Annotated in this window: 45 protein-coding genes and 6 pseudogenes; 26 read left to right on the plus strand and 25 right to left on the minus strand. The window is 69.2% G+C overall.

Translation table 11 applies throughout. The features are described 5' to 3' along the window. Positions 1-119: 119 nt before the first annotated feature. A complete protein-coding gene (locus tag ACZ7LT_RS33715; protein WP_471239909.1) occupies positions 120-962 on the minus strand; it encodes a DUF6414 family protein in 843 nt (280 codons plus the stop codon). Positions 963-1,421: 459 nt separating this feature from the next. On the opposite strand from ACZ7LT_RS33715, the gene ACZ7LT_RS33720 reads away from it, so the two are divergent. Next, positions 1,422-2,162: a hypothetical protein gene (locus ACZ7LT_RS33720; protein WP_471239910.1), complete on the plus strand. Its 741-nt coding sequence runs from the start codon at positions 1,422-1,424 to the stop codon at positions 2,160-2,162. Positions 2,163-2,335: 173 nt separating this feature from the next. Continuing rightward, positions 2,336-2,782: a telomere-protecting terminal protein Tpg gene (gene tpg, locus ACZ7LT_RS33725; RefSeq protein ID WP_471239911.1), complete on the plus strand. Its 447-nt coding sequence runs from the start codon at positions 2,336-2,338 to the stop codon at positions 2,780-2,782. 632 nt (positions 2,783-3,414) lie between these two features. Here tpg and ACZ7LT_RS33730 read toward each other — a convergent pair. Further along, entirely contained in the window at positions 3,415-4,704 is a 1,290-nt protein-coding gene (locus tag ACZ7LT_RS33730; protein WP_471239912.1) for a hypothetical protein, read from the minus strand. Between the two features lie 803 nt (positions 4,705-5,507). Continuing rightward, positions 5,508-5,744: a hypothetical protein gene (locus ACZ7LT_RS33735; RefSeq protein ID WP_471239913.1), complete on the minus strand. Its 237-nt coding sequence runs from the start codon at positions 5,742-5,744 to the stop codon at positions 5,508-5,510. A 225-nt stretch (positions 5,745-5,969) separates the two neighbouring features. On the opposite strand from ACZ7LT_RS33735, the gene ACZ7LT_RS33740 reads away from it, so the two are divergent. The 3 genes from ACZ7LT_RS33740 (at position 5,970) to ACZ7LT_RS33750 (ending at position 7,534) form a co-directional block, all read left to right on the plus strand. Then, on the plus strand, positions 5,970-6,473 hold the full coding sequence (locus tag ACZ7LT_RS33740; RefSeq protein WP_471239914.1) for a GNAT family N-acetyltransferase: 504 nt from the start codon (positions 5,970-5,972) through the stop codon (positions 6,471-6,473). Between the two features lie 270 nt (positions 6,474-6,743). Continuing rightward, positions 6,744-7,169 carry a transposase gene (locus ACZ7LT_RS33745; protein ID WP_471239915.1) on the plus strand — a complete coding sequence of 142 codons (426 nt, stop codon included), beginning with the start codon at positions 6,744-6,746 and terminating at the stop codon, positions 7,167-7,169. Next, on the plus strand, positions 7,136-7,534 hold the full coding sequence (locus ACZ7LT_RS33750) for a transposase (protein WP_471239916.1): 399 nt from the start codon (positions 7,136-7,138) through the stop codon (positions 7,532-7,534). The genes ACZ7LT_RS33745 and ACZ7LT_RS33750 overlap by 34 nt, the downstream gene beginning before the upstream one ends. Here the strand turns inward: ACZ7LT_RS33750 and ACZ7LT_RS33755 are convergent. Continuing rightward, positions 7,491-7,670: pseudogene (locus tag ACZ7LT_RS33755) on the minus strand (hypothetical protein); the annotation flags it as partial. The gene ACZ7LT_RS33750 and the pseudogene ACZ7LT_RS33755 sit on opposite strands and share 44 nt — an antisense overlap. A 1,210-nt stretch (positions 7,671-8,880) precedes the next feature. Here ACZ7LT_RS33755 and ACZ7LT_RS33760 point away from each other — a divergent pair. The 5 genes and pseudogenes from ACZ7LT_RS33760 (at position 8,881) to ACZ7LT_RS33780 (ending at position 12,273) form a co-directional block, all read left to right on the plus strand. Then, positions 8,881-9,264, plus strand: coding sequence for a TIR domain-containing protein (locus ACZ7LT_RS33760; RefSeq protein ID WP_471239917.1), 384 nt, complete (start codon positions 8,881-8,883; stop codon positions 9,262-9,264). Then, positions 9,261-9,746 (plus strand): RipA family octameric membrane protein, encoded by a 486-nt coding sequence (locus tag ACZ7LT_RS33765; protein ID WP_471239918.1) that lies wholly within the window; start codon positions 9,261-9,263, stop codon positions 9,744-9,746. The genes ACZ7LT_RS33760 and ACZ7LT_RS33765 overlap by 4 nt, the downstream gene beginning before the upstream one ends. Next, entirely contained in the window at positions 9,743-10,045 is a 303-nt protein-coding gene (locus tag ACZ7LT_RS33770) for a DUF7701 domain-containing protein (protein WP_471239919.1), read from the plus strand. Before ACZ7LT_RS33765 ends, ACZ7LT_RS33770 begins: the two co-directional genes overlap by 4 nt. 442 nt (positions 10,046-10,487) lie before the next feature. Next, positions 10,488-10,616: pseudogene (locus tag ACZ7LT_RS33775) on the plus strand (IS5/IS1182 family transposase); the annotation flags it as partial. 292 nt (positions 10,617-10,908) lie between these two features. Beyond that, complete coding sequence (locus ACZ7LT_RS33780; RefSeq protein ID WP_471239920.1) at positions 10,909-12,273, plus strand: outer membrane protein assembly factor BamB family protein; 1,365 nt, start codon at positions 10,909-10,911, stop codon at positions 12,271-12,273. 662 nt (positions 12,274-12,935) lie between these two features. On the opposite strand, the gene ACZ7LT_RS33785 is transcribed toward ACZ7LT_RS33780, so the two are convergent. From ACZ7LT_RS33785 to ACZ7LT_RS33795, 3 genes and pseudogenes are all read right to left on the minus strand, one after another. Further along, positions 12,936-13,193, minus strand: a complete 258-nt coding sequence (locus ACZ7LT_RS33785; RefSeq protein WP_471239921.1) for an ATP-dependent DNA ligase — start codon at positions 13,191-13,193, stop codon at positions 12,936-12,938. Positions 13,194-13,607: 414 nt separating this feature from the next. Further along, positions 13,608-14,018 (minus strand): RidA family protein, encoded by a 411-nt coding sequence (locus tag ACZ7LT_RS33790; protein WP_214354659.1) that lies wholly within the window; start codon positions 14,016-14,018, stop codon positions 13,608-13,610. Positions 14,019-14,538: 520 nt separating this feature from the next. Further along, positions 14,539-14,751 (minus strand): annotated as a pseudogene (locus ACZ7LT_RS33795) (IS5/IS1182 family transposase); the annotation flags it as partial. Positions 14,752-14,908: 157 nt separating this feature from the next. On the opposite strand from ACZ7LT_RS33795, the gene ACZ7LT_RS33800 reads away from it, so the two are divergent. Both ACZ7LT_RS33800 and ACZ7LT_RS33805 read left to right on the plus strand, forming a co-directional pair. Beyond that, entirely contained in the window at positions 14,909-15,787 is an 879-nt protein-coding gene (locus ACZ7LT_RS33800; protein ID WP_471239922.1) for a thermonuclease family protein, read from the plus strand. 595 nt (positions 15,788-16,382) lie between these two features. Further along, on the plus strand, positions 16,383-18,221 hold the full coding sequence (locus tag ACZ7LT_RS33805) for an FG-GAP-like repeat-containing protein (protein WP_471239923.1): 1,839 nt from the start codon (positions 16,383-16,385) through the stop codon (positions 18,219-18,221). A gap of 418 nt (positions 18,222-18,639) precedes the next feature. On the opposite strand, the gene ACZ7LT_RS33810 is transcribed toward ACZ7LT_RS33805, so the two are convergent. Continuing rightward, the gene (locus ACZ7LT_RS33810; protein ID WP_471239924.1) at positions 18,640-19,680 is read right to left on the minus strand and encodes a hypothetical protein; all 1,041 of its coding nucleotides are present in this window, start codon (positions 19,678-19,680) and stop codon (positions 18,640-18,642) included. A gap of 372 nt (positions 19,681-20,052) precedes the next feature. Here ACZ7LT_RS33810 and ACZ7LT_RS33815 point away from each other — a divergent pair. The 4 genes and pseudogenes from ACZ7LT_RS33815 to ACZ7LT_RS33830 form a co-directional block, all read left to right on the plus strand. Then, positions 20,053-20,550 (plus strand): annotated as a pseudogene (locus ACZ7LT_RS33815) (GNAT family N-acetyltransferase); the annotation flags it as partial. A gap of 349 nt (positions 20,551-20,899) precedes the next feature. Next, positions 20,900-22,366: a pentapeptide repeat-containing protein gene (locus tag ACZ7LT_RS33820; RefSeq protein WP_471239925.1), complete on the plus strand. Its 1,467-nt coding sequence runs from the start codon at positions 20,900-20,902 to the stop codon at positions 22,364-22,366. A gap of 719 nt (positions 22,367-23,085) precedes the next feature. Beyond that, entirely contained in the window at positions 23,086-23,568 is a 483-nt protein-coding gene (locus ACZ7LT_RS33825) for a DedA family protein (RefSeq protein WP_471239926.1), read from the plus strand. Between the two features lie 1,158 nt (positions 23,569-24,726). Continuing rightward, positions 24,727-26,244, plus strand: coding sequence for a S1 RNA-binding domain-containing protein (locus ACZ7LT_RS33830; protein WP_471239927.1), 1,518 nt, complete (start codon positions 24,727-24,729; stop codon positions 26,242-26,244). Here the strand turns inward: ACZ7LT_RS33830 and ACZ7LT_RS33835 are convergent. Further along, a complete protein-coding gene (locus ACZ7LT_RS33835) occupies positions 26,234-26,629 on the minus strand; it encodes a cupin domain-containing protein (RefSeq protein ID WP_471239928.1) in 396 nt (131 codons plus the stop codon). The two genes, ACZ7LT_RS33830 and ACZ7LT_RS33835, sit on opposite strands and share 11 nt — an antisense overlap. Positions 26,630-26,681: 52 nt before the next feature. Between ACZ7LT_RS33835 and ACZ7LT_RS33840 the strand changes: the two genes are divergently transcribed. After that, positions 26,682-27,674, plus strand: coding sequence for a GlxA family transcriptional regulator (locus ACZ7LT_RS33840; RefSeq protein ID WP_471239929.1), 993 nt, complete (start codon positions 26,682-26,684; stop codon positions 27,672-27,674). Positions 27,675-27,909: 235 nt separating this feature from the next. Here the strand turns inward: ACZ7LT_RS33840 and ACZ7LT_RS33845 are convergent, their stop codons facing one another. From ACZ7LT_RS33845 to ACZ7LT_RS33860, 4 genes and pseudogenes are all read right to left on the minus strand, one after another. Beyond that, the gene (locus ACZ7LT_RS33845) at positions 27,910-28,593 is read right to left on the minus strand and encodes a zinc-binding dehydrogenase (protein ID WP_471239948.1); all 684 of its coding nucleotides are present in this window, start codon (positions 28,591-28,593) and stop codon (positions 27,910-27,912) included. A 594-nt stretch (positions 28,594-29,187) separates the two neighbouring features. Next, a pseudogene (locus ACZ7LT_RS33850) lies at positions 29,188-29,328 on the minus strand (MerR family DNA-binding transcriptional regulator); the annotation flags it as partial. 208 nt (positions 29,329-29,536) lie between these two features. Then, complete coding sequence (locus tag ACZ7LT_RS33855) at positions 29,537-30,022, minus strand: DUF2975 domain-containing protein (protein ID WP_471239949.1); 486 nt, start codon at positions 30,020-30,022, stop codon at positions 29,537-29,539. A 232-nt stretch (positions 30,023-30,254) separates the two neighbouring features. Next, positions 30,255-32,303 carry a fibronectin type III domain-containing protein gene (locus ACZ7LT_RS33860; protein WP_471239950.1) on the minus strand — a complete coding sequence of 683 codons (2,049 nt, stop codon included), beginning with the start codon at positions 32,301-32,303 and terminating at the stop codon, positions 30,255-30,257. A gap of 617 nt (positions 32,304-32,920) precedes the next feature. On the opposite strand from ACZ7LT_RS33860, the gene ACZ7LT_RS33865 reads away from it, so the two are divergent. Beyond that, positions 32,921-33,067, plus strand: a complete 147-nt coding sequence (locus ACZ7LT_RS33865; protein WP_471239930.1) for a hypothetical protein — start codon at positions 32,921-32,923, stop codon at positions 33,065-33,067. Between the two features lie 393 nt (positions 33,068-33,460). Here the strand turns inward: ACZ7LT_RS33865 and ACZ7LT_RS33870 are convergent, their stop codons facing one another. The 3 genes from ACZ7LT_RS33870 to ACZ7LT_RS33880 all read right to left on the minus strand — a co-directional run bounded on the left by ACZ7LT_RS33870 (position 33,461) and on the right by ACZ7LT_RS33880 (position 36,059). Then, the gene (locus ACZ7LT_RS33870) at positions 33,461-33,622 is read right to left on the minus strand and encodes a hypothetical protein (protein ID WP_471239931.1); all 162 of its coding nucleotides are present in this window, start codon (positions 33,620-33,622) and stop codon (positions 33,461-33,463) included. A 547-nt stretch (positions 33,623-34,169) separates the two neighbouring features. Then, positions 34,170-34,991, minus strand: coding sequence for a hypothetical protein (locus ACZ7LT_RS33875; protein ID WP_471239932.1), 822 nt, complete (start codon positions 34,989-34,991; stop codon positions 34,170-34,172). A gap of 378 nt (positions 34,992-35,369) precedes the next feature. After that, positions 35,370-36,059: a hypothetical protein gene (locus ACZ7LT_RS33880; RefSeq protein WP_471239933.1), complete on the minus strand. Its 690-nt coding sequence runs from the start codon at positions 36,057-36,059 to the stop codon at positions 35,370-35,372. A gap of 304 nt (positions 36,060-36,363) precedes the next feature. On the opposite strand from ACZ7LT_RS33880, the gene thpR reads away from it, so the two are divergent. Beyond that, entirely contained in the window at positions 36,364-36,948 is a 585-nt protein-coding gene (thpR, locus tag ACZ7LT_RS33885; RefSeq protein WP_471239934.1) for an RNA 2',3'-cyclic phosphodiesterase, read from the plus strand. A 512-nt stretch (positions 36,949-37,460) separates the two neighbouring features. On the opposite strand, the gene ACZ7LT_RS33890 is transcribed toward thpR, so the two are convergent. Continuing rightward, positions 37,461-37,790 (minus strand): winged helix-turn-helix transcriptional regulator, encoded by a 330-nt coding sequence (locus tag ACZ7LT_RS33890; protein WP_471239951.1) that lies wholly within the window; start codon positions 37,788-37,790, stop codon positions 37,461-37,463. 182 nt (positions 37,791-37,972) lie between these two features. Between ACZ7LT_RS33890 and ACZ7LT_RS33895 the strand changes: the two genes are divergently transcribed. The 3 genes from ACZ7LT_RS33895 to ACZ7LT_RS33905 all read left to right on the plus strand — a co-directional run bounded on the left by ACZ7LT_RS33895 (position 37,973) and on the right by ACZ7LT_RS33905 (position 40,980). Then, positions 37,973-38,863, plus strand: coding sequence for an NAD(P)-dependent oxidoreductase (locus tag ACZ7LT_RS33895; RefSeq protein ID WP_471239935.1), 891 nt, complete (start codon positions 37,973-37,975; stop codon positions 38,861-38,863). Between the two features lie 96 nt (positions 38,864-38,959). Then, on the plus strand, positions 38,960-39,988 hold the full coding sequence (locus tag ACZ7LT_RS33900) for an aminoglycoside phosphotransferase family protein (protein WP_471239936.1): 1,029 nt from the start codon (positions 38,960-38,962) through the stop codon (positions 39,986-39,988). 230 nt (positions 39,989-40,218) lie between these two features. Continuing rightward, positions 40,219-40,980, plus strand: a complete 762-nt coding sequence (locus ACZ7LT_RS33905; protein ID WP_471239937.1) for a metallophosphoesterase family protein — start codon at positions 40,219-40,221, stop codon at positions 40,978-40,980. A 75-nt stretch (positions 40,981-41,055) separates the two neighbouring features. Here ACZ7LT_RS33905 and ACZ7LT_RS33910 read toward each other — a convergent pair whose 3' ends face one another. Then, positions 41,056-41,709, minus strand: a complete 654-nt coding sequence (locus ACZ7LT_RS33910) for a TetR/AcrR family transcriptional regulator (protein WP_471239938.1) — start codon at positions 41,707-41,709, stop codon at positions 41,056-41,058. Between ACZ7LT_RS33910 and ACZ7LT_RS33915 the strand changes: the two are divergent. Both ACZ7LT_RS33915 and ACZ7LT_RS33920 read left to right on the plus strand, forming a co-directional pair. Further along, positions 41,708-42,348 (plus strand): annotated as a pseudogene (locus tag ACZ7LT_RS33915) (SRPBCC family protein). The gene ACZ7LT_RS33910 and the pseudogene ACZ7LT_RS33915 overlap by 2 nt on opposite strands. Before the next feature lie 127 nt (positions 42,349-42,475). Further along, positions 42,476-43,516, plus strand: a complete 1,041-nt coding sequence (locus ACZ7LT_RS33920) for a vWA domain-containing protein (RefSeq protein ID WP_471239939.1) — start codon at positions 42,476-42,478, stop codon at positions 43,514-43,516. Positions 43,517-43,661: 145 nt separating this feature from the next. Here the strand turns inward: ACZ7LT_RS33920 and ACZ7LT_RS33925 are convergent, their stop codons facing one another. The 6 genes from ACZ7LT_RS33925 to ACZ7LT_RS33950 all read right to left on the minus strand — a co-directional run bounded on the left by ACZ7LT_RS33925 (position 43,662) and on the right by ACZ7LT_RS33950 (position 49,267). Then, positions 43,662-44,585, minus strand: a complete 924-nt coding sequence (locus ACZ7LT_RS33925; protein ID WP_471239940.1) for a VOC family protein — start codon at positions 44,583-44,585, stop codon at positions 43,662-43,664. 85 nt (positions 44,586-44,670) lie between these two features. Further along, the gene (locus tag ACZ7LT_RS33930; protein WP_471239952.1) at positions 44,671-45,018 is read right to left on the minus strand and encodes a hypothetical protein; all 348 of its coding nucleotides are present in this window, start codon (positions 45,016-45,018) and stop codon (positions 44,671-44,673) included. 59 nt (positions 45,019-45,077) lie between these two features. Beyond that, positions 45,078-45,677, minus strand: a complete 600-nt coding sequence (locus ACZ7LT_RS33935) for an RNA polymerase sigma factor (protein ID WP_471239941.1) — start codon at positions 45,675-45,677, stop codon at positions 45,078-45,080. Positions 45,678-45,930: 253 nt separating this feature from the next. Beyond that, entirely contained in the window at positions 45,931-46,851 is a 921-nt protein-coding gene (locus ACZ7LT_RS33940; RefSeq protein WP_471239942.1) for an RNA polymerase sigma-70 factor, read from the minus strand. Continuing rightward, positions 46,848-48,065 (minus strand): NAD(P)/FAD-dependent oxidoreductase, encoded by a 1,218-nt coding sequence (locus ACZ7LT_RS33945; RefSeq protein ID WP_471239943.1) that lies wholly within the window; start codon positions 48,063-48,065, stop codon positions 46,848-46,850. The genes ACZ7LT_RS33940 and ACZ7LT_RS33945 overlap by 4 nt, the downstream gene beginning before the upstream one ends. A 152-nt stretch (positions 48,066-48,217) precedes the next feature. After that, positions 48,218-49,267 (minus strand): YihY/virulence factor BrkB family protein, encoded by a 1,050-nt coding sequence (locus ACZ7LT_RS33950; RefSeq protein ID WP_471239944.1) that lies wholly within the window; start codon positions 49,265-49,267, stop codon positions 48,218-48,220. 232 nt (positions 49,268-49,499) lie between these two features. On the opposite strand from ACZ7LT_RS33950, the gene ACZ7LT_RS33955 reads away from it, so the two are divergent. Then, on the plus strand, positions 49,500-49,805 hold the full coding sequence (locus tag ACZ7LT_RS33955; RefSeq protein WP_471239945.1) for a hypothetical protein: 306 nt from the start codon (positions 49,500-49,502) through the stop codon (positions 49,803-49,805). Between the two features lie 321 nt (positions 49,806-50,126). Then, positions 50,127-51,173, plus strand: a complete 1,047-nt coding sequence (locus tag ACZ7LT_RS33960; RefSeq protein WP_471239946.1) for a S66 family peptidase — start codon at positions 50,127-50,129, stop codon at positions 51,171-51,173. Between the two features lie 16 nt (positions 51,174-51,189). On the opposite strand, the gene ACZ7LT_RS33965 is transcribed toward ACZ7LT_RS33960, so the two are convergent. Beyond that, on the minus strand, positions 51,190-51,945 hold the full coding sequence (locus tag ACZ7LT_RS33965; RefSeq protein ID WP_471239947.1) for a GbsR/MarR family transcriptional regulator: 756 nt from the start codon (positions 51,943-51,945) through the stop codon (positions 51,190-51,192). Positions 51,946-52,183 lie beyond the last annotated feature (238 nt).

Consider the following 52,183-nt stretch of genomic DNA (forward strand, 5'->3'; position numbering starts at 1 on the left):
GCTACGAACGCAAGGCCAACCACTTCCTCGCCTTCACGAGCATCGCCTGCACCCTCATCTGCTACCGCAGACTCACCAAATGAGATGACTTCTTAACAGTCGGCCCAGGGTGTCGGGCGTCAGTACAGCGCGATGGCGTCCACAACGATGGCCGGGCCCATGATGTAGGCATCGACGTCTTCGTCCGGCAGGACGATGCCCTGATTGGACATCACCTGGCGCAGTTCGACGAGGGCGTCGTCCATACGCGTCATAATTGTGCGCCTCAACATCCACTCCCATCCCGAGAGGAGCCGGTCTTCCGCGCTCAGGAACCCATCTGGGGAGTCATCGATCAGTCTTGACACGGTGCCGAGCACACGGATCTCACCTTCGACCCGGTTGATCGATGCCATGTCGATGAAGTGGTCCGGGGTGACGTTGATGTACGCCTTCTGCGGGAGCCCCGAGTCTTCGAGTTCCAGCAGGATGGGGATGGGCGGGAGCTCGTTGCGGAGGTAGACCTCTTCACTCTGTTCCAGCAGGCGGGGATCGGTGGCGCTGAGCGTGTCGGGTAGGTTCTCCAAGCTTCCGCCCTCGAGGAACCGGCGCAGGATAAAGAGCATCTTGCCGAACAGACTCGCGGCCGTGATCCTGGTTCTTCCCTCGATCTCTACCAGGGCGTCCCGGGTCAACACAGTGGTGGCATCCGGGCGGCTGATGACCGCATCCTTGCCGATCAGTCCGTCAATCACCTTGCTGACGGTGGCCTTCTCGCGGGGTTCCAGGCTGTAGGTCGCCTGGCGTTGCACATCGCTCCCGCCCGACGCGTCGACTCCAGCAGCTCCCAGACTGAACTTGCCGCCGCCCGAGCGCCGCTTGATCGTTGTCTCCACGATCTCCTCGCGCTGCGGCACATCGATCTCGTGGTATTCCGCCTGCGCCAGCAGCGTGTCCACGTCGAGGCAAAGAGGTGATCGCAAAGCCGTTCCATGAGTCTCTCACCGCCCACTGACACCGAGGGGTGACAGACCCGCAACCGTCCTCTTCCTTCCCCATCCGTCCCTCCGGCGCCCGGGCGTCCTCATGCCCGGGGGCGCGTGCTGTCAGCGGGGGCCGTTACTTTGGTCCAGCCGCCGGGCACCTCAGCCTCTGACCCGGACTGTGTACCGCGATGCGAGGTGGGCGTGCTGTTGGCGCAGGACGCTCGAGCAATGGGGTTTGCCGCGATCTGACCCCATTTGTTTTTTCTGGCGCCCCAGGGAAGCGTCGGAGCAGCGAGCCATGCCTGGCGCACCCGGACGTTCCCTGCCCGGCGCCAGCACTCTTCCGGCTTCGCCCAGGCACGCCCGCTCCGGGATGTTTCAAGATAGGTCACCAGCGCTGTCGCGGAGGGGGATCGGATGCCTGGACTTGGGTGGGAAGACTGGACAGCCGCGAGGGTGGATCCGAATCGCCTGCCGGCCGACTGGGGCTGGAAGGTGACACGTCCTTCGGGCCTCGGCTTCGGGGACGACCTGGTCGACTACGCCGCCGCTCTCCGCGACCGCCGCAGCATCCTCGTCGAAGAATCTCCCGGTGTCGCCTTTCGACGCCGCAAGCAGCCATGGCACCGGGCAGCCCCGTACGCATCAGGTGCGACATACCTCCCGTTCACGACCGACATCCCGTTCGGGCTGTGGATCATCAGCCTCACCCCGGGCGACGACGAGGAACTCTCCGGACGGACCTGGGGCCAGACAATATGGTTCCGCGCGCCGGCCTGGTGGGCATTGGGACCCCAGGGGCGGACAGCAGCACTGCTGGCCCGGCTGGAAAAGCTGACCTGGGAAGAGGTCCTCACCCTGCGCCGCTCCTACAACAAGGCATGGCCGGCGGACCGCGACGACCCAGCCTGGTACGAGGCACAAGACCTCGCCGCGACCACCAACCGGGCCCAACTGAAGAACGTGCTGATCAAGCACACCGAAACAGCACTGAACAGAGCAGCCCGCGCTCACGGCAAACGCGTGCGGGACTTCTCAGACGAACAGAAGACCGTGTGCTTCGCCGCCGTGGCACTCGCGATCGAGGACCTCTCCCCAGCCTCGCCCACCGTCTCCTCGGACCGCTCCGCTTCGCGCTCGACGACGTCCACAACTACCCCGTCCCCTCATGGGCCGACAACCTGTGACTCAAGGTGACCTGCAGGCCAGTTGTCCGTCGCTGGCACGCCGCCGGGGACTCTCGTAGCCGACTTCGGCCGGTGCTGTCCCGAAGACACCGGAACTGGCGGGCAGGGGCGGGCGGCGTGGGAGAACTGACGCTATGGACGGCGGGGTGCCGACCTGTCGGCTGGCCGCTTGGAGAGGCGGACGTGGGGCAGATCGAGCAGGGGCTGGAGCGTGCGTTGCGCACCCGGCCCGTTCCCTCAAGCACCGAGGCCCGCCTGCGGTTTCTGCTGGCAGCGCACCGTGGTTCCACTCGGAGGGTCGCCGCCGTGCTGAGGGTGTCGCAGCGCACTGTGCAGCGGCGGGTGACGAAGAAGCCAGGAGCGCGTCGTCCGCCGGGTCCGCTGCAGGTCCTGGCGATCGAGGAAGCGGTCCTGGCTCGGTGGCAGCCCCGGATACGGGCCCGTCGGCGTGCCCAGGCCGAGACGGAGGGCTTCCTCTTCCATCCCCGGGCGCGATTCGGGTTCGCGGCTCCTGCAGGGTCCTCGGACGATCCGCGGGTGCGGTGGATCACCCAGTACCTGACGGGAGAGGTAGCCGGGAGCTGTTCGCCGCCCGGGATGCCGACGCGGGCGAGCAGCAGCAGATGGTGATCCTCGCCCGCGCGCTTGGGCACGCTTACTTTCGCGAATGGGGCGGCCGCGCCCACGGTCTGCACATCGCTTTCAGCGACGTCGAGTTCGCCGACTTCTCGATCGCCTGAGCCTGCCCCCTCGAGCGAAATGCGTCAGGGGGTTCAGCGTCGCGAGGGCCTGACGCGACTGGCTGGCACCGCTTCGTACCTCTCGGCTTCCTGCCGCTCGCGCCAGTCCCACTCCACACAGCCAGCCGGGCTTTGGCGGCGGGCGGCTGTGGCGGGCACAGCCTGGCCATCTCGGCCGCGCGCAGCAGGCGTCCACGGTCTCCTGGGGTGGCGAGCAGTTCCTGGTCCTCGCCGGATACGAGCCGGGCGAAGCAGGCCGCGGCCCGCAGGAAGACGCCGGCCCAGGGCGGTACGGGGTGGGCGGCACAGCCGTCGGTGTAGCGGGCGCGGTCGTGCAGGGCGAGCGTGGCCGCGGCGGCGTCGTAGTCGCGGGGGCGTGCGGTGGCGAGTTGCTGGAGGGAGGCCCCGGTGAACAGCACGGCGGGTTGGTGCGTACGGCGCGCGGCTGCCCGCCGGCACGACTGCCCCTTCCGGGCCGGCGGTGTCCGCCCTCCGGCGGGGCGGGGAGAGGGCCGCGCTCCGTCAGTCCGACGGATGGGGCAGCCAGTCGTCGAAGTGGTCCGCGCCGTACCCGAGCCGCTGCGCGAGGGCCCGGTAGCGGTCGCGACGGGCGTCGGGGACGGGGACGTCGTACGTGGAGAGGATCTGGAGCAGGAAGCGGAAGCCCAGGTCCGGGTCCACGGTGGTGACCACTTCCTCCAGCACCGGCGCCACGTCCCGCACCTCGGCGGCGTCGGCGCACACGGCCTCGCGCACAACCCGCAGCACCGTTTCCGCCAGATCGGTCCGGGCCGGGGACAAGGAGGGTGAGTAGACGGGGTCCACCTCCGCCAGATACTCCCGGCACCCCTGGACGACCTGCTCCAGCCAGGCCCGGCCGTCGGCATCGAACTCGTCCACGCCGGAGACGTACGACCGCGCCGCGGCGGTTCGCCACAGAGTGGTGACGGCATGGCCGGACAGGGGGGAGGCGAGCAGCCGCTGCGCGTCCTCGAGCAGGACCGCCGCCTGGGTGCCGGGGGTTTCCCCGGCGTCGGCGCGGACGACGCGCTGCGTGTTCTCCCGCACAGTGCCCTCGTACTGCCAGTCGGTCCCAGTGAGCACCGCCGCGAGGAACGGCAGACCGAACCGGCCGGTCCCCACGTCGCGCCGGCCCGGATCGAGCGGAGGCCACCGCACGTGCAGCTCCTCGTGGACGGCGACCCCGGGGAAGGCCAGCAGCTCGCCGATCGCCACCAGCCGGTCGTACTGGTCCTTGGCAACGGGTACGGAGTACGCCTTCAGCGCCCGCAGGAACAGCCGGAACCCGAGGTCGGCGTCCGCCTCGTGCACCACTCGCGACAGCGCCGGGGCGATTCCCGGTATGGCGACGCAGCGTTCGAGCCCGGCCGCGGCCGCCTCGATCTCCGCCGAGACGGTCGCACGCAGCTCCTCTTCCGGCACCGACGGCCGCACCTTGTCCAGGGCCGCCACCTCGTACGGGCTCCATTCCGGTGTGCGCGGCGGGCACACGTCCGCGAGGCGGCGGAGCCACGCCCGCGGGTCCGTGCCCTCCTCGGCCGGGTCGAAACAGCGTCGTACGGCCGCGAGCCACACCGTGCCGAGCACCTCGTCCGGCACGGGTGAGTCCAGCAGCAGCCGTACGTCCCGGCCGAGTTGGTCGTCCTCGTCCGCGGCCTGCGCCCCGGCGAGAGCGAGCACCACCGGCCCGTCGAGCCGCAGGGCCGCACGGGCGCACAGCGTGCCGGTGAGGCCGCTGAACCCGAAGTCCTCCGAATGGGCGTAGTAGTGGACCTCGCGCGGGTGCGCCATGATCAACCTCCTGTGCGGAACGGGCACCCCCCGGCGTGAGGGGTGCCCGTTCCCATGGTCGCCGTGTTACGGCTTCTTCGGCAGCGGAAGGTACGTGTAGACGACGTACTTGCCCGCGTGCTGGCTTTCGCCTTTCACCTTCGGCGCGTACCTCAGCACGACCCTGACGCTGTTGCTCGCGGCCTCGCCGGCGCGGTCGCCGTTGCGCGCCCCACTCCTCCAGCACGCCGTCGTCCTGCGCCCGTAGCATCCTGCGGCGCAGCTCGGCGACGTTCCCGCCGGCCTGGGTGAGCACCGCCCACACGGCGTCGCTCATCACGAACCCGCCCTACCGTGGCCGCGTTCCCACCCGGCCCTCGCGTCCCTCGGCCAGCCACCGCCACACCGTCCGCTCCGACACCCCCGCCAAACCAGCCGCAATCCGTACGTGCAACGACGACAGACCGTCCTCTCCCCGGTCCACCGCCAGCAGCCGCTGCACCACCACAACCCGCGCCAACGGCGGCCCCCCGGCCGGCACCACAGCAGCCGATCCCGACCCGGCCTCACCCGCCGAAACGCCCTGAACCGTCATACGGCCCAGCCCACACGACCCCGCCAGCCCTCACATAGGAACAGCGAAAGCCATGACAGCCAGCAACCAACCTGCTAGCCACACCATCCGTTTGGTCACTCCGTGACAGCAACCCCAGCCCCACGTCACGCCCACCACCAGGACATCAACACCGCGATCCTGCTGACGTCCACTTGCTGCCCCCCCAGTCACAGCCGCGGGCCTGGCTGGCTGCGAGGGCACGTGGGGGCTACTGAATGTGTCCGGTGGTTGGGTCCACCTGCTTCAAGAAGTCCCGCGCTGACGCCTGCAGTTCCGGCTCGCTCAATGCTCTGGCCGGCTGCACGGCAGAAGTGAAGCCGTACCCGGGGTTGGGGCCTGACAGCCAGGTGAAGTCGTATGTGCCCAACTCGTCAGGGCGCTCGGTGACATCGAACGTCTCCCCGTCGACCACCAGGGTCAACCGCCGTGTGCTGCGTCTGTCCATGACTGGTCAGTATGCCTGGGCTCTGCCACCGCACGTTCGTGTCGGTGTTGTGGAGATAAGCTCTGGACTTAGAAGCCGTTGCCATACCGATCATGGAGTCTGTCGATCGAACGGGAGTCTCGATCGGGTGATCGCGCGAACCCTGCCCGGCATGAGAGCAGGGCCTGGCGATATACGGGAAGATCCAGGGGAGCGGACGGCCGCGCGCTGCTACGGTCGAGCGCCATGAGCTGGCTTCCCGATGACTTCGTCCACCCCGTCCTGGTACCGCTGCCGGGCGGTGGTCATCACCTGCGGCCGATCCGGGAGGCGGACACCCCGCTCGACTATCCGGCTGTGATGGGTTCGCGCGAGCGGCTGTGGACCATCTTCGGCCCGGCCTGGGGCTGGCCCGCGGCCACCATGACCTACGAGGCCGACCAGGCCGACCTGTTGCGGCACGAGAAGGAGATCGCCGCACACCAGTCCTTCAACTACGCGCTGTTCAACGCGGCGGAGACAGCTCTGCTCGGCTGCGTCTACATCGACCCACCGGAGAGGGCCGGCGCGGACGCCGAGATCTCCTGGTGGGTGGTGGACGAACTGGAGGGCAGCAAGGTCGAGCAAGCCCTCGACGCGCTGGTGCCACAGTGGATCGCCGCCGACTGGCCGTTCGAGCAGCCACGCTTCCTCGGCCGCGAGATCTCCTGGTCGGACTGGCTCGCCCTGCCGGAGCATCCCGACACGTAAGTGGTTGTTGCCCGCACCGATCTTGAAGGCTGTCGATCGAACGGGAGTCTCGATTGGGTGACTGCGGCGGTTTCCGCGCGTGAAAGCAGGGCCTCTTGGTAGCTCAAAGGGTGTCTACGCCAAAAAGCTGTCCAAGAGGCCCTGTTGACGCAGTTCTACGGCACCACGTGGGCGGAGTCCACTTCTGCCACCCTTGCGTGAGACTGCCTGGCTCACCGGTTCGGGAACGCCGGCGACCACGGGGTGCGCGAGCGCCGCTATCCGACGGACATGTCCGACGCGGAGTGGGCGGTGGCCAGGCCCCTGCTGCCGGTGCCGGGCTGGTTGCGGGGCCGGGGCGGGCAGCCGGAGGCGTACTGCCACCGCGCGATACTGGACGCGATCCGCTACCTGGTCGACAACGGAACGAAATGGCGCGCGATGCCGGGCGACTTCCCGCCGTGGGACCGGGTCTACGCCTTCTTCCGCCGCTGGCGCGACCACGGCATGGTCAAGGAGTTCCACGACCGGCTCCGCCGCAAGGTCCGTGAGCAGGCCGGGCGGGATCCAGAGCCGAGCGCGGGCGTGATCGACTCCCAGTCGGTCAAGGCAGACGCCGTCGTCGCGCCGACAGCGGCGGCTTCGACGGCGGCAAGCTGGTCAGCGGCCGCAAGCGGCACGCTGTGCTCGACACCCTCGGCCTGCTGCTCGCGGTGATGGTCACCGCCGCTGACACCGGAGACCGTGCGGCAGCCCAGGTCCTGCTCGCCCAGGTCGCCGCCGCGCACCACCCGCTGGCCCTGGTCTGGGCCGACGGCGGCTACACCGGCAGCCTCGTCGAGTACTGCCTCGCCGCCCTCGCCATGGTCCTCGCCATGGTCAAGCGCAGCGACGACATGCGCGGCTTCGTCGTACTTCCCAAGCGCTGTATCGTGGAGCGGTTCTTCGCCCACCTGATGCGAAGCCGCCGCCTCGTGCGCGACTTCGAACGGTCCACCAGCCGCGCGGAGGCGATGGTCTACTGGTTGATGACGCAGCTCATGACCCGCCGCCTGGCCCGGCCACGCTCTTCGCGAGCGTGAACCGGCCCGGCGCCGGCTCGGCCAGCCACCCGCGCGCTGTCAGCCGCTTCGCCTTCGACCGCAACGCCTCGACCTTCGCGGGCACCAGGTCCAGACCGAAGCAGGCGGCCAACTCCTGGCAGGTCAGCGGGGCTTGACCGTCCTCAGCTGTCTCCTTCGTACGTTGCGCTGGGAGCTGCTGGGCAAGACGCACAACCCGGACTGCAGGATCGTGCGGGCGCCCGGTTGTGTGGGAACCAGCGGAGGGTCCGGGCAGGCGGTGGGTGGTGGTGATGCCCTGGGCGACGAGTCGCCAGAGGGCGAACATGTAGCGGCAGGCGAAGTCGTCGTTCGGGTCGTCGACGCGGCCTCCTGACCATTCTCCGGTATCGGCGGCAGGCTCGGCACGCCAGGCGGATGCTTGTTTGAGCGTGGCATGTAGTTTCTTGTGCTGCTCTGACAGGGAGTCCATGGTTGCGACATTCGCTGCGGTGACGGCCGCGTCACCTCGCATCCCATACATGCCGTCGGGAATGAGTCGAGGCATGGGATGGCCGGAGGTTCGTGCCTGAGTCACGGCTGCGCGCCACTCGTCGGGCTGGACGGGTCCGTCGCGGTCCATGAACGTGCTGATGCACACCCCCTCGTACTGAGCGGTGGGCATTACCTGGTGTTGGGTGATGAATCGCCAGCCGAAGGCGGCCGTGTCGGACACTGATCCGGTCCGGTTCGCGCACACCACAGGCTCAGGCAGTACGAGCAGGCCGCTGGGCGTCACAATGTCCCGGTCCCGGGACAGCGTGCTGAGGTCGCCCGGCTCCAGGGTGGCTGCCGCCGCCATGACAGACGCGTGGGCGGAAGGCGAAATCACCATCAGTTCGGGCGGACTGGAGCACCTCGAGATCGTGCGCCAGTTGCCAGTCCGCGGCCGCTTCGGGGCCAGTGGGCCACGGTGGCTGCATGCCGAGCTTGCCCATAACCATCGAGCAGGCCGGGTTCCACTCGGATCCCTTGGGCGCATTGCTGTTGAGTAGCACCTGGTACATATCGCTGAGGACGTTGTTGCGTTGGAGCTGACCATGTCGCCTCGCCCGAACCGTGCCAGGTAGCTCTGCGGCACATAGTGGTGGAGTTTCGGTGCAGACGCGGCGCCCAGCGTAAGCAGGCCCGGCCGCGCACTCCTACGAGGTTTCCCTGGCGTCAGGTGACACGGAAGTGGTGGGCGGCTCCGTCGCCGCGGGCCGGATTCGGGTGCGCACCGATGCCCTTGGCCGTGCAGCGGCTTCTGTTCCGTATATCTGATGACCGCTGTCAGTGCCTGCCCTTACGATGCGCGCAGATTCCTCCACTTGGGGTAAGGAGCGCCCATGCCGAAGCGTGTGTTCGTCAGTTTCGACTACGACTACGACAAGACCCTCAAGGACTTCTTGATCGGGCAGGCCAAGAACCCCGACTCGCCGTTCGAGATCTATGACTGGTCGATCAAGGAGGCTTCGCCCGACTGGAAGGACAAGGCCCGCCGCAGGATCAGGGCGTCGGACGTCGTCATCGTCATCTGCGGTGAGCACACCGACGCCGCTGTGGGGGTAGCCATCGAGCTCAAGATGGCTCAGGAGGAAGCCATCGACTACTTCCTGCTGAACGGGTACAACGGCCAGACCGGCAAGAAGCCGACCACGGCGAAGGCCGGCGACGAGCTCTACGAGTGGACGTGGGACGGCCTCAAGGCCCTCGTCGGAGGGGCTCGGTGACGACGCCGCCCGGGGAGGCGGTGCCTCCTGAGCCGAACCAGCGGGCGGAGGTCCTTGAGCTCTACAAGCTCGCCGTGGAGATGGCCGACCGCGTCTCCGCGCGCCGGGGGACCGCCAACGCCTTCTTCCTGTCCGTCCAGACCGCGTTCATCGGCCTCGTAGGCTTCGGATTCCCGAAGCTGGCCGAGTCCCCTTGGTGGGCGGCAGTCGCCGTGGCCTTGGCGGGAGTGACGCTGTCGGCAACCTGGTGGCTGCAGCTCCGCAGCTACCGGGACCTCAACACGGCGAAGTTCAAGGGCATCAACAAAATCGAGGAACGCCTCCCGGTCAAGATCTTCGCGGACGAGTGGGAGGCCCTGCGCCGGGATCCGATCTCCGGCTGGCGCAAGCGTTACGCTGAGCTGGGTAGCTCTGAACGCGTCGTGCCTCTGGTGTTCGTCGCGGCGCATCTACTCCTGCTTGTGGGCACACTGACGGCGTGACCTACCTCGATCCCCTCGCCGCCCTGATCCGCACCTGCCTTCCCCCGGAGGCTGAACCTCCTGAAGATTCGGCAGCCCTGTTCCTCATGTATGCAGTGCTGCTGAGAGCCAAGGGGGAGGAGGTGACTGACGAGGACGTCCACGATGCCTGGGCCGCGTGGATGCAGACGGTGAACAGCGCCCATGTAGCGCTGATCCCTTTCGACGATCTCGACCCGGAGACCCGCGCCTTCGATGCGCCGTACGCGGAGGCCATCCGGGCAGCTGCTCGCCAGCTCGACCGCAGCCGGGACCGCTGATACGCCAACACCGGTTATGTGACTTGCCCGGGTGGGTGAGGGATCACCCGGACCGGCGTGACCGATGCGTCCGCGCCATCGGTCAACCGCACGTCAGTGGCGTGACCGGCCCGTGCAACTTTCTGAGGAAACCGGTCACCCGTCGTGGGCCGGCGATGGCTGGCCATCGTCGGCACAGAAACCTTCGGCTCCAGTTCCTGGCCGAGCGTTGTGCAGGCCGAGAGGTGAAACACCAGCCTCGCGACCGCTGGGCGGGTCGGCCCCGAGGCGCGTTCACGGCGGGGTCGACATCAGTGAGCCCGGCCCTGTCGGCAGGTCGATGCGTCCCGGTGTCCCAGGCCACCGACAGCGGAGGCTTGCCCAGGGTCGCCTAGCTGCTCGTTTCAGGATGAGTTGAGCTGTGGGTCTGTGCTCGACGATCTTGGGCGGCAGGGTGTCCGGGGTGCCTGCTGATCTTGTTCCTGACGACCTGTGGGAGCGGGTGGCGCCGCTTCTGCCGCCTGCTCCCGAACGGCGCCGCCGCTACCCCGGGCGGCTGCACGTTCCGGACCGAGTGGCACTCGCCGGTGTCCGGCCTGCTGCCGCGGACTGTGTCCGAGTGCCGGCCCACCGGTCGGTGTCCTCCGGCCAGGACGTCATCGGCCAGCACGCTGCGCAGCTGGTCGGCTCACCATCCCTGGGCCGTCCGTTCACCGGCAGACCCTGAACCTGAGGCTGCCGCCGCGTCGCATCCACGCCGGAACCGGCCACCGCGCCCGTGGTCGGCCTGCGGGCGCGCAGGCATGCCGGGCAGGGGCGGGTCGTGATCGAAGTAAGGTGGTCCGTTGGGCGTGATCACTCAAGCAGGAAGACGGGCAAGGAAGTTGAATCGCATACGTACGACGGTGGCGCTGGGCCTGGTGCTGTCCGCGGGTCTCGTGACCGGGTGCTCCGGAGGGGCGGGCCCCGATGCCAAGGCCGGCGGCGGGGAGACGGGGAAGGTCGCGGAGTCCGCGTCCGCGGCGCCGAAGGGCCCGGTCTATCAGGGTAAGCCGGTGCCCGGGCTGGCCGCGCAGCCGGCGTGGAGTCTGACGGACGGTGAGGCGGGGAACTGCGCGAGCAAGGCGTCCGAGAAGGACACGTCGCAGCGCGACGTCTGCACGGTCGGGGACGCCGTCATCGTCACCGGCGACCGCGACGGGCAGTCGGGCACGAGCACCTTCACCGCCCGGCTCCTCGACGCCAAGACCGGCAAGCTGCGCAAGAAGTTCGACTTCGCCCTCCCCGAGGAGAGCGGCGGGTCCACGTCCTCCCCGACGGTGGCCCTCGCGCAGGTGGGCGAGTGGCGGGACGGTTCGCCGGCCCTGCTGATCCGCAACCGCGTCGATACCCCGGCGGGCGGCCTGAAGAAGGCCTCGACCCAGACCGTGCTGACCATGTACGCGCCGTCCGGCGAGAAGCTGGGGAGCTCCTCCTTCGACGGGGACGCCCACATGTCCACCCCGGTCCGGCACGGCTACCTCCTGGACACCAGCGGCTCCGGCGGCGCCAAGTTCGTCCCGATCGGTGACGGGGAGACCCTGACCACCGAGGCCTCGGACATCGATCTCAAGGGGGTGGTCGGCTCCGGTCTCGGCTACTCCTCGCAGCAGGACATCTCCTTCCAGCCCTCCGCCGAGTGGCTGACCGCCACGGACATCCGCACGGGCAAGAAGGTGTGGAACACCAAGGACCTCGCGCCGCCGGCGGCCATCGCCAAGCTGGTCACCTCGGCCAAGGCGACCAGTGCGCGGCTGATGCCGTTCCAGGGCGACAAGGCCCTCCTCGAATGGTCCTCGTACGGCGATTCCGAAGCGGTTATGACGCTGATCGACGTCAAGAGCGGCCGCCGGCTCGCCGAGGGGCCGGGTATCGACACCAACGGCACCATCGATGACGACGGCCTCGCCATCTCCCCGGACGGCAAGACCGCCGTGGTGCAGTACGGCAAGGGCGCGGTCGCCTGGAACACGGAGACCGGCAAGGAGCTGTGGCGCCAGGCCGCGGACGAGGTGAACATCACGCCGCGCTCCCTCCCGGGCAACGGCGTCCTTTACGCGTACCTGGACGGCACCGGAGCCGCGCTCGACGCCCGCGACAAGAAGCTGCTGGCCTCCGGGATCGAGGAGATGCCGCAGTTCACGACGAACGGGTACGCCGCCGTCCGCAGCGCGGGGGGTCTCTTCGTCTTCGCCGCCCAGCCCGTCTGACGGGCGCCCCGCCCCCGGTTCAGGGGGTCCGGGGGTCCGGCGGTCCCCGGTGGGGGCGGGGTTCGGCGCCGGGTCCGGCGGGGTGGGCCGGAGGCGGCGGACGGCGTACGCGGCGATCGCCGCGGCTGCGGAGACCAGCGCGGACTCCCAGTAGGGGTGTTTGGTGGGGTTCTAGGCGGCCGATCTGCCTGGGACTGCTGAGCGGGTGGCGGAAGACGCCGCCGCGGTCGATGGCCCGGCCGGCGCTGATCTCGGCGACCAGGCGGAGTTGGACGAGGGGGGTGTCGAGGACGTCGCGGCTCCCCCACGTCGCGGAGAAGCGCACGCCCGTCCACGGGTGTCCGGGGGCGGCGGGGTGAGGTGCTCGGCGACCTGCCGGGCGGCGTCCGGGCGCAGCGGTACGGTCCGGCCGACAGCGCGCAGCCGGCCGTCCTGGTCGTGGCGGCCGAGGACGAGGAGCTGCGGTCGGGTCAGGGTGCCGGTGATCGCGCCGACGATCGTCTCAGTGGTGTCCCGCCTTCTGATCATGGTCCAGCCGCGGTAGCCGGGCAGGTAGCGGCTGTTCAGGGGCTTAGTCAGGATCCCCTCCACGCCCGGCACGTCCGTCCAGGACTCCAGCCATTCCCGTGCTTGGCCAGATCCGTCGTCTGCGGGATCAACGTTCACGGCGCCGTCAGGGCGTGCTCGGAGAGCAGCCCTTCCAGCAGTGCGCGCCGCTCGGAGTACGGGCGTGTGAGGAGCTCCTGGCCGTCTTGCTGCAAGAGGTCGAAGGCGACGAAGTAGGCCGGCCGCCGGGCGGCCGGGCCGGCGGCGCCGCGGGCGCGGGTGACGGCCCGCCGCTGCAACGCCTCGAACGACAACCGGCCTGCCTCGGCGTCCCAGACGACCAGTTCGCCATCGAGGACCAGGCCGTGCGGCAACTGCGTCTCGGGTCACAACATCACACAGGCCCTAGGCGCGGGATCTGTCCAGCGGGAGCCGCGTGGCCACGTCGCCGTGGGTCGCTCAGCCGCCGGTCTGCCAGCGCCAGGTCCCGCCTCGGCAGACGAGCGCCGAGCCGCCGTCCCGCACATGGAGCACGTCCTCCGTCTCGTCCCACCTCATCCGAAGGACCTCGGACGGCTCACCGTGCAGGACGCGCTTCCACAGTGGGTCTGCCGGAGCTGGCGGCGTACGAAGCTGCAGCGAGAGCACGTCCGCCAGCACCAGCCGCGTGTTCGCCTCCTGCGGCCAGGAAGCCTTGGCCGGCTGACCGCAGCCTACGTTCCTCGATGGCCAGCCGTCCCGGCGGACGCCTGGCCGTCCCGGCGTTTGCGGTGTCCTTGGAAGATGTCTCAAGAATCGAGCACGGCGGCGACGGCCTCGATCTCGACGAGTTGGTCCTTGTAACCGAGCACGGTGACGCCCATCAACGTGCTGGGGACGTCATGGTCAGCGAACGAGTCCCGGACAACCTGCCAGGCGGCCACCAGGTCCTCCCGCCGGGCCGATGCGACGAGAACCCGTGTGCTAATGACGTCCTGGAGTGACGCGCCTGAGGCAGTAAGAGCGGCCTGCATGTTCTCGATGGCTTTCGCCGCTTGGCCCGCGTAGTCCCCGATCGCTGCTGTGGAGCCGTCATCGTTCAGCGGACACGCCCCTGCAAGGAAGATCAGGCGTGACTCGGCGGGCGCCGTGGCCGCGTAGGCGTACTCGGCGACGTCGGACAGAGCGGTGGAGCGGATCAAAGTGATGGCACGAGCCACGGTCGTGGGGTCCTTTCCCCTCGGGTGTTCAGCGCGGACATCCTGTCAACGGCCAGTTGGCTTCCGCCTTCCCTTTTCTCGCCGCCCCGCGAGAACGCCGTCACTTCTGCTCGACATTCACGAACCGCATGATCACCAACTGACTCCGGAACCAGTCGACAAACGCTGTTCCTAGACATCAACGAAGGCCACGAGGGGGCGGTGGAGGACGGGGGCACGTGATGACGCAGTGGCGGCTCTTGCGGGGGGGGCTTGGCCGGTGAACTCAGTGAGTGCGGCTGCGATCAGCCGTTCTTCTTGGCGCGCTTCACTCCGGGGCCAGGCTGGGAGAGCGTGAGGGCGTTGTTCGAGGCGTGGGCGGCTCTCATGGGGCCGGACCCGGATGGGCCTCGGACTGTCGCTGTGGTCAAACCGCTGCAGGACTTGGAGCTCAGGCCGGCTCCGGTAGACGACCAGCAGCCGCCGTTGCGGGTGTTCAAGGACTGCAGCTGCGCATAAACGGGTCTGAGGCTCGCCTTCGCTACTGACCCAGCAGCCGGCGCGTCTGCTGGAGTCGCCGTAGGCACATCAGGCTGCAAGCCAGTTCCACCAGCCCGTCGTGGAGGTCGGCGCGGCGTTCGTATCGGATGCTCAGTGGTTTGAACTGGTGCAACCAGGCGAAGATGCGCTCGACCACCCACGGCACCTTGCCCGGCCCGGAATCGTGGGCGATACCGCGTCGGGCGATCACCGGCTTGCTGACGCCCTGGCGAAGGGTCCGGGGCTGAAAGAGGCTTAACGAGTGAACCCGGTGCGTGGTTTCACCCGCTGTGTATTCAGGTGCTCCTATTCTGTAACGCTGAGTGAGGTCTGTTCGCTGTTCGTACCCATCGCGAGGGAGCCGCGTCGTCATGCCCATGTTGTTGATCAAAGGTTCGTACCATCTCATCGGAGGCCGGTCGGACGGAGACACCATCCACTTCAAGCCGGACCAGAAGGAGGAGTGGAACCTCGTCCCCGGGCCCCACAAGGTCGAGCACAACGAGTCTGGCAAGGCCAAGCTGCGGCTGGACGCCATTGACACGCTGGAGACCCACTACGCGCGCAACGGCAACCCCGAGGTCCACCAGCCGTGGCTCCACGGCCGCGCTGCCCGGGACGCGCTGACGAACTGGCTCGGCTTCACCACCGTAGAGCGCACGGAGGACGAGACCGTCACCGCGGCCACTCCCACGACCAGACCCGGCTGGATCCTCACCCGCGGCGCGGCCCGCGACAAGCGCTGCATCGCCCTCGTCGGCAAGGGCACGCCCCCGGGCACCAGCGGCACGCAGATCCACGTCGACGAGGCGCTGCTGCGCACCACGTTCAACCATCACGTGCTCGCGGAGGGCCTGGCCTACCCGACGTACTACACGAACCTCTTCCCCGACCTGCGCGAGGAGTTGACCGCCGCGGTGCGCCAGGCACAGCAGGCCGTTCCCAAGAAAGGCCTGTGGAAGGACGACGACACGCTGGACGGCGCGACCGTCACCGGCATCGACTCCCTCCAGGACGATGTCGTGATCCTGCCCAAGCTGTTCCGGCGGCTGGTGGACTACCTGTACCTCGGCGACCCGGACGACCCGGACCTGTCCGGCTTCCCGGCCTTCCTCGACCAGGCCGCGGACGAGTTCTGGATCATCTCCACCAGCCACCCCACCACCGGCCTCGACGAAATCGTCGAAGTCATCGACGGCAAGGTGCGGATGACCCATCCGTCCGAGGACCTCGTCTTCGTCGAGAACTGAACGAGAAGCGCCACGACCCACGCCGCGGACTTCCGCGCCCTGTCCGAACTCCCAACCGGCGAGAGGCCACTCGACCAGGCCGCCGCCGACACACACCGCACCCGCCTCGGCGCCCGCTGTCCAGCCGCGCTCACCCGTTCTTGATCGACGCGTACCGCACCGCGGCCGGACAGCCCGAGTCCGGCGCTGCTCTCTTCGCCGCGGTGAACACCGATCCCGAACTCGCCCGCGTCACCTGCGAGGCGCTCGCGATCTGGTACACCGCCCAGCCCACCTGCCCCGATAACACCCAGGCCGGGCCACACCCCCCTCCGCTACCGCGGCGCCCTGGTGTGACAGGCGATCAGCGCACACCTGCTCTCCGCGGCACCGACGCCCGGCGGGTGCGAACGCAAAGCCGAACACTTTCTCGGCGGCTGTATCTGACCGCTCCCCGCCGGCCTCGCCCTGTTCTCCCTTGTCGTTCAACCCGCCCGCTCCGTACAACCTTTCGGTTGTGGCGTGTGTCATGGATCCGGCAAATGATCAACAGAAGGTCGGCAGGTTATGCGCACACGACGCGGGCGCACGGCTTTCATGACACCTAGGACAGTGAATGAAGTTCACCCGGATCTTGGCCGGGGCGCTGGTGGGGGGCATGGCTCTGCTCAGCGTGGCCGTGCCGTCTTCTCAGGCGGCGGCGCCGTCCATGACCGTCATCTCGTGGAACATTTGCGGTGAAGCGGGTGCCCCAAGAGGAGAAGAGGGATTCTGCGCGAACCGCGGGACAGTGGAGGAGAACGCCAGGAAGGTCAAGGATATCGCGAAGCTGGTCAAGGATGACCGGAACGCAGACGCGGTCATGCTGCAGGAGGTCTGCGGCGGGTCACAGGGCCCTTCTCTGAGCGCGGATGGCAAGAGGTACTTCGGCACGCATGAGTACGCGCTGAAGAAGCTGCTCCCGACGTCGACGTGGAGTTACTACTTCTCCCCGGCTACGAACCTGGGTGACACAGCAGCGACCCCCAACGAGGGAAGCCGGTGCCGTGGCGTCCTCAACGGCAGGCTCGGCACTCTGATCATCGTCAAGGGTGCCATCGAGAACCCGGACTGGGCCCAGACTCTCCCTGAGCCTGCAGATCCTGTGAACCCGATCCGTCTTCCGGTGCAGTGCGTCACGGTGAAGGGAACAACCACCGCCATCTGCAACACCCACTTGCTTCCCAAGAAGGCCAGCGCGCCTGGGGACGACGTCTACACGCAGATCGCCAGGGTCAAGAGCTTCATCGACGAGTACGCAGCAGCGCGCGCCATCACCACCACCGTGCTCGGGGGCGACGTGAACCGCGCCGCCAGCGCTCCCGAGATGGCACAGCTCGGCATGGAAACGTGCATCACCGGCATCACCCACCACGGGTACGACATCGCCAACAGGCAGCACGTGTGGTCCGAGCGTGACCAGATCCTGGTGAGCACCACCCAGGGCAAGGCGTTCGCAGGATGCGACATCGATGAGTCCCGCATGGACACGACCCCGAACGACGCGCCTGCACAGGGTCACCTCCCTCTTCCGCCGAACGGGATGTCGGACCACGCCCCGGTCATCGCGTACCTCGGCGCCGCGGCGGTCCCGCCCATCCAGAAGGTGCCTGGCGACATCCGCAATGGCGACGGCAAGCCGGATCTGGTCGCAGTCGGCAAGGACGGCAAGCTGTACGTCTACACGGGCGTCGGCGCTGCCAGCGGCGAGGACGAGATCCCGGGCGGCTTCGCCGCCCGGACCGAACTCGGCAGCAGCGGCTGGGCGGGCGCCTCGGTCAGCCATCGCGGCGACTGGACCGGTGACGGCCGCGAGGACCTCATCGCCGCCATCCCCAACGGGACCGGCTCAGTACTGCGGGTGTACCCGTCCAAGATGGACGGGCACCTGATGGCGGGCAAGAAGCTGGCAGACCTTCCGGCCAACGCAAAGGTCGCGAGCGTCGGTGACCTGACCGGCGACGGGCTGACCGATCTCGTGGTGAACGCCGACGACAAACTCTGGCTCTACAAGAACAAGTGGACCCAAGCCGGCGGAGCCGCAGTCGAGATCCCGACCCAACCGATCGGGCTCAGCAGCTGGGAACCGATGACGATCACCGCCGCAGGCGATGTAGCCACCCCCACCACTCCCAAGGACGGTGTCCCAGACCTGTTCGTGCGCGACCCCAACGAACAGGCCTCCCTCTACGTCTATGACGGAAAGAACGGCCCGTTCAACAGCCGAACAGTCCTCGGCAAGTACTTCTATCCCAACACCCGGCCGCTGCTCGCCGGTGGAGACGCAAACGTCGACGGAAACGCCGACCTGTGGGCCACCAATGAGGCCGGCGCCCTCCTGTGGTACGCGGACCCGACGAAGCCCGGAACCGTGGTCAGTCACAGCGGGTGGGACTCCGTCACCGCAATCAGCTGACCCATAGCCCCCTCTGACCCCACAAGGGAACAAATTCGCGCCCCGGCTGGAACCCTGGACGGCACATCAGTCGTCCAGGGTCACCACCGTACCTACCGCAATGCGAAGGAGAACGGCTCCAGTGCGTGATCACCCCATGGCGGAGCCAGGAGGGGGCCACGCTCGTCACCATGGAAAGCGGCTCCTGCAGAGTCAGGCCGGCGTCGCGCAGGTAGATCCAGGCAGAGCTGACCCACGAGTCGCCTGGTGTTGCGCAGTACCCGCATGATCTATAACGGCTCAGCGGGAGGGCTCCCACCTCTCGGACCGGCACTTCGCCCACCTCACCGACCCTCCTTGCCGGCTCAGGATGCGTACGTCTTCAGGGGTACCTGCTGGACTGGGAGTAGGACGAGCACCGAAGCGGCCCCGTACCCGTTCAGTTCTCCCAGTCCTCGTCGTCACCGCCGCGCATGGTGCGCCATCCCTCAAGGTCTTCCAACGCCTCCCGCGCCAACTGGGCGTACTGCACCGGGCACTCCCACAGCTCGCGGGCCGAGAGCTCGGCGGGCACGGGGGTGTCGGGGTGGTCGTCCGGCGCGTACAGGTGGACCACCGCGCGGTACCGGGACTGCACGGTGGAATCGGCGGTGGACCAGGGGTGCTGCCGGTGCTCGCAGGAGACGTCCAGGTCGATGGTGGCGAGCGCGGCGGCCAGGTCGCGCGCGTACGAGGGCGGCAGCCCCCCGTAGGACTGGGCGATGCCCATCCACAGGCACAGGAACACGCCGATCCGCTCCTCGTCCCGCACCTGCCCGGTGAGCCAGCGGCGGGCGGACCACAGGGCGACCGGGCCGGTGTTGTCCTCCCAGCTACGGCTGATCGCCTTCTGCATGGCGACGACGTCGAGGCGTCCGTCGTCCCGGACGAACTGCGCGTCCAGATGGGAGACGTCGATGCCGCCGAAGAGCTCCTGGTGCGCCTCGTGCAAGCGGCCCAGGGCCTCATCGGCGAGGTCGGCGAGGAACCCCTCGCAGTCGAACACCGCCGACTCCTCCGTGTCGAGACCGTAGTCCTCGGCGAATGCGGCCCGTCCGGCCTCGGTCAGCATGCTCACCCCGGCCTCGACCTCGTACTCCGAGTCCAGCTCCGCGGGGTGGGCGCCGGCCGGGCAGGTGCAGGAGGCCGGGTCCAACTGCGCACGGAACCCGTCCAGGGCCCGTACGTACGACGCGAACAGGGACTTGCTGAAGATGCGTGCGGAGACGTACCAGCAGGTGGCATGCAGGAGGATCGTGTACCCGGTCCGCTCCCGGTGGCCCTGCGGGGTGGCCTCGCGGCCGAGCGCCTCCGCCGCGTCGTCGGCGAGGACGGCGAGGGTCGATTCGGGATCTGCATAGGGGTAGTCGCTGACAATCCCGGACAGGTCGGAGATCAGTTCGCGGTGGTCGGCAGGCAGCGTCGGCGTCACTTCAGTCACATCCGTAACCGACGATTGTGCCGGTCGGAACGGTTCCCCTGGCGCACGTGGCCGATGGCCCAGTCAGCGCCGTCCTGCCCGAGGGCTTCTCCCGCTCGACGGCCTCGGCTGGGGCGCCGGTGGCGTACAGGCCCTATTGGACGGTGTCGCGGTCGTGGGGCAGGAGACCCGCCGTCGTTTGGTCCACCGTGACGCGCGCATCATGCGCCGCACCGGCATCGCGCGCCGCGCGGCGGGCCCTCTGTCACACATCCCCCTGACCGCGACCTGATCGGCGTGGGGAACGTGCGGTGTCAAGACGTCTCAGGGGCTGAGAAGCCTAGGGGGTCGGCGAATTGAATCGCTGCTAAGCGTGCTGCTTGGCTGGCCGGTATGACTGATCTCGGACCCGTCGCCTGGCCGCCTGCCCCGATCAGGACCGAGAGGCTCGTCCTTCGTGAGCCCGAGGCCCGGGACCGTGCGGCGGTCATCGAGCTGTTCGCCTCGCCAGAGGTCGGCACCTTCATCGGTGGTCCTCAACCGCGTGACGCAATCGAGCGCGCGATGCCCGGGGCACCCAGCCGGCGCCCCGGTCGTTTCATCGTCGATCCCGACGGAGCGATGATCGGGCAGATCACGCTCACCAAAGACACGGAGCACTGTCACCCGGCTGCCGCGGGGAAGGCCGATCTCGGCTACCTGTTCCTGCCGCGGGCGTGGGGATACGGATACGCCGCCGAGGCGTGCGCGGCGGTACTCGACCGGTTCGCCGGCGTCCTTCCCGGCGAGCCGGTGGTGCTCACCACCCAGAGCACCAACGTCCGCTCGATGCGCCTGGCGGCGAAGCTGGGGTTCACCGAGGTGGAGCGGTTCCAGGCCTGGGGCGCCGAGCACTGCGGACGAGTGGCGGCCGCGTTCGGCCTGGCGGGCAGGCCCAGACTGCCCCCGGACGGGGGCGGGCAATCGGGCCTTGACCCCTACGAGCGAGGACCGTCGCCCAACATGCGCTGCCCGCGTTCCTCGTGTAGTGGGCACGATACGGGCAGACCGACACGGGTCCTTGGGCTCCGGAAGTCCCTCGACGCTGCTCGGGAGGTGGTGAAGATCGTGATGAACGCGCAGTTGATAAATTGGGGCCGGGCTCGGCGCCGGCCGGGCGGGGCGTGGCGGGGGATTCGAACAGCATGGCGTGCTCTGTGCGGCAAGTGACAGCTCGAACGCGGCACGTCGGAGTCCCGGCGTGAGCGAGACCGACGGTCTGACGCCGGCGGAAGCGCGGGTATGGCGGGCGTTTCCGCGAGGCGAGTCCGTGGACTTCCGTGCCGCACCAGAGGAGGATCCGGCGCTCGGCGACGCCTGGGGCGCTGAGCGGACCGTACGGGCGAGTGTGCTGCGGGCACTGCTGATCAAGGCTCCGCAGGAGGAGGGAGAGATCGCCGCGCTCAAGATCACGGGGGCGCGGATCACCGGCGTACTGGACCTGAAGCACGCCCGGATCGACGCCGCCATCCGGCTGAGCCACTGCCAGTTCGACGGCGTTCCCAACCTGTACGGTGCCCAGCTGCGCCAGCTCAATCTGAGCAAGTCGGTTCTGCCGGGCCTGACCTCGGCGACCTTGAGGGTTGAGGGGGTTGTGCGGATGACGGGCTGCCGTGTGCGGGGGCCGGTGCGGCTGGGCGGGGTGCAGATCTCCGGGGCGTTGTTCATGGAGCAGGCGCAGTTCACGGCGGCGGACGACTCCGAGCCGGTGCTGCAGCTCAACCAGGCCGTGATCGGTGCCGACCTGTGGGCGCCGGAGATGCGCGCGAACGGCCAGATACGTCTCACCGGCGCCTCCATCGCCGGGCGGATCAACGTTCAGGACGCCGAATTCAACCAGCCCGGTGGCACCGCACTGGACGCACAGAACCTGAGCGTGGGGGCCCATGTGCGGGCGCGGCGCATACGTACGCAGGGCGGGGTGGAGCTGCGGGGCGCGCGCATATCAGGCCGTCTCGACCTGCTCCACGCCCGCCTGTCGCATCCGGGCGACACGGCGCTGCGGGCCAGCAGCTGTGTCATCGGGGAACTCTGGCTGCACGGCGGCGATCGCATCGAAGGTGCCCTGAATCTGCGGCGTTCTCGCATAGAGATCATGAACCTCGAACCGGAGATGCTGCCGGACCAGGTGTATCTCAGCAATCTCACCTACACCGTACTCACCCCGCACGAGCCCGCCGAGCGGCGCCTTCCGATGCTGGAGCGGGACGGCGACCGTTATGAGCCGTACGGCTACGAGCAGTTGACGGCGGCCTACCGCCACGTCGGTGACGACGAAGCGGCCCGTCTCGTCCAACTCGCCAAGCAGCGCCGCCGACGCACCACGCTCACCTTGTTCGGACGGCTGTGGGGGTACCTCCAGGACGGCACCGTCGGCTACGGCTTCCGCCCGTTGCGCGCGGCCCTCTGGCTGCTGTCGCTGACGGCCGTCGGGTCGATCGCGTACGGCCTGGACCACCCGCGCCCCGTCAAGGCAAGTGAGGCGCCTGCTTTCAACCCCGTCTTCTACACCCTCGACCTGCTCCTGCCGATCGTCAGCTTCGGCCAGGAGGCGGCATTCGCCCCTGCCGGCTGGTACCAGTGGTTGTCGTACGGCCTGGTCATCACCGGCTGGATTTTGGCGACGACGATCGTCGCGGGCGTGACCCGTACGGTGAGCCGCCCATGACTGTCTCGCCTTCGCGCGGGCCCGCGGGCGGGTAGGCGGGCGCCGGCCGAAGCTCACCGGGGGTGAGGCTGCGGTCGTCCAACGGCTCTACGGTCGACCGGGTGCCGGCAGCGACCAGAACCCCGCGGGGTGCGGCGAGGGGGCGATCGGCCAGAGCGAGGCCCCTGCCCCACCGGCAGGGTGCCTACGCCGTGGGTGAGGCGCCCAGATTTACTGATCCCGTCTGTCGTTCCTCCGGGGTGGGATGAGGGCCGGTTGGCCTGTCCCGCTCTGCTGATCGAACAGGCCAACCGGTGCGGTCAGCTGGGGTGTGTCCTCTTCGGTGTTAAGGGCGTCGTCTCCCAGGCGTCCTCGGAAGAGGCCATAAGCCCGCTGCTGCCTGTGTGCTTGTCCTGGTAGGCCACTACTCCGACCCCGCGGCCGCTGATGTGGGCCAGCTGGCGGTCCGGGGACCAGTAGCTTCCGGTGGTGCTGGTCCAGCACTAGCCCGGCGCCCTGTACCCCCGCATACGTGTTCGGTTAGGCTGACCTTGCCTGGCGTGCGGGCGTGCGGGTTCGAGTTCCGGTGCCGCAGGTGGCACCCATTGGACGGAACGGCAGAGGCAGGGCGCAGGTGAGAGACGGTGACCGGGCTTGTGCGCGTCGTGCGCCCGCTGGGCAGACGCCCATGCGGGTGACGGGCGTCCCGGGTTGTGGCCCGGAGCTCGGGACGAGGCGTCGTGGATAGGATCGCGCTCACGGCCGGAGCCCTGTATGTCATTGTCCTGCTCCGCGCCGGAGGGACGTTCGCCGTCGGGTGGCTCGCCGGCGCCGGCGCCCGGCGCAGCAGGTTCGCCGGGCGGATCTCCTCGGCGAAGTTCCGGCGCGCCGAGCGGGCGATCCAGCGGTGGGGCGCGCCGGTGGTGACCGTCTCCTTCCTGACCGTCGGTTTCCAGACCGCCGCCAACTTCCTCGCGGGCAGCATGCGCATGCCGTTGCCGCGCTACCTCCCTGCCCTGTTCGTGGGCGGAGCGGCCTGGGCGCTGATCTACGCGACCGCGGGGCTCGGCGTGCTCGAAGTGCTGGGAAGGCTCTTCGCCGAGCGGACGGCCCTCGGGGTGTCCGCCGTGGCCGTTCTCCTCCTCGCGGCGTGCGGGGTGGTGGTGTACCGCAGAAGAAGGGCGGCCCCGTCCTGCGGTGACACCGTGGCCGAGGAGTCGTGAGCCCGTCCGGCGAGGGCGGGTGCCGCGGCGGGCGGGAGGGACGCGCGACCTCAGCGCTCCTCGGACGGGATCCGGAGGGCACGGGGATCCGGAGGGCGAGGTCGTGCGCGAGGCCAGCGGCAGCCTGCCCCCTTGCGTCTCCTCGTGGAAGTGCGGCAGCAGGCTGACTGCCTGGCGGGCCGCGGGTGGGTGCCGGGTGACGAGGAGGAGGCCATCCGCGGCGTGGCGGCCAGGGCCCAGCGCGCTGCCGGTGAGGGTGAGGGTGAGGCGGGTGCTGACACCGGGGTCTGAGGCGTGCGCGACGAGCGTCGGTCTGATGAGCGCGTCGGCGCTCCAGGAGACGAGGACGCCGTCGGGGCGAGCCTGCAGGGCGAGGCCGCTTCCCTGGCTGGCTTTGTTGACGAGTGACGAGAGCACCTGTAGCTCGGCGGCCAGAGCGCCCTCGTTCACGGGAGACCGTCACTGGCCTCGCCCGGGCGAGCAGCCGCAGCCGTGCCTGGCTGTTCTCTGGCCGGCACCCCGGACAGCGGATGAGCCAGGTCAGCCTCCTCGACCGCCTTGGGGACATCGGAGTGCCCATCCAGCGGGGCCGGGCCTCAGCGATCCGCCGGCTCGTGCTTCAAGCCCCTGCTCCCGGCGTTGCCCGGGCCCTCGGCTACCACGACAAGACCACCACGCGTCTCGTCAGGGAAAGCGGCGAACCTGAGGCCGTATCTCGGTGTTCACGCCGGTCATCCTGCCGCAGAGCACCGACAGCAGGGGGCGATCGACCGACGGCCACGGCGAACACACGGCTGCTGCGGGCCTACCAGTCCCAGGGCCGGTCACCGATCCGGCCGAGACCCCCGCAGGGTGGCTGGCGGGGCTGGCGGGGCTGGCGCGGCCTGCCGGCGCCGGAGCCCCGGGGGTGCGCGATGCTCGCCGAGCAGGCAGTGGTGCCCGCCTGTGGCCTGGCTGAGGACGAGCTGTCAGTGGCTCAGCGGCAGGGTCGTCGGAGGGTGCGGCCGCCGCCCGATCCTGCGACACGGGAACCCGCTTGCAGAAGGTGATCTCGCTGGCCATCCTCAAAGGCGGCGATGCGCCGGCCCATCCCGCCCTACGCTCCCGATCACGAGATCGGGCCATTGAGCGAGCATCGTCAGCAACCACGGGAGCAACGTGCCGCCTTTCGTCTACCGGATCACCAAGTACGACCCTGCCGACCGCGACGAGCACGGCAGCTACATCGGCGCCGAGGGCTCGACCAGCGACCACGGACCGGTCGAGGCGGCCTATCTGCAAGCGATTGCCGCCTTCGCCAAGGACACCGGCATCGACCGACTGGCCATTCGTGAGCCCGGGATCTCCGGCCTTGCCCACTTCGGCCGGGAGCCGGCGATCGACGGCCACGGCCTTGCCGGGCTCTTCCCACCCGACCTCAGCGGATTCCACGACGGAGCGGAGGTGCCTGTCTCCCTCGGCCTGGAGCTGGTCCGGGTCATGCTCCGCGACAACGGTGCCTGGTGCCGTCTGGAGGTGGAGGACAGGTTCGGTGTGCAGGTCGGTTGGGACCAGTACGTCTACGTCAGCAGCAACAAGCCTTGCGAGCGCGCCTTTGCCCGCACCCGGGCTCTCGGTCTCTTCCCGGAGCGGCTGGAGGTCTCGCCCTACGACGCGGACTTCGACGAGCCCGGCGTGCAGCGGCCGGCGGACGAGGACTTCTGGGCCCGTCTGCGCTGGTCCGTCGCCATGCGGCACGCAGCGATATTGGAGGAGGGGTACCTTCACAATGCCTCCCGCTGGCACCGCCTCACCGGCAGCACTCTCGATGCGGTACGCGCCCGGCTTACCCCTCGTGCGCAGCTGACCGTCTGGCCGGACCTGTCAACCGATGTCGAAGCGGTCCTGGCCTCGCTTCCCGACGAAGGTCCGGTGGAGTTCGTATGGGAGGACGAGAACGGGGTTATCTCCAGCACGTTGGCCGACGAGTCCGACTACCGGGAACTGTCCGCCCATGTGGCAGGCGCCCGTGCGGCTGCTGCCCTGTCCTTGGCCCTCGACGAACGCCACCCGCTGTTCACTGCGGTCCTGCCCGACAGCGACGGCGTCCTGCGCGCGCGGTGGAGGACCGAGCCGACACCGAGCGACCGGAACTGGGCCTTTCTGAAGACTCTCCACCGTGGGCAGATCTGCACCGGCACAGTCACCGAGATCGCCAGCTTCGGTGTGACCTTTGTGGACATCGGCGGCTTCACCGCGATGATCAACATTCCGGAGCTGTCCTGGCGCCGTTTCCATCACCCCTCCGACGTCGTCGGTGTCGGCCAGAGAATCTCGGCCGAGATCCTCGACGTCGACCTGGTCAGGGAGCGCGTGCCCCTGTCCCTGAAGGCATTGCAAGAGGACCCGATGCCGCGGTTCATACAGCAGGTCGGCCAGATCACGAACGGCGTCGTGACCAAACTCGTACCGTTCGGCGCCTTCGTCCGCATCGAAGACAGAGAGGACGGCCTCGAGGGCCTGGTGCACCTCACCGAGCTGGCTGAAGGACACGTGGACCGGCCCGAGGATGTTGTTCAGGCCGGAGACAGCCTCCCCGTGAAGATCCTGGACGTCGACCTTCCACGGCGTCGCATCACCCTCTCCCACCTGCAGGCACTCGCGCCCGCAGCCGGAGCCCGTCAGCTCAGGTATTGAGTGTGTGCCCGGTCGTTGCGTCCACATGGTCCGGGATCTCGTCGTGGCGATCGCCCACGGTCAGCGTCCCGGTGGGTTCGAACATGAGGATTGCGGCGCCGGACGGAGCGTACGGCTTGTGCTCCGTGCCTCGGGGGACGGTGAAGACCGCCCCCTGCGGGAGCAGGACCGTGCGCTCCCCATGGGGTTCGCGCAAGGAGATGTGCAGCTCTCCGTCGAGTACGAGGAAGAACTCGTCGGTGTCGTCGTGGGCGTGCCAGATGTGTTCGCCCTCGACCTTGGCGACGCGGACGTCGTAGTCGTTGACGCGTGTGACGATGCGGGGGCTCCACAGGGCATCGAAGGAGGCCAGGGCCTTGCTCAGGGGGATGGGGTCGTTGCTCATGGGCTCATCCTCGGCTGTTTGGCGTGGCCGCCGTGAGTGCTAGGAATTGCGCATGGCGAAAGAATCCTCGCACGCACCGGGCTCGATGGGCGTACCCCGGGTCGTCGTGATCGTCGACGAGAACTCGAACCCTTTCGAGCTCGGCTGCGCGACCGAGGTCTTCGGTCTGCGAAGGCCGGAGATCGGCCGGGATCTCTACGACTTCACGCTCTGTTCCCCTGAGCCCTGCACTCTGATGCGGGACGGATTCTTCACGCTCACGGGAGTCGCCGGTCTGGAAGCGGCCGACACGGCGGACATCTTGATCGTCCCCAACCGCCCCGATGTCGAGGTGCCCCGCCGCCCCGCCGTACTCGACGCCGTCCGGCGGGCGCACGCACGCGGCGCGCGCCTGGTGGGCTTCTGCAGCGGCGCCTTCACGCTGGCCGAAGCCGGGGTCCTTGACGGGCGCCGGGCTACCGCGCACTGGCAGTGGGCAGATTCCTTCCGGGCCCGCTTCCCTTCTGTCCACCTTGAATCGGACGTGCTGTTCGTGGACGACGGTGACATTCTCACCGCTGCGGGGAGCGCGGCCGCGCTCGATCTCGGGCTGCATGTGGTCCGCCGCGACTACGGTGCGGAGGTCGCCAACGCTGTGAGCCGGCGTCTGGTCTTCGCGGCGCACCGTGACGGAGGCCAGCGGCAGTTCGTGGAGCGGCCGATACCCGATGTGCCTGACGAGTCCTTGGCACCTGTCTTGGCCTGGGCCCAGGAACGGTTGGACTCCCCCCTGACGGTCTCTGACCTTGCGGCGCGCGCGGCGGTCAGTGCGGCGACGCTGCATCGGCGTTTCCGGGCTCAACTGGGAACGACGCCGCTGACGTGGCTCACGGGGGAACGCCTTGCCTTGGCATGCCGGTTGATCGAGCGAGGTGAGTCCCGCATGGAGATGGTCGCGCGGCGCAGCGGGCTTGGCACCGCTGCCAATTTGCGCACGCTGATGCGCCGCGAGACGGGCATCACTCCTTCGGCATACAGGCGCCGGTTCGGGCCGCAGATGCATTGAGGGCGGGGCCTTCTGTGCGGCGCGGCACGGCAGTGTGCTCAGTGCCGGATGTCACCCGGCGCCAGGAAGCTGGCGAGCGACGGGGGGCTTTGCCCCGTGACGTGCTGGGGTCGGCTCGCAGTACATACCCGTGCGTCGGACGGGCAGGCGCGTTGAACGCGTCCATCGAGGCCGGGAGGCCTGGACGTTCGGGCTTCTGCTGGCCGGTGGCGGGGCGGTGAGCCACGGGCGGGTTTCAGCGCCACGGATCGAGGGCGTGCTTGCCGTGGGTCCGGCCCGCCTCGAGTTGTCGCAGCACTGCCGACCCTTCGGCCAGGGGATGGATCTCTGGAGTGCCGGGTGGGTACGCGCTCTGGGCGATGAGTGCTTCGGTCTCGGCGAGCAACGATCGGTAGACGGAAGGGGCTGCGGCGGCCAGCGCGCCGATGTGGAGGCCCTTGACCTGTACCTGGTGGACGAATACCAGGTCGTGCGTGGTCAAGCCGGCGTCGCTGGAAGCGGCGCCGAGCACGACGACGCGTCCGGTGAAGGGTTTGGTGACCGACAGGCTGGCCTCGAACGTGGCTCGCCCCACCGATTCCAGGACCAGGTCCACCCCGCCCGTCAGACGGGTGATCTCCTCGGCGAGATCAGGGCGCCGGCTGTCCAGGACCTCGTCGGCGCCGAGGGCTCTGACGGTGTCGTGTTTGGCCGGGGACGCCGTGGCGATCACGCGTGCACCGTAGTGGCGGGCGAGACGGACAGCGTCCTGCCCCGCGCCTCCGGCCGCGGCGTGAACGAGCACGACGTCAACCGACTGGATCCCGCCCAGCGGCTTCAGCGCCGCCAGGGCGGTCGCCCTGTTCAGCACCAGGCCGAGAGCTTCGGCGTCGCTCCAGCCGGAAGGCGCAGGAAGTACACCCGCGGCCGGCATGGTCATGTATTGCGCGAAGGCGCCCGGGCCGACTCCCACGACGTGGGTGCCGAGCGGGAGCGGGTCCTCGACCTCGGGGCTCGCACCCGCGATCTCGCGGGCGGCTTCGAAGCCCGCGGCGTAGGGTGCCTGCGGCCTCCCCCGTACGTTCCGTAGGTCTGCATCACATCCGCGAAGTTGACCCCGGCGGCGCCCACGCGGATCAGATACTCGCCGGGCCCTGGGGCGGGGAGTGGGTGAACTGTCGTCAGGGTCAGATCCTTTGGCCCTCGGCGCGACTGCTGGACCAGTGCCCGTACCGTCTGCCCAGCGGTGTGCTGCTCGTCGTTGATCTCCATGCGCCGAACGTAAAGGCGTGACACTAACGTCAGGGTCGAGTGACGTCACAGGTGCGGCGGGCTTCTCGCAGGTAGGTGTCGAGTGCCGCCTGCTGACCACTGAGAACGGCGATGTGTGCGGCCAGCCGATCGCGGTAGCTCTGCGCCTGGTGCGGAACTCCGCGCTCACCTCGTCCGGGCCGGCGTCAGAGCCGTCAGTGAGTCGGGGCAGGACTTCCCCGATCAACCGCACGGGCAAGCCGGACTCCGGCAGAGAGCGGATGGCCAGCATCCGGTCGATGGTCGACCGGCAATAGTCGCGGAACCCATTGCTGCAACGGCCAGGGACGATCAAGCCCTCATCCTCATAGTGCCGCAACGATCTCGCACTCACGCCGCTGACTCTGGAGTCTTCCGTATGCATCACTGCAGACGAGGCCAAGTCCCTACCCGTGCTGTGCCCCTGCCTGAAGCGAGTGATCTTTCGATCGCGACGGTCGACCGCAGTCCGCAGGACGTGGGCTTCGGATCTACGTGCACACCCTGCACTTCCAGGCCCAGGGGAATTACGTGAACCTACCCCTGGGGAAATACGCGATCGTCCACGGCATCGATGTCGACGGCGATCGGCATCAGATCACCTCGTCCAACTCGGCCTGCATCTGCGTCGCTTCGACATCGCGCGCGACGGCCTGGGCGAGCAGCATCCGCAGCAGGAGCACGATGAGCGCGACGCCCAGGATGGCCACGCCGACTCCGCCCATGATGACGGTGACGCCCGGGTCCTCCCGCTGGCCCGGCGCGTTGAGGGCCGTGACCGCGAACCACACGAGGGCAGCCGCCACGATCGCGCCGATCACGCCGTCCACGTACCGGAAGGCGGCGTGGGAGAACACGGTTCCGCGTCGCACCATCGCCACCAACTGCCACACGCAGACCAGGGCAACCTGGGCGGACACCATGCCCAGGATCGTGATCACGCGCAGCGGGGTCAGCGGGAGCGACCCGTCCTCCGGGTCGGTGGCCAACGCCCACACCATCAAGGCCTGAACGAACAAGGTGCCGGCGAACACCACTACCAGCACGGCGCGCAGCGCACCCACTGCCAGTTTTCCCATAACCCAGCCTTCCATCGACTTACGATGGGAATCTATCGAGTTTCGATAGACCGGACAAGGGTTGAAACGGAGGGTGGGCGACGGTTTCGCACCGTGGCCGGATGCCGCCGCCCCCTGCCAGGAGCTTTCGGCTGGTCCGCCGGCCACCGGTTCCCCGGTGTGGAAACGGCCGCCTCCGGCAGGAGGCGGCCGCTTGGGTACTGCGTTCGGACCTTGGGGTGTCCCAGGTCCCTCAGACGCGGTCCTGGACGACGGTGTACCACGGGTAGACGCCCGCGACGCTGCCGTCGGCCCGCAGGGCCTCCAGCGTGTAGAAGTACGTGTCGCCCCTGGTCGCGGTGGTGTCGATGAAGCTGCGCGTCTGCGCGGGCAGCTGGCCGCCGGGCAGGGGCTCGTACGCCTCGGTCGCCGGGTTCCACCGGTTGATCCGGTAACCCGCGACCGTTCCGCACAGCGTGGTGTTGTCGCACTTCCAGTTGAACGAGGGCGAGGAGCTGGTCAGCGTGTCATGAGCCACGGTGCCGAACTCCCAGTCCCGCACGGCCGGCACGGACGGGCGGACGTCGAGTTCGGTGGCCTCGACGAGGGTGACCTTCGGATCGCTCGGGCGCAGCGCGTTGCCCCAGCGGTCCTTCGCGACGACCGCGTACACGTACGACTCGCCGTCCGGCAGGTCGCCGCAGAGGACCGCGAGCGGGTCGGCCGTGCCCTCCCGGCAGTCGGAGGAGATCCACCTGACCGTGCCGTCGTCCTGTCGGACGCCGGTCCACACCCCGTAGCCCGCGATGTCGTCCTCGGTCGAGGCGGCCCAGCTCACCAGCACGCCGTCCTTGCGCGGGGTGGCCTTCACGCCGGTGACCGGGCCCGGCGCGACACTGTCAGCGGTGCGGACCGTGACCGGGCCGGACAGCTCGGACTCGTTGCCGGCCGCGTCGACCGCGGTGACCGCGTACGTGTAGTACGCGCCCTGGCCCATGCCGGTGTCCGTGCACACGCCTTCCATCGGGTCGGAGCCCTGAACGTAGTAGTACGTGCAGGTCACGCGCGTGAGCTGGGTCCGGTCGAGCGTGGCGCCCGGCGAGCGGTAGACACGGAAATGCCCGCCGTTGTCGTGGTCCTGGAAGAACTCGCCCGGCATGTTCCAGTAGATGCTCGTGCCGTCCCCACGGGTGTCCGCGGTGATGTGGGTCGGGGCCTCGGGAGGGGTCCGGTCGATGCCGTCGCCGATCGCCGTGGCGGAGAACTCGCCCGCGTTGCCCGCCTCGTCGAACGCGCGGACCTGGTAGTACCGGTTCCTGTTCACCGGAGCGCCGCGGTCCTCGTACATCGCCCCGCTGGTGCTGCCCAGCAGCGTGAACGGCCCGGTGGCCGTGTCGGCCGCGTGGACCTCGTAACGGGCGGCGTCGGCGACGTCCTGCCAGCGCAGGGTGGTGATGTACGAGTCGCCCTGGACGGTGATCCCCGTCGGGGCCGCCGGACCCGTGCGGTCGACGGTCGCGGCGGTCACCTCGAGGCTGCCGTCGGACTCGCGGCCGGCCTTGTCGACGGCGCGGACCTCGTACAGGAAGGTCTGGCCGGTCGCGGGCGGCGCGTCGACGAAGGACGGGGAGGTCAGCAGCGAGCTGCCGCTGACGTTCGCCCACTGGGTGGTGCTCAGCCGGCGGTACACGCGGTACCCGGCGAGGTCCATCTCCTTGTTGGCCGTCCAGCGCAGGGTGGTCGTGGCGGTGTCGCGGTCGTACGCGGCGGTGAGGCCGGTGGGCTGCAGCGGCTTGACCGTGTCGACGCTCGCCTCGGTGCGCGGGGCGTACGTGAACCCGGCATAGGCGTAGCCGGTCCAGGCGACGTAGTCCACGCGGATCGTGTGGCGGCCGGCCGGGATGTTCAGGTCGAGGGTCTTGCGGGCGGTCGTGGAGACGTTCTTCCACAGGTCGATCTTGCGTACGCCGTCGACGTAGACGCGCATGCCGTCCTGGGTGGCCGCGGAGAGCCGGAACGGGCCGCCGGAGCCGAAATCCCGGGTGAGGGACCAGCGGATCGAGAAGTTGTCGCTCGGCAGCGTGACGCCGGCCGGGTCGCCGGAGCCCATGTTCTCGGCGATGGCCGAGTCGCAGGCGGTCAGCTTCGGGGTGCCGCTGAACGAGGGGTTGGCGAAGTACTGCGCCGTCCAGACCGGAGAGGTACAGGTCACGGCCGCGGAGGCCGGGGCGGCGGTGATCAGGCCGCCGGCGGCGGCGAGGGCGGCCGTCGCGGCCAGCGTGCTCAGCCGGGTACGAGTCATCACGGAGAAAGGGGCCCCTTCCGGACCGAGGCGGATCACGTGAAACGTCAGACGCCTGTGTGACTCGTGAGGCGGGGGCAGGGTTGCCCCGCCCCCGCACGCTTTTTCGGGAGGACGTCCGGATTTTCGGGCAACGTCCCGGCCGCTCACCCGTAGCGGGCTCGACGAGGGTCCAGCGCGGCAGCTCGTGCCGGCAGGCGGCGCGGCGGCCAGGCGACCGTAGGTGCACAGCGCGGTGACCATCGCGAACGACGTGGCCGCCATGGGCGCCGACTTCACCGAGGTGATTCTCACCAAAGACACCGAGGACGTCGCCGACATCCTGAAGGAGCTGGAGGCCGCCGGCGCGTGCCAGGGCCGCGCGCGGCCGGGAGCACTTGTCCCTCCTCTTCTTCGGCGTCGCGAACTTCGCTCGGCAACTGGCGCTTGGGGTACGGGTGATGGCGCCCCGGTCCGTCGAGGTTTGGGGTGCGGTGACCAGGCTGCCCTCCGCGGGGGCGCGTGGAGTTCGGGGAGGTGGGGGCGAAGTGTCAGGCCCTGGCCGGGGGTTGGTCCACCAGCGGGGCGCCGCCATCCTCCCTGGGTGTGATTTAAGGACATGAGGCCCGTGTCCGGGTGTGCGGACACCGCACTGCACCAGTTTGCGGCTGGGCTCCCTCGCTCTGGAGGAATTCCGTCTGATCATCGAGGAGCGCCTGGCCATCGATCTGGAAGAGGTGCAGATCACCTCGCGGGACACCGTCGCCCACCTCGTGAACTGGTGAACGCGAGGGCGGCCTCGTGAGTCCGCCTCCCCGGGCGACTGCGTCACCCACCAGATCCGTCACCAGCGGGTGCGCGCGGCCGTCAGCCACTCGTTCGGCTTCGGCGGACACAACGCCGTGCTGGTCTTCACCGCCCCGTAAAGGCCATGCGACACGACCCCGCGCCCATGATCGCCACGGCAGCCCGGGCGCCCGCACACGTCACCGCCATGACGGCGGTACGGCACGCGCGCTGGTCCCGGTGAGTCGGGGCGCGGCCATGACCCAGAAGCCGGCCGTCGGCTGATGCTGAGGTATGCGAGTCAAGGTGCCCCGGGCGGGGCACCTTGACTCTGTCCTCACCCGGCCTGGCCAAGAGGCGGCGGACCGTGTAGGGCGTCGGTCGTGGAGTTCTTACCTGTACTCGCTTTTGCACTGCGCGCACATCGCGTACGCCGCGGAGGTGCCTGCGATGGTCTCGCCGCAGATGCAGCAGGTTCCGCGCTTCGCCACGTCCCTGACGATCTCCGGCTCGGTGGCTGTGTCCTTCGCCCCCATCTGATCGCTCTCGCTCATGGTCCTCTCCTGCCCTCGGACAATGACCGGCATTGAGCACCCGATCGGGCGTAACTCTTCCAGGGTGGATCGACACCGCGCTCCTGTCTCGCTAACCCCCTCTGAGCAGGCACGGAAGCGCTCCCCCGAGGCGTCTGGCAGGGCAAGAGCCCCGCGTCGAGCGGCTTGCGAACGACACCGAGCTGAGGCACCGGAGCGTGGATGGCCAGCCATGTCAAAGCCGCGCCACCCCGGCACCGACCAGCTCACAGGCGCCTCGCTCAACGGTTCAACTACATGCCGGGGGCGTCTTCGCCCCCTTCCGGCGGTGTCCGGCTGTGACTCTCCGTCGCCAGCTGCTGTCCGACGCGCGCAGGGTGGCGGACGCGCGACACCACGCGCGCGGGTATTCCGGAGGGCGCGGGGTCTTTTTCTCCGGGCGGATGTCCTACGCGTGGCTACGTAGGCGAGAGCGGAGAGCGTTTGTAGTCGGCGTGGAGAGCACCGGTCTGTCGCGGATGCCTCAATGGTTGGCGAGTTCTGAAAGCCGTTGGGCGTGCCGGGGCGGCTAGGGCAGTTGTTTGCCGAGGATCGTCATGACGGCCAGCCAGATCACGCCCGCGGTCCCACCGAGCCCGAGGAGGAAGAAGCAGGGCCCCAGGACAATTTCAAAGAGCCGCGGGGACGAATCCTGGAGTACGACCACGTTCGACAGGTCCCGCGTGTCGTAGGCGACTTGGACGGACGGGGCAATGCTCGGGTAGGAGACGACACGGGTGGTGCCGCTGCTGTCCGTGTACTGGTACGTCCTCGGGGCGTCCGCCTGCACCGCGGCAACGGTCACACCGTGCCTGCGCAGGCGAGTCTCGTGGAACCACGACCCCAGACACATCGCGCCGAGCCACAAGGGCCAGGCAGCCATGACGCCGAACGTCACGATGAACACCGCGCCGGCTATGGCGGTGCGCTCGTGCCCCGCGATTGCGGTGGTCACTGCCAGGGCGAGGGTCCCGCCCAGATAACCGAGCATGACCCGTCTGAGTCTGCGCCGGTAGGTCTGGAGCCAGGTCTTGGTGAGGGTTCGCAGGTCGACGAGGGCGTCGCCGTCGACGTCCTCGACCGGTCGCGGCAGCAGGGCGTTCACGGCGTCGGCGAAGGCGACAGCCGCGGCCGCGCTCACATCCTCGATCCGGTGGACGGACGGCGTCCCCCCGGCAAGGGCCCGCAGCTCGACGGTGACGCTCCGGGCCTCGGCGTGGACACGGGCGATGGCTCTGAGGGGGATCGTCAACTTCTCGTCGGGGCGTTCCAGGGCCAGTCCGTCCTGCTCCGAGCTCAGGACGGTGCTGCCGCGTCCCCGCAGGACGGGTATGGAGGTTGTGATCGACATGGGCGTCAGCGTAGGGCCACGGTTGCCCGGGAGAGGCGCGGTGCAGGCCCGGCGTGACCTCGCGCGGCGCGGCCGCCAGTCCCAGCTCCTCGCACACCTGCGTGGTCATCGTGAGGGTGTGGAGCCGTTCCGGCGGCCACGATCTGCTGGGGGGGGAGGCGGCGGGTGTCCAGCGCGTACCAGGCGCGTCCGGGCGCTGCCCCGGTTGGCGGTCAGGAAGGCAGCGGGGATCAGAACGCCGGCCCGGGAACGGAGTCTCAAGTCCCCCGGACACGTGCAGCTCAGTACATCGGGCTGGTCGACGAGCCGGCGGGGGCGCGTCCGGTTTCCATGACGTTGCGGAAGGATCCGGTCGATGTCGATGCCATGCGGCACTGTCTAGGCCGCGGGCCCCAGGTCGTTGACGCGTTGTGGGTCTTGACCGGAAAGGCGGCCGAGTCGCTCGGCGAGGGCATCGATGTGCTGCGGCTGAGCCAGGACGGACATCGCCGCTTCTTGTCTGCGATGGAGTGCGGCGACGTCCTTACGCAACCCGCGAAGGCGCACGCGCATCCGCAACCGCGTCTGCCATGGGTGCCACAGCGCCCGGAGCAGGTGTTGGGCTGCCGCCTGCCGGTATTCCTCACACCGCGTCATGAGTTCGTCGAGCGACTCACCCAGGACACCGCCCAGGCGGAGATCGATCACTCTGATGACCTCGCATTGCAAGGCACGTTCCTCGCTGCCTCCGGCGAAGTCCAAGACCCTGCGGGGTATGCCCGCCGAGAGCGCAGCCACCACAAGATCGGAGATCGCTTCCCGCTGGGCGTGCTCGGCGTCACGGCCGTCCTCCAGGACCGCCGCGACGCCAAAACGCGCCGTGGCAAGCAGTCGTGGCCCGGCCAAGTGCCGCGACGGACTCTCCCTCCGGCTCGGCACGATGTCGCATACCCCCTCGCGCACCGCTGCGACGCGCAGGAGCTGTTGCATGACCGCCGCTCGCAGCTGCCGGCGTTCCTGGTTCATGGAGAGGTAGTTGGTCACCGCGGCACCGACGACACCGCCGGCCGTGGTATATGCCAAGTCCATCCATCCAGGCATGGAAGCCGCCTCACTGTGCCGGGAGCAAGCACATCGCTTCGCACCAAAACGGTCCGAGCGTAGGCGGGCTGCTGAGCCCGGGACAAGACCGAGATCATGTCGTACGTGTGGGTCGGCGCACGGGCGCGGGCCGCCGAGGGCCGGGCCGGCGCGCGGGGCATCCGTCGCGACAGCCCCGGACCGGTGGTTGGGGATGCGGCCGGGGGCGGCCGGGGGCTGCCGCTCCCCCGCCGTTGGGCGGCAGCGCACCGCGCACAGCAGTAGCCGGCGGCGGTGGTGTACGAAGTCTTTCGTGAACGAACAGATCCAGGCCGCGACCGTCCGCGTCTTCATAGCCCTTGCTCCGCCCGACGACGCCAAGGAGGAGCTGGCGCAGGCGCTGCGGCCCGCCTATGACGCCTACCCGCGCATGCGGTGGAACCGCATCGAGGACTGGCACATCACGCTGGCGTTCCTCGGTGAGCTGCCGCAGCCGGCTGTTTCGCGGCTGATGCCGCCGCTCGCGGAACTCGCGGCGAGGCGTCAGCCCCTGCAACTGGCCTTGCACGGCAGCGGGCACTTCGACGAGCGTGTGCTGTGGAGCGGGATCGGCGGAGATCTCGAAGGGCTGCGGCTGCTCGCTGGGGAGGTACGGGCGCTGGTGAAGGAACACGGTGTCACCTTCGCGGACCGGCCGCTGAACCCTCACCTGACACTCGCCCGGTCCCGCCGTGACGATACGTCCAGCGTGGTGGAGGCCGCTGCGGGGCTCTCCGCGTTCGCCGGCCGCACATGGCAGGCCGAGCGTCTGCACCTGGTCGGCAGCAACTACGGCCGCGGGCCCGGGCCGATTCACTACCGCGACATAGAGGCCTGGCCCTTCGGCGGCGCGAGATGAACCACACCCCTGGGGGCGGTGGCGAGACATAGGGGGTTCCTCGCCGCGGCCCTCCTGGGGTTGATGACGCGTGGTGTGGCGGGATGGCCTCGACGACCTCCCGGATACGTCCCGCGGGACCCCGCCCATCGGGCCGGGCGCTCACTCGAGTTGCCGGCGGCCACCTGTGTGGCACATCTGGAGCAGAGCATGACGGAGAACCCCCCACGGGTGCTGATCACTGAGACCCAGGTAGACGGAGGGCGCCCCTCCCCCAGGGCACCACGCGGCCTGGCACCGTCCGAAGATCCCAAGACCGACCGCGCGGCTGCCGAGCCCGTCTACCAGGGAAGGCAATGCTCGTCGTGGGGCGAGTTCACCCGGTGTGCGGGACGGCGAGTCGGCGTCGGGGGGGCGCTCACGCAGACGCTCGCTGCCGCGGGCTCAAGGGCTGACCCGTGGTGATGTGGCCGTCGTGAGCCCACAGGGCGATTCGCGTGGAGCTGCCCTCCGGTGGGTCCGGTGTGGCCGGCTCACGGGAGGGTCTCGAGGCGTTCCATGTGTTCCTCGCCCCACTGGCCGAGTGGGGTGAGTGCGGCGACGAGCGAGTGGCCGAACTCGGTCAGTGAGTACTCCACCTTCGGTGGAACCTGTTGATGGACTTCGCGGTGCACCAGGCCGCTGGCCTCCAGTTCCCGCAGTTGCAGGGTCAGCATCCGCTCGCTGATGCCGTCCACGGTCCGGCGCAACTCGCCAAAGCGCAGCGGCCCTTCGTCGAGCCAGAACAGGATCAGTCCCTTCCATTTCCCTCCCATGACGTCGATGGCAGCGTCCAGCCCGCAGGTGTAGCTCCGGCTCTTCACCAGCACTCCCCTAACAAAAATGTGGGTACCTGACAAAATTGTAGGTACTTGCCGAAGCGTTGGTGTCCTCGCAGGATGGAGCAGGCATCGCACCGAGATCGCAACAACTCCGCGCGAAAGCCCGCTTATTGGCCCCCTTTCGGGCTCCAGGTACATACATCGCTGTCAGGCAGGAGCAACGTATGAACAGGCACCAGCGCACGCCCGTGACCGTCGTCGGGCTGGGCTCCATGGGCAGCGCCCTGGCCCGGGCATTCATCGACGCGGGACACCCGACCACCGTCTGGAACCGGACCTCGTCGAAGGCCATGCCGCTCGTTGCCAAGGGTGCTGTGTACGCGCCTACGATCGACGAGGCGGTCGCGGCGAGTGGGCTGGTCATCGCCTGCCTGACCACGTACGAGAGCACCATGGAGGCCTTGGAGCCGGCTGCTGCCGTACTCACGGGGCGTGCTCTTGTGACCCTCAACAGCGGTTCACCGGCCGGGGCTCGTCAGATGGCCGCATGGGCGCTCGGGCACGGCGCACGCCACCTCGATGGGGCCGTCAAGAACGTGCCGTCCGCCGTGGGCGCCGAGGACACCCTGCTGTACTACAGCGGCGATCGCAGCGTCTTCGACGAGTTCGTCTCGACGCTGCGGGTGCTGGGTGGCGAGACGGTCTATCTCGACGCTGATGCGGACCTCGCCGCCCTGTACGAGATGGCGGTGGGCGGCACCCTGCTGCCCGCGCTCGTCGGCTTCTTCCAGGGCGCGGCCGCTCTGCGGGCCCGTGGCCTCACGGCCGCCTCGATGGTTCCTTTCAGCATCAAGTGGTTCGAGATGATCAACTCGATCCTGCCGGTCTTCGCCGAGGAGATCGACCGCGGCGACTACAGCAAGCCCGCGTCATCGGTGAACATGTTTCTGGCCGGAGCCCCCCATGACGAGGAACTCGGCAAGGAAGCGAACCTCGACACGCAGTGGCAACACCCCTTCCACGACCTGCTCAAGCGAGCGGCCGAAGCCGGCCACGGCGACCACAGCATCTCGGCCCTGACGGAAGTCCTCTCCCTGAAGGCCACTTCTGGCTGAGGGAGTTCTGTTCTCGCTGTTGCGGCGGCGTGAAGCAGGACGGCCAGGTGTGCGCAGTGGCAGCAGGGGCGTTCGATCGCGTGGAAGGCTGAGCCCATGGGGTGGCGACTGCCGTTCGGGGACGCGTTACGGGCCGAGCTGGGATCACCCAGACGCTCTCGCAGACTGGGCAGCAGTCCTCGCTCGCGCGTGTGGCGCGTCGAGTTGCCGGAGGCGACGGCGGTGGTGAAGCAGATCGTCGGCGGTCCTGATGCCGAAGAGCGATACGCCCGTGAGGTTGCCGCCCTGCGGCTCGCCGCCCGAGCGGACACTCCCGTGGTGCCCGCGGTGCTGGCGACCGATCCCGGCGAGCGGGTCCTGGTGCTGGAGCATCTGGATCACCGGCGCCCGGCCGGCGACTGGATCGTCGACTACGCAGGCGCGTTGGCTCGGCTGCATGCCACCGCCCGGCCGCAGGACGTCGGGGTACTTCCCCGGTGGCAGGGCCCGAACCGGGCCGATGTCGGCTCTTTCCTGCGGCTGGCCGCGGCTCTGGAGGTTCCTGTCACCCCTGGCGTGTCCGGCGAACTCAATGACCTCGTGACCCGGCTCGACCAGGCATCCGGGCATGCCCTTCTCCACGGTGATCCCTGTCCCGGTAATGATCTGCACACCGCGGCAGGGGTGAGATTCATCGACTTCGAGCAGGCGTCACTGGGCAGCGGCTTGATGGAACTCGCCTATCTGCGCATCGGTTTTCCGACCTGCTGGTGTGTCACTTCGGCCTCGGAGCCGCTGCTGGAACGGGCGGAGAGCGCGTACCGCGAGGAGTGGCGCACGGTGACCGGCTCCGGACCCCACGGTGACCTCACCGACGCGTGCGCCGGCTGGCTGCTGCGCGGCGATGCGCTGGTGGAGCGGGCACGCCGTGAAAGCACCGATCACCTGGCCCGGATCCCGCACCGGGACTGGACGTGGGGCACCGCGACAGCCCGGCAACGACTCGTCCACCGGCTCGGTGTCGTCAGCCAGATGGCGGCCGACCACACCTCGCTCGGCGGCATGAGCAGCCTCTGCACCGCGATGCACCAACGCATGCTCGCTCGCTGGCCCGGGCTTCGGCCCATCCCGACGAAGCGACCATAGAGACCGGCCGCCGCTCCCGGAATCGTCGACGAGCTCCTGAGATGCCGATCTGTCTCGTGCCCGCCCAGCGACTGGGTTGCTTCGCTCCGTGCCACCAAGTCCTCGCAGCCGTGCAGCAGCGAACCCGGAACGTCGGCGGTCCGCCCCCGCGCCGCAGCTAGGCAGCTATGCAGCTACGCGTGCAGCGAACGGCCCGATGTTCAGCCAGACGTCATTCCACAGTGGTGACCATGCTGAGTCAGGTAGCCGTCCTCTCCGACATCCACGGAGTCCTGCCCGCCCTGGAAGCGGTGCTCGACGAGCCAGACGTGCGCGCCGCGGACCGTATCGTGCTCACCGGTGACATCACCGCCGGCCCGCAACCGGCCCAGGTCCTGGACTTGCTGGCCGGGCTCGGCGACCGCGTCCTCTGGATCAGCGGGAACGCCGACCGCGAACTCCTCGAATACCGCCGCGGCCGGCGCGACACCATCCCCGACCCCATCGGGCCCTGGGCCGCCGAGCAGCTACGCGAAGATCACCTCGACCTGCTCGCCCGCCTGCCACGGTCACTCACCCTGCCCCTGGGGGAATGGGGGAAGGTCCTGTTCTGCCATGCCACCCCTCGGGACGATGAGGAAGTGGTCCTCGTCGACTCAAGCCTCGAGCGCTGGCAGGACGTGTTCGGAGACCTCGACGCCGACATCCGTACCGTCGTCCTCGGACACACCCACATGCCCTTCGTCCGCCTCGTCCACGGCCGGCTCGTCCTCAACCCCGGCAGCGTCGGCATGCCCTACGGGCGGACCGGAGCCCACTGGGCGCTCCTTGGCCCCGGGATCGAACTGCGAACCACGAACGTCGACATCGAGGCCGCCATCAGCCAAGTGACCCAGGACTCCTCCTACCCAGAGATCTCGGAGTGGGCGGACTACTTCCTGCGAGCCCGCGCGACGGATGCGGACGCCCTCGCTGCTTTCGGTCCCCGGGACGGGCGCGGCAGCACCCCGTAACGACTGACCTCTGGTGCCGAGTGCGTTCTTCGGTTGACGCGGCGGGGGTTGGAGTGTGCCGGGAGGCGGGTGGCCTCAGGCTCGGGGCGTCAGGAGGTCGTCGAGTTCGGCCGCGAAGAGCAGGGCGGGGTCGAGGTCCATGCCCGTGAAGTGGCCGGCGAGTTCCAGTGACAGGACGCCGTGCAGGCGGGTCCAGAAGGTCAGGAACCGGTGGAGGGCCTCCGGCGGGGCGGGGTGGCCGGCCGCCCAGTCCCGGTGGTCCTTCAGATAGGTGGCGAAGGGTGTCGCGGCGCTGTCCGGGGTGAGGGCCGTGCACGCGTCGAGCAGGGTCGTCATGATCTCGGAGGAGATGGCGGTGGTGTCCGGGGGCGCGTGGTATCCGGGGACGGGGGTGCCGTAGGCGAGGAAGTAGCGCTGAGGGTCCGCCAGGGCCCAGCCGCGCAGGGCGTGGGCCAGCCCGGCCAGGTCGGCGCCGGTGTCGGAGGCCGCGCGGAGGGTGTCGGCGAGGCTTCGGTACGCCTCCCGGACGAGTTCGGTGATCAGGTCGTCGCGGCTGGCGAAGTAGCGGTAGAGCGCCGGTCCGCTCATGCCCATCTGCTTGGCGATGGCGTTGAGGGAGAGCGCGGAGGCGCCCGCGGTGGCGATCTGTTCCCAGGCGCGTTGCGTGATCTCCGCCCTTACCTGGGTGCGGTAGCGCTCCCGTGGGGTGTTCGCGCCTGTGGTCGCCATGTCCGCCACCGTCCCCAGCACCGGCGTCCGCGCCGCCCTCGTCACCGGCCCGATCGTCCTTGGCCTCCTCGGCAGTGCTGCCGCACCCGCCGGGGCCGCCGGCCCCCACACCGCCAGCTCCGTCACCTGCCGGGGTAAGGGCGTCGACCCCGACGCCCTCGTCCGCCACCGGACCGAGATCACGATCAACGCCCCGCTGCACACCATCTGGAGGCTGCAGACCGACGTGGAGCGCCGGCCGTCCTGGCAGAGCCCGGTCGAGAGTGCGGAACGCCTCGACCACGGCCGCTTCCGCAAGGGTTCGGCATTCCGGTGGACGATGCCGGTACCCCCAACCCCTCAACTCCCGCCACCAGCCTGGAGATCACCTCGACCGTCCGGCAGCTCAAGCACCACGCGTGCATCCGCTGGACCGGCCCGGCGATCGGCGAAGGGCTGCACATCGACGGCGTCCACGTGTGGAACTTCACCAAGGTCAAGGGCGGTGTCCGCGTGAGTACGGAGGAAACCCACACCGGAGCCCAGGTCGAGGCGGACGTCCCCACCGCGACCACGCTCCTGCGGGAGGGCCTCGAAGCATGGCTGCGCGACTTGAAGTCCGCCGCCGAAACCCGCGCCGCCCACGACCGGACGCACTGACCCACGAACCCGGCCCGCGCCCGCCCGGGCCCTTCGGCCGTCCGCGTCGGTCAGCGATCCAAGATCGATTGTCAGTGGTGGGTGAGAGGATCGAAGCATCAAGTCGGAAGAAAAAGGGGGAGCCGTCATGTCCGGAATCCAGAACTACATCAACCACGTTGCTCTTGTGCTGGATGCCAGTTCGTCCATGTCGAACCTGAGCCGCAAGGTCGTCGAAGTCGCCGACCAGCAGATTGCCTATCTGGCCCGCCGGTCCAAGGAATTGGACCAGGAAACCCGCGTCACGGTGTACGTCTTCGCGGACAAGGTGGAGTGCGTCATTTACGACAAGGACGTGCTGCGGATGCCGTCCCTGAAGCAGCTGTACCGGGTCGGGGGAATGACGGCGCTGCTGGCGGCCACGCTCAAGTCGCAGCGGGAGCTGGCGCAGACGGCTCAGCTGTACGGCGACCACAGCTTCCTGACGTTCGTACTGACCGACGGCCAGGAGAACGCAAGTCACCGCTGCCCGGATGCCCCTGCCCGGGACCAGCGTCAACTGGTTGAGGCTGTGGCCAAGATGATCGAGACGCAGGAGGACAACTGGACGCTGGCCGTCCTTGTGCCGGACCAGATGGGCAAGCGCGAGGCCATGCAGTACGGCTTCCCGAAGGACAACATCGCCATCTGGGACGCCACGAGCACGCAAGGTCTGGAGGAGGCCGGGCAGGTCATCCAGGAGGCCACCGAGAAATTCATGGTGGGCCGCACGAAGGGCATCCGGGGGTCGCGGGCGGTGTTCTCCACGGGTGCGGAGGCGGTCAACAAGGACACCATCAAGGCGGCCGGTCTCACGCCGGTGAATCCGTCGGAGTACCAGCTGATAGCGGTTTCTCGTGACGCGGCGATCCGGGACTGGGTCATTGAATGCGGGCACGAATACCGTACCGGTGGTGCGTTCTATCAGCTGAGCAAGTCGGAGAAGGTCCAGGCGCGGAAGCAGATCGCGGTGCTGGAGAAGAAGACGGACCGGGTGTACGCCGGGCCGGAGGCCCGAGCCCTGCTCGGCCTGCCGGACGCGGAAGTCCGCGTCAAGCCGGACCACAACGACGACTTCACGATCTTCGTCCAGAGCACCAGCGTGAACCGCAAGCTGGTGCCGAACACGCGGCTCCTGCTGATGAACTGACGCCTTGGAACCCCGTCGGGACAGCATGAGGGCGGGAAGGCACCGCGCGGCCGCACCCCCGTGGCGGCCGCGCGGTGCCCTGCCCTCGCGTGGTGACCGAGGCGGTACGCATCGGCCGGGAAACCGCCGACGGCCCTCACCCCTGTCAGGCCTCCCGGAAGATCAGAGCCGCGCCGAGGGCCGCTTCGGCCGGAACGAAAGGCTCCCCTCGGGCCGTCTCGCGTACGGGCAATCCGTTGTCCGCAAGCAGCGCGCGTACGCGGGCGATGTCGGGGACGGTGACGGTGCAGGCGATCAGCGCCGGGAGCGCGGGCGGATCCTCACCTGGCAGCAGAGCAGGGAGGTCGGCAGGGGTCAGGAGGGTGATTGGGCCCTCGGCGGAGAGCGGCCGGCCCAGATACCGCTCGTACCGCTCGCGGACCGGGGGAAGTTGTCCGTCGGGTACGCACAGCACCGCCTCGACGAGGTCCTGGGCGCCGTTGGGGTGGTCGAGGTGTCGGGTGTGCTGGAATTCCGGGTCCAGGTCGGCGACGACGCCGACCCGGCCTTCCGGCGCTCCGTCGATCTCCAGGTAGCGGACGGGTTCCGTGCGTACGCCGTTGGGGGTCTCGACCGGCCGGCCGACGGTGTTCACCCCGTCGTGGCCGACACCGGCAGCGGTGAGCCGGTCTGCCGCGCCGTCGATGTCCGGCGAGGAGAACATCAGGATGTGCAGCCCTTCGAAGCGATCGCACCATCCCCCGAGTTGGGCGCTGGTCGCCTCGATCCGCGACAGGAGCAGGGGAAGCTTCTCCGGTGGTGCCTGGAGCGGGACGATCCGCGCGTCGGGTGGCAGGCCCGCCGTGTTCCCGGGCTTCACCGGTGTCACCAACTCGACGAAGCCGCGGGAGAGGTCGGCATGGGTGTTCGCGGCCCCGAAAGGCTCCGGCGCGGCGCCCTCGCGGGGTGCCAGCGCCGGCACGGTGGGCGGCGGCACGTAAAAGCCCAACCGCCGGTAGAGCGCCATGGCCTTGGCCAGGTCACTGACGACGTGGCCGACGTGGTGTAAGCGTGTGATGCCGTGAGTCATGACGTCACCGTAGATCCGCACTCAGGAAGCATGCGGACCGGACCACGGTTCGGTGGCGCCATGCGCGGGACAGGCCGTGGCCTGGTCACCGGGAAGCGGCCGGGGCGTTGATGTCGGCTGTCGGCTCGCCTACGGTCTTCGCCGCCGGGTGCGCCTTGGTGAGGGTGCAGACGCCGTCCACACACTGGCGCTCCAGACGGCCGCGGGAGATGGTCTGCGCCAGGCCGACCATCCAGCAGGTGGGGCAGCCACGGAAGGCGATCAGGGCCAACGGGGCCGCCAGCAGGGTGGCCGGGCCGGCGACGGGTACCAGGGCGATCGAGCCGATGATCAGCCCGAAGCCGATGGCGCCGCGCGCCAGGTGGCGCGGGACGGAGCTGCTGGCGAAGTTCGTCCCGGGCGCCGCGGAGGGTGCGGCGGCCCGCCCCTTCACGCCCTGCGCGGTGTTCACGGTGCTCGCGGTGCTCGCGGTGCTCGCGGTGTTCGCGGTGTTCACGGGCGTGAGCCCCCTCCGGCTGGCTGGTCGATGACTTGATCGGGTACGTGGTCGGGCGCTGCCAGTGAGTCGCGCAGTGCCGCGCGTGCTCTGTGCAGCCGTGATTTCATCGCGGCGGTGCTCAGACCGAGCGAATGGGCGACGGTCTTGCCGGGCAGGCCCTGTACGTCCCGCATGATCAGGACCTGCCGCTGGTCACGGGGAAGGGCGCTGACCGCGGCCGCGATCCGCTCCGCCTCCAGCCGGTGCAGCACCGCGTCCTCGGCGGACGGTTCCGCGGACGCCTCCGGTTCGGCCTGCGCCTCGTCGCTGCGGGAGACGAGGAGCCGTACCTGCCGGAGGCATTCGTTGCGCACGATCCGGAACATCCATGAGGCGAGCGCGCCGGTGGCCCGCAAGGTGCCGATCTTCCGGTAGAGGATGATCAGCGCCTCCTGTGCCGCGTCCTCCGCGTCCTGCGGTGAGGCGCACAGCGACAGGGCGAACTTGCGCACATGAGGCTGCGATTCCATGACGACGGTGGTGAGTGAGGTGACGTCGCCGTCCTGAGCGGCCTTGATCAGCCGCTCGTCCGGCCAGGGGAAGCGTGGGTTCATCTGCTCCTCGTTTCCGGAAGGTGCCCGCGCGGGGCAGCGCTGGTCAGCGTCGGCTCTTGTAGCGCCGCATCAGGTGCCAGCTGCACGCGCCCACGAGCAGGGCTGCGACGACGACGAGGCTGGTGACCCACATTGGTGTTTCCTCCCGGTTCCGCCGGCCCGTTCGGCCGGTACACGGACAAGAGGCGGGGCAGCCCGGAAAGGATTCACCTCCGGCCGGAGAAACGTCCTTGAACGCGCGCGGTGACGGCGCTCACCGCGTCCCGATGTCGTACGCGGTGCCGTCGGCGACGGCCTGGAGTTTGTCGGGGTTGGCGACGTTGTGGATGGCGGTGATACGGCCGTCGGCGTCGAAGTCGAAGGTGACGGTGGCGATCACGCGTCCCGGCCCGCTGAACACCATGCCCGGCCCGCCGTTGATCTCGAGGAGTTCGGCCTTCATGTCGGCGGGTTCGATGCCCTGGTAGGTGACGGTGCCGATGGCCGCGAACCAGGCGGCCACCGTGGCCGCGCCGACCACCGGGCGCAGGGCCTGGCGGACCTTGCCGCCGCCGTCGGTCCACAAGGTGACGTCCGGGGAGAGCAGTTCCATCAGGGCATTGACGTCTCCGCCGGTCGCGGCGGCGAAGAACCGTTCGGTGGCCTCGCGCTGCCGGGTCCGGTCGGCGGCGAAGCGCGGCCGCCGGGCCCGCACGTGCTCGCGGGCCCGGTGCGCGGCCTGCCGCACCGCGGCTTCGGAGCGTTCCACCGCCTCGGCGATCTCGGCGTGGCTGAAGTCGAAGACCTCCTTCAGCACGAACACCGCACGCTCCAGCGGGCTGAGGGTCTCCATCACCACCAGCATGGCCATCGACACCGACTCGGCGTCCGTGACGATCTCGGAGGCGTCCCCGCCGGTGAGAATGGGCTCCGGCAGCCACGGCCCCACGTACGTCTCCCGCTTGTGCCGGGTCGAGCGCAGCCGTTCCAGCGCCAGGTTGGAGACGATGCGCGTCAGGTACGCCTTGGGGTCGGCCACCTGTGAGCGGTCCGCGGCGGACCACTTGATCCAGGCGTCCTGGACCGTGTCCTCGGCGTCGGCCGCGCTGCCGAGGAAGCGGTAGGCCACGGAGAACAGCAGCCTGCGGTGCTCGTGGAAGACCTGCTGGTCGGGGTCGGCGGGCAGGCCGGTCACTTGGTGCCCCTCAGCCGGGTGAAGCGGCCCCCGCGGGGCCAGAACGCGCCCGAGGCGGGCATCTTCTTCATACGGCCGTACGTCGGCCAGGGCGAGGAGGTCACCGTCTCCTTGTACCGGACGGCCGTGCGGCCCGTCAGGCAGATTCGGCGCGGGGTGTCATCGGGCCGCGTGAACTGCACCACTGCGTCACCGCGTCCCAGGCTCACCGGTGTGTGGTAGTAGCCGAAACGGAACGGCTTGGGCTGCTTGCCGCGCAGTGCCCGGTCGATCGACAGGGCGGCGTGCACTCCGGTGGGCATGCCTCCCTGGCAGGTGCCGTGCATGACGCCGTACTCCTGGCGGATGGCGGCCGCGTCGCCGATCGCGTACACCTCGGGGTGCGAAACCGAGCGCAGCGCGGCGTCGGTGACGATGCGTCCGCGGTCATCGACGGTCAGCCCGGCGGCGGCCGCGAGGGGCGAGGTCCGCGTGCCGCTGGTCCACAGGACCGCGTCGGCGGCGATGCTCTCCCCGCCGGCCAGCTCCACCGTGCCGGGCAGCACCTTCACCACCTCGGCGCCGGTACGTACCTGAACGCCCAGCCGGTCGAGCGCGGCGTGCAGATACGCCTTGGCCTTGGGGTTCATGGCCGCCCCGGGCTCCTGCCTGCCCAGCAGCACGACGTCCAACTCCGGGTGCCGCTCGGCGATCTCCGCGGCCGACTCGATGCCGGTCAGGCCGCTGCCGGCGACCACCACCGTTCCGCTGCCGAGCCGCTCCAGCCGGCCGGCCAGCAGCTCGGCGTCCTGGGCGCTGCTCAGGGTGTACGCGTGGTCCTCGGCCCCCGGCACCGCCGAGGTGTCGGCGACGCCGCCCAGCCCGTACACCAGCGTGTCGTAAGGCAGGACCCGGTCGTCGTCGATCCGTACGGTCTTCGCCTCGGCGTCCACCGCCGTCACCCAGCCGCGCACGAACTGCGCGCCCGTGCCTTCCAGCAGCTGCGGGATGCTCAGCTCGGCGGTCCGCTGCCCGGTGGCCGTCATGTGGAGCCGCAGGCGCTCGGTGAACCGCTCCTGCGCGTTCACCACGGTCACCTGCACGCCCCCGCGCCGCTTCACCCGGGCCGCGAGCTGGACGGCCGCGGCCATGCCCGCGTATCCCGCCCCCAGGATCACCACGCGGTGCGCGGTCTCCGTGCCGGTCGCCGTGCCGGTCTTCTGCTGTGCGCTCATCGTTCCGTCCTCCTCGGCTCGCCTGCTGACACCCCCCAGATGGGAGCAGGCGGCCTGGACGTGACATGGGCCGGATGTGATGCGCGACACAGGAAAGGACCCGCGGGAAGTCCCAGGCCAAGCAGACATGGGTCAGGACAGATTCGGGGACGTCAGACGTCTCCACCGAGGCGGCGGCGGTCCTCCTCGGTCCACTTGCTGGTGTCCCGGGGTTCGACGTAGGGCTCCTCGTCCTCCGGGTGGCCGCCGGCGATGGCGCGCTGGCGGACCAGCTCGGCGTCGAACTCCAGGCCCAGGAGGATGGCCAGGTTGGTGATCCACAGCCACACCAGGAAGATGATCACTGCGGCGAGGGTGCCGTACGTCTTGTTGTACGAGGCGAAGTTCGCCACGTAGACCGCGAAGCCGGCCGAGGCGATCATCCATATCAGCAGGGCCAGGAAGCTTCCGGGCGTGACCCACTTGAAGCCGCGGCCCCTGGCGTTCGGCGCGGCCCAGTACAGGATCGCGATCATGAGTGTGACGAGCAGGACCAGGACCGGCCACTTCGCGATCGACCACACCGTCATCGCCGTGTCACCGATCCCGAGGGCGGCGCCGGTCTGGCGGGCCAGGCCGCCGGTGAAGACCACGATCAGGGCGCTGACGACGGCAAGGATCATCAGCGTGACCGTCAGGCCCAGCCGCAGGGGCAGCAGCTTCCACACCGGACGCCCCTCCGGCATGTCGTAGACGGCGTTGGAGGCACGGATGAACGCGGCGACGTAGCCGGAGGCGGACCAGATCGCGACGGCGAGGCCGACGACGGCCAGGAGTGAGCCGATGCCGGCGTTGTTCTGGAGCTGCTGGACCGCGCCTGTCACCACGTCGCGGGCCGGGCCCGGGGTCAGCTTCTCGAGGTTGTCCAGCACTTGCCGGGTCGCCGACTCGCCCGCGACCCCCAGGAGGGACACCAGCACCAGCAGGGCGGGGAAGAGAGCCAGGACCCCGTAGTAGGTCAGCCCCGCTGCCCGGTCGGCCAGCTCGTCGTCCTTGAACTCCTTCAGGGTGCCGCGCAGCACGGCCATCCATGACCGCTTGGGCAGCTCCGAGAGCTGATCGGGGGCCCGCTCCTGGACCTGCTCGTCCGGGCCCGCGCTGTCGTCCCGGCCTGCGGCAAGGGGCTCGCGGTCACCGGGCTGTGGTTTCGGTGTGCGTGTCACAGGGGGCGGGTTTCCCCTCACGGCCGTCTCATGCACCGACCGCCAGACCGGCCGCCCTCGGGCACCTGTGGCTACAGGGCGTAGCCGCGGGAGTGCTTGCCGCGCCCGGTCCGGTACGTACTCCGGGGCGGATCAGCGGGCTCGGACGCGACGTAAAATGATCATGAACGCTCTCCGGGTGTTCATGATCAACTGTACGTCCGCCCGTCAGGGCATTTCAGGGGGCAGAACCTTGAAGCACACCATGCTGCGCCGCGCCGCCGTGGCCATAGCCACCGCATCGTTCCTCGCCGGAGGGATGGCCGTCGCCGCCCCGGCCTCGGCCGCCGGCGGCAACTACAGCTGCACCAACTGGAAGACGAAGGTCAACAAGTGGACGGCGACCTGCACCGTCCGCAGCGGTCAGGCCCGCGCCGTCACCGACTGCAGCAACGGCAAGACCATCTACGGCAAGTGGGTCGGCCGCGGCACGTGGGCGTTCGGCGGTGACTGCGGCGTGTACTTCATCGTCGCCCAGGACACCCAGGGCCGTAACTAGCACCAGGGCTGGGCCTCGGCCGGCCGGCCACGCGCACGGCCGGTGACCATACCTGCCGAGGCCAGGGCCGGCGGCCTGCCGTGCCGCTGAGGGCTCCCCAGGTCATGGCCCGTTCACGGCCGGGGTACGGGGGCCGGGGGCGAGTCGCACTGCAGGGGGGCCGTCGCGGCCTGGGCGGCAGGGTAAACATGTGATGGACGCGGGGGGACCCTCAGTCGTCCGTCGGCTTCCCGAAGCTGGACATCGCAGCGAGCTGAGGGCTCGGCGGCTTGGAGGGGAAACGCAGGTGCGCAGGCGAAACCGGATTCCTATTCTCGGCGCATGACGCCACCTGTGTATCCGTCCAAGCCCGTGCCCGGTGACCGCGTCGCGGTCATCTCGCCCGCCTCCGGCCTGCCAGGGCTCCTTCCGCTCCCCTACGAGCTGGGACTCAGGCGGCTGCGTGAGGAGTTCGGCCTGGAGCCCGTGGAGTACCCGGCCACCCGGAAGATGGGCTCCACGCCCCAGCAGCGCGCCGACGACATCCATGCCGCGTTCGCCGATCCGGACATCAAGGCGGTGGTGGCCACCATCGGCGGCGACGACCAGATCACCGTCCTTCCGCTGCTGGACCGTGAGCTGATCCGCGCCAACCCCAAGCCCTTCTTCGGCACCAGCGACAACACCAATCTGCTGGTACTCCTGCGGAACCTGGGCATCGTCGGTTACCACGGGGGCAGCCTGATGACCGAGTTCGGCCGTCCGCACACCCTGCACCCCCAGAGCGCCGACTCCCTGCGCGCGGCCCTGTTCACCTCCGGCCCCTACGAACTGCGCCCCGCCGAGCGCTACCGCGACACCGACCGCGACTGGGCGGACCCGGCCACCTTCGAGGCGGAACCGGACTCGCAGCCCGCCGGCGGCTGGATCTGGCACCAGCCCGAGCGGACCGTCGAGGGCCGGGCCTGGGGCGGCAACCTGGAGATTCTCTCCTGGCTGCTGATGGCCGACCGCGAGATCGAGCATGACACCGCCGCGTACGAGGGTGACGTGCTGTTCCTGGAAACCTCGGAGGAGCTGCCGCGCGCGGAGGAGGTCTTCCGGATCCTGCGCAACATGGGCGAGCGGGGCCTGCTGGCCCGCTTCCCGGCCGTGCTGATGGGACGTGCCAAGGCCTGGTCCTTCGATCAGCCCAACGGCCCTGAGGCCAAGCAGCGTTACGTCGTCCAGCAGCGTGAGGCGGTGCTGCGGGCGCTGGCCGCCTACGCCCCGCGGACCATGGCGGTCTTCGACGTCGACCTCGGGCACACCGATCCCCAGCTGGTGATCCCCTACGGGGGCCTGGTCCGTGTCGACGGCCCGGCACGGCGCATCACCGTGACGTACTGACGGTGCAGGCGGCTGGCTATGCGCGGTCCGAAGCCGGCTCGGTGGTGGCGTCCGAGGGCGTTCGGGGTGGCGAGGAGAGGATGTCGCGGGCCTGTTCGGCGGCGCGGACGATGCTTTCGGAGACGAAGTCGAGGAAGCGGGCGATGTTCTCCAGGCGGTCGCCGGCCGGGGTGTGGGGGCCGAGGATGCCGACGCCCTGCCGTGCGGTGTCGACGAGTTGGGCGGTGGAACGGGCGCTGGCCATCATCGACTGGTACCAGACGTCGTCGTCGACGATGTAGCGCTCGCGGCGGCGTTCGTCGCGTTCCCGGCGGACAAGGCCCTGGCCTTCGAGGAAGGCGATCGCCTTGGAGATCGATGCCGGGCTGACCTGGAGGCGCTGGGCGAGTTCGGAAGCGGTGAGGGTGCCGTTGTCGGTGATGTAGAGGCAGGCCATCACGCGGGCCATCATCTTGGGCAGGCCTGAGGCCATGAGGACGGTGGTGAACGTCTCCTCGTACTCGCGCACCGCCTCCGCGTCGCGTCCGTGCTCCTGCGGGAGCGCCCCCGGCCCGCGGGGTGCGGCCTGCCTGCGGCGGTGGGCGCGGCGTTCGGTGGCGCGGTGGGCGAGGTCGGCGCGGTAGGCGGTGGGGCCGCCGTTGCGCATGACCTCGCGCGTGATGGTCGAGGTCGGGCGTTCGAGGCGTCTGGCGATCTCCGCGTAGGCGAGGCCGTCGGCCAGTCCCAGCGCGATCTGCTGGCGTTCGGGCTGGGTGAGCCTGCCTCCCGGCATCGCGGTCTCCTTCGCGCTCTGTGGTGTCCTGTCCCCACAATAGCGTTCACCCCCAATCCATTGCAACGAACGGGGTGGCGTTGTTGCGTTACGCTTCATCAACACTGCAACGATTTCAGGGACTTGACCTGCGCTTATGTCGATCATGAGCAACGAAGTCATTGCCGGACTTTCGAATGCAACGTAGCGTTTCACCTGTCAGAAAGCAGCGGGCCGACGGGGCCCGCAGCACCGATGA

It is taken from the genome of Streptomyces sp. NPDC039465, assembly GCF_055639315.1.

Bases quoted from the DNA above. Each gene is read 5' to 3' on its own strand.
- ACZ7LT_RS33730 (WP_471239912.1), bottom strand. From the start codon at position 4,704: ATGGCGCACCCGCGCGAGGTCCACTACTACGCCCATTCGGAGGACTTC.
- ACZ7LT_RS33735 (WP_471239913.1), bottom strand. From the start codon at position 5,744: ATGGACAGACGCAGCACACGGCGGTTGACCCTGGTGGTCGACGGGGAG.
- ACZ7LT_RS33740 (WP_471239914.1), top strand. From the start codon at position 5,970: ATGAGCTGGCTTCCCGATGACTTCGTCCACCCCGTCCTGGTACCGCTG.
- ACZ7LT_RS33745 (WP_471239915.1), top strand. From the start codon at position 6,744: ATGTCCGACGCGGAGTGGGCGGTGGCCAGGCCCCTGCTGCCGGTGCCG.
- ACZ7LT_RS33760 (WP_471239917.1), top strand. From the start codon at position 8,881: ATGCCGAAGCGTGTGTTCGTCAGTTTCGACTACGACTACGACAAGACC.
- ACZ7LT_RS33800 (WP_471239922.1), top strand. From the start codon at position 14,909: ATGCCCATGTTGTTGATCAAAGGTTCGTACCATCTCATCGGAGGCCGG.
- ACZ7LT_RS33805 (WP_471239923.1), top strand. From the start codon at position 16,383: ATGAAGTTCACCCGGATCTTGGCCGGGGCGCTGGTGGGGGGCATGGCT.
- ACZ7LT_RS33835 (WP_471239928.1), bottom strand. From the start codon at position 26,629: ATGAGCAACGACCCCATCCCCCTGAGCAAGGCCCTGGCCTCCTTCGAT.
- ACZ7LT_RS33840 (WP_471239929.1), top strand. From the start codon at position 26,682: ATGGCGAAAGAATCCTCGCACGCACCGGGCTCGATGGGCGTACCCCGG.
- ACZ7LT_RS33845 (WP_471239948.1), bottom strand. From the start codon at position 28,593: ATGACCATGCCGGCCGCGGGTGTACTTCCTGCGCCTTCCGGCTGGAGC.
- ACZ7LT_RS33855 (WP_471239949.1), bottom strand. From the start codon at position 30,022: ATGGGAAAACTGGCAGTGGGTGCGCTGCGCGCCGTGCTGGTAGTGGTG.
- ACZ7LT_RS33860 (WP_471239950.1), bottom strand. From the start codon at position 32,303: ATGACTCGTACCCGGCTGAGCACGCTGGCCGCGACGGCCGCCCTCGCC.
- ACZ7LT_RS33870 (WP_471239931.1), bottom strand. From the start codon at position 33,622: ATGAGCGAGAGCGATCAGATGGGGGCGAAGGACACAGCCACCGAGCCG.
- ACZ7LT_RS33875 (WP_471239932.1), bottom strand. From the start codon at position 34,991: ATGTCGATCACAACCTCCATACCCGTCCTGCGGGGACGCGGCAGCACC.
- ACZ7LT_RS33880 (WP_471239933.1), bottom strand. From the start codon at position 36,059: ATGGACTTGGCATATACCACGGCCGGCGGTGTCGTCGGTGCCGCGGTG.
- ACZ7LT_RS33895 (WP_471239935.1), top strand. From the start codon at position 37,973: ATGAACAGGCACCAGCGCACGCCCGTGACCGTCGTCGGGCTGGGCTCC.
- ACZ7LT_RS33900 (WP_471239936.1), top strand. From the start codon at position 38,960: ATGGGGTGGCGACTGCCGTTCGGGGACGCGTTACGGGCCGAGCTGGGA.
- ACZ7LT_RS33905 (WP_471239937.1), top strand. From the start codon at position 40,219: ATGCTGAGTCAGGTAGCCGTCCTCTCCGACATCCACGGAGTCCTGCCC.
- ACZ7LT_RS33910 (WP_471239938.1), bottom strand. From the start codon at position 41,709: ATGGCGACCACAGGCGCGAACACCCCACGGGAGCGCTACCGCACCCAG.
- ACZ7LT_RS33920 (WP_471239939.1), top strand. From the start codon at position 42,476: ATGTCCGGAATCCAGAACTACATCAACCACGTTGCTCTTGTGCTGGAT.
- ACZ7LT_RS33925 (WP_471239940.1), bottom strand. From the start codon at position 44,585: ATGACTCACGGCATCACACGCTTACACCACGTCGGCCACGTCGTCAGT.
- ACZ7LT_RS33935 (WP_471239941.1), bottom strand. From the start codon at position 45,677: ATGAACCCACGCTTCCCCTGGCCGGACGAGCGGCTGATCAAGGCCGCT.
- ACZ7LT_RS33945 (WP_471239943.1), bottom strand. From the start codon at position 48,065: ATGAGCGCACAGCAGAAGACCGGCACGGCGACCGGCACGGAGACCGCG.
- ACZ7LT_RS33960 (WP_471239946.1), top strand. From the start codon at position 50,127: ATGACGCCACCTGTGTATCCGTCCAAGCCCGTGCCCGGTGACCGCGTC.
- ACZ7LT_RS33965 (WP_471239947.1), bottom strand. From the start codon at position 51,945: ATGCCGGGAGGCAGGCTCACCCAGCCCGAACGCCAGCAGATCGCGCTG.